The sequence below is a fragment of the Synechococcus sp. 60AY4M2 genome (assembly GCF_002760375.1).
GTDB lineage: Bacteria > Cyanobacteriota > Cyanobacteriia > Thermostichales > Thermostichaceae > Thermostichus.
Genome location: NZ_AUMZ01000001.1, coordinates 2936605 through 2992435, shown reverse-complemented (window position 1 = coordinate 2992435; position 55831 = coordinate 2936605). Strand labels below are relative to the sequence as shown.

Annotated in this window: 52 protein-coding genes, 1 tRNA gene and 1 pseudogene (1 of these 54 cut by a window edge); 32 read left to right on the top strand and 22 right to left on the bottom strand. The window is 58.7% G+C overall.

The genetic code is table 11. The annotated features are described in order from the left end of the window. The 4 genes from SYN60AY4M2_RS13095 to SYN60AY4M2_RS13080 all read right to left on the bottom strand — a co-directional run. Positions 1 to 934 carry the 5' portion of a hypothetical protein gene (locus tag SYN60AY4M2_RS13095; protein ID WP_041438408.1) on the bottom strand. It extends 404 nt beyond the left edge of the window, so 934 of the gene's 1338 nt are visible here — the first part of the coding sequence; the start codon lies at positions 932 to 934; its stop codon lies beyond the left edge, outside the window. Positions 935 to 1116: 182 nt separating this feature from the next. Next, positions 1117 to 1638, bottom strand: a complete 522-nt coding sequence (locus SYN60AY4M2_RS13090) for a hypothetical protein (RefSeq protein ID WP_228375239.1) — start codon at positions 1636 to 1638, stop codon at positions 1117 to 1119. Between the two features lie 12 nt (positions 1639 to 1650). After that, complete coding sequence (locus SYN60AY4M2_RS13085) at positions 1651 to 2271, bottom strand: phycobiliprotein lyase (RefSeq protein ID WP_228375241.1); 621 nt, start codon at positions 2269 to 2271, stop codon at positions 1651 to 1653. A 22-nt stretch (positions 2272 to 2293) separates the two neighbouring features. Next, positions 2294 to 3562, bottom strand: a complete 1269-nt coding sequence (locus SYN60AY4M2_RS13080; RefSeq protein WP_240527858.1) for a S41 family peptidase — start codon at positions 3560 to 3562, stop codon at positions 2294 to 2296. Between the two features lie 250 nt (positions 3563 to 3812). On the opposite strand from SYN60AY4M2_RS13080, the gene petB reads away from it, so the two are divergent. The 3 genes from petB (at position 3813) to leuB (ending at position 6338) form a co-directional block, all read left to right on the top strand. Beyond that, positions 3813 to 4460 (top strand): cytochrome b6, encoded by a 648-nt coding sequence (gene petB / locus SYN60AY4M2_RS13075; RefSeq protein WP_011430625.1) that lies wholly within the window; start codon positions 3813 to 3815, stop codon positions 4458 to 4460. A 77-nt stretch (positions 4461 to 4537) separates the two neighbouring features. Then, positions 4538 to 5050: a cytochrome b6-f complex subunit IV gene (gene petD, locus SYN60AY4M2_RS13070; RefSeq protein ID WP_049749760.1), complete on the top strand. Its 513-nt coding sequence runs from the start codon at positions 4538 to 4540 to the stop codon at positions 5048 to 5050. Positions 5051 to 5192: 142 nt separating this feature from the next. After that, positions 5193 to 6338: a 3-isopropylmalate dehydrogenase gene (leuB, locus tag SYN60AY4M2_RS13065; protein WP_099813116.1), complete on the top strand. Its 1146-nt coding sequence runs from the start codon at positions 5193 to 5195 to the stop codon at positions 6336 to 6338. 115 nt (positions 6339 to 6453) lie between these two features. Here leuB and ntcA read toward each other — a convergent pair whose 3' ends face one another. Next, on the bottom strand, positions 6454 to 7128 hold the full coding sequence (gene ntcA, locus SYN60AY4M2_RS13060; protein ID WP_099813115.1) for a global nitrogen regulator NtcA: 675 nt from the start codon (positions 7126 to 7128) through the stop codon (positions 6454 to 6456). Between the two features lie 266 nt (positions 7129 to 7394). Between ntcA and SYN60AY4M2_RS13055 the strand changes: the two genes are divergently transcribed. Beyond that, positions 7395 to 9194, top strand: a complete 1800-nt coding sequence (locus SYN60AY4M2_RS13055) for a PDZ domain-containing protein (RefSeq protein WP_099813114.1) — start codon at positions 7395 to 7397, stop codon at positions 9192 to 9194. An 81-nt stretch (positions 9195 to 9275) separates the two neighbouring features. Then, positions 9276 to 10394, top strand: a complete 1119-nt coding sequence (locus SYN60AY4M2_RS13050; RefSeq protein ID WP_099813113.1) for a hypothetical protein — start codon at positions 9276 to 9278, stop codon at positions 10392 to 10394. A 7-nt stretch (positions 10395 to 10401) separates the two neighbouring features. Here the strand turns inward: SYN60AY4M2_RS13050 and SYN60AY4M2_RS13045 are convergent, their stop codons facing one another. After that, positions 10402 to 11289 (bottom strand): hypothetical protein, encoded by an 888-nt coding sequence (locus SYN60AY4M2_RS13045; RefSeq protein WP_011430631.1) that lies wholly within the window; start codon positions 11287 to 11289, stop codon positions 10402 to 10404. Between the two features lie 329 nt (positions 11290 to 11618). Between SYN60AY4M2_RS13045 and upp the strand changes: the two genes are divergently transcribed. The 4 genes from upp to SYN60AY4M2_RS13025 all read left to right on the top strand — a co-directional run bounded on the left by upp (position 11619) and on the right by SYN60AY4M2_RS13025 (position 15357). Next, on the top strand, positions 11619 to 12302 hold the full coding sequence (gene upp / locus SYN60AY4M2_RS13040; RefSeq protein ID WP_099813112.1) for a uracil phosphoribosyltransferase: 684 nt from the start codon (positions 11619 to 11621) through the stop codon (positions 12300 to 12302). Between the two features lie 306 nt (positions 12303 to 12608). Continuing rightward, positions 12609 to 13517: an HAD hydrolase family protein gene (locus tag SYN60AY4M2_RS13035; protein WP_099813378.1), complete on the top strand. Its 909-nt coding sequence runs from the start codon at positions 12609 to 12611 to the stop codon at positions 13515 to 13517. Beyond that, entirely contained in the window at positions 13510 to 14211 is a 702-nt protein-coding gene (locus SYN60AY4M2_RS13030) for a tetratricopeptide repeat protein (protein ID WP_228375243.1), read from the top strand. Before SYN60AY4M2_RS13035 ends, SYN60AY4M2_RS13030 begins: the two co-directional genes overlap by 8 nt. Positions 14212 to 14403: 192 nt before the next feature. Continuing rightward, positions 14404 to 15357 (top strand): DnaJ domain-containing protein, encoded by a 954-nt coding sequence (locus SYN60AY4M2_RS13025; protein ID WP_099813111.1) that lies wholly within the window; start codon positions 14404 to 14406, stop codon positions 15355 to 15357. Between the two features lie 9 nt (positions 15358 to 15366). On the opposite strand, the gene SYN60AY4M2_RS13020 is transcribed toward SYN60AY4M2_RS13025, so the two are convergent. Next, the gene (locus SYN60AY4M2_RS13020; protein ID WP_143596968.1) at positions 15367 to 16524 is read right to left on the bottom strand and encodes a hypothetical protein; all 1158 of its coding nucleotides are present in this window, start codon (positions 16522 to 16524) and stop codon (positions 15367 to 15369) included. A 239-nt stretch (positions 16525 to 16763) separates the two neighbouring features. On the opposite strand from SYN60AY4M2_RS13020, the gene SYN60AY4M2_RS13015 reads away from it, so the two are divergent. The 5 genes from SYN60AY4M2_RS13015 (at position 16764) to ruvB (ending at position 23470) form a co-directional block, all read left to right on the top strand. Then, on the top strand, positions 16764 to 17051 hold the full coding sequence (locus SYN60AY4M2_RS13015; RefSeq protein ID WP_011430637.1) for a DUF2103 domain-containing protein: 288 nt from the start codon (positions 16764 to 16766) through the stop codon (positions 17049 to 17051). Positions 17052 to 17093: 42 nt separating this feature from the next. Then, positions 17094 to 18464 (top strand): TIGR03279 family radical SAM protein, encoded by a 1371-nt coding sequence (locus SYN60AY4M2_RS13010; RefSeq protein WP_099813109.1) that lies wholly within the window; start codon positions 17094 to 17096, stop codon positions 18462 to 18464. 4 nt (positions 18465 to 18468) lie between these two features. Further along, a complete protein-coding gene (locus SYN60AY4M2_RS13005; RefSeq protein ID WP_011430639.1) occupies positions 18469 to 21024 on the top strand; it encodes a UPF0182 family protein in 2556 nt (851 codons plus the stop codon). Positions 21025 to 21128: 104 nt separating this feature from the next. Next, complete coding sequence (gene psbA / locus SYN60AY4M2_RS13000; protein WP_011430640.1) at positions 21129 to 22193, top strand: photosystem II q(b) protein; 1065 nt, start codon at positions 21129 to 21131, stop codon at positions 22191 to 22193. A 140-nt stretch (positions 22194 to 22333) separates the two neighbouring features. Next, complete coding sequence (ruvB, locus tag SYN60AY4M2_RS12995) at positions 22334 to 23470, top strand: Holliday junction branch migration DNA helicase RuvB (protein ID WP_011430641.1); 1137 nt, start codon at positions 22334 to 22336, stop codon at positions 23468 to 23470. A gap of 320 nt (positions 23471 to 23790) precedes the next feature. Here ruvB and SYN60AY4M2_RS12990 read toward each other — a convergent pair whose 3' ends face one another. Next, the gene (locus tag SYN60AY4M2_RS12990; protein WP_099813108.1) at positions 23791 to 26487 is read right to left on the bottom strand and encodes a phycobilisome rod-core linker polypeptide; all 2697 of its coding nucleotides are present in this window, start codon (positions 26485 to 26487) and stop codon (positions 23791 to 23793) included. 465 nt (positions 26488 to 26952) lie between these two features. Here SYN60AY4M2_RS12990 and SYN60AY4M2_RS12985 point away from each other — a divergent pair, with 465 nt between their 5' ends. Then, complete coding sequence (locus SYN60AY4M2_RS12985; RefSeq protein ID WP_240527857.1) at positions 26953 to 28881, top strand: glycosyltransferase 61 family protein; 1929 nt, start codon at positions 26953 to 26955, stop codon at positions 28879 to 28881. Here the strand turns inward: SYN60AY4M2_RS12985 and SYN60AY4M2_RS12980 are convergent. From SYN60AY4M2_RS12980 to nifB, 12 genes are all read right to left on the bottom strand, one after another. Beyond that, positions 28882 to 28965: transfer RNA gene (locus SYN60AY4M2_RS12980), tRNA-Leu, on the bottom strand. A 156-nt stretch (positions 28966 to 29121) separates the two neighbouring features. Beyond that, complete coding sequence (locus tag SYN60AY4M2_RS12975; protein ID WP_346426183.1) at positions 29122 to 30276, bottom strand: OFA family MFS transporter; 1155 nt, start codon at positions 30274 to 30276, stop codon at positions 29122 to 29124. 184 nt (positions 30277 to 30460) lie between these two features. Then, entirely contained in the window at positions 30461 to 30661 is a 201-nt protein-coding gene (gene nifT / locus SYN60AY4M2_RS12970) for a putative nitrogen fixation protein NifT (RefSeq protein WP_011430645.1), read from the bottom strand. Further along, a complete protein-coding gene (locus SYN60AY4M2_RS12965; RefSeq protein WP_011430646.1) occupies positions 30658 to 30921 on the bottom strand; it encodes a nitrogen fixation protein NifZ in 264 nt (87 codons plus the stop codon). The genes nifT and SYN60AY4M2_RS12965 overlap by 4 nt, the downstream gene beginning before the upstream one ends. Before the next feature lie 135 nt (positions 30922 to 31056). Further along, complete coding sequence (nifV, locus tag SYN60AY4M2_RS12960; RefSeq protein ID WP_099813106.1) at positions 31057 to 32244, bottom strand: homocitrate synthase; 1188 nt, start codon at positions 32242 to 32244, stop codon at positions 31057 to 31059. Between the two features lie 248 nt (positions 32245 to 32492). Further along, positions 32493 to 34028 (bottom strand): nitrogenase molybdenum-iron protein subunit beta, encoded by a 1536-nt coding sequence (nifK, locus tag SYN60AY4M2_RS12955; RefSeq protein ID WP_011430649.1) that lies wholly within the window; start codon positions 34026 to 34028, stop codon positions 32493 to 32495. A 65-nt stretch (positions 34029 to 34093) separates the two neighbouring features. After that, the gene (nifD, locus tag SYN60AY4M2_RS12950; protein ID WP_099813105.1) at positions 34094 to 35557 is read right to left on the bottom strand and encodes a nitrogenase molybdenum-iron protein alpha chain; all 1464 of its coding nucleotides are present in this window, start codon (positions 35555 to 35557) and stop codon (positions 34094 to 34096) included. Positions 35558 to 35653: 96 nt separating this feature from the next. Further along, positions 35654 to 36532 carry a nitrogenase iron protein gene (gene nifH, locus SYN60AY4M2_RS12945; RefSeq protein ID WP_011430651.1) on the bottom strand — a complete coding sequence of 293 codons (879 nt, stop codon included), beginning with the start codon at positions 36530 to 36532 and terminating at the stop codon, positions 35654 to 35656. A 277-nt stretch (positions 36533 to 36809) separates the two neighbouring features. After that, on the bottom strand, positions 36810 to 37748 hold the full coding sequence (nifU, locus tag SYN60AY4M2_RS12940; protein ID WP_099813104.1) for a Fe-S cluster assembly protein NifU: 939 nt from the start codon (positions 37746 to 37748) through the stop codon (positions 36810 to 36812). Positions 37749 to 37804: 56 nt separating this feature from the next. Then, the gene (nifS, locus tag SYN60AY4M2_RS12935; protein WP_041438416.1) at positions 37805 to 39004 is read right to left on the bottom strand and encodes a cysteine desulfurase NifS; all 1200 of its coding nucleotides are present in this window, start codon (positions 39002 to 39004) and stop codon (positions 37805 to 37807) included. Between the two features lie 39 nt (positions 39005 to 39043). Continuing rightward, complete coding sequence (gene fdxB / locus SYN60AY4M2_RS12930; RefSeq protein ID WP_099813103.1) at positions 39044 to 39337, bottom strand: ferredoxin III, nif-specific; 294 nt, start codon at positions 39335 to 39337, stop codon at positions 39044 to 39046. Between the two features lie 25 nt (positions 39338 to 39362). Beyond that, positions 39363 to 40799, bottom strand: a complete 1437-nt coding sequence (nifB, locus tag SYN60AY4M2_RS12925; protein WP_099813102.1) for a nitrogenase cofactor biosynthesis protein NifB — start codon at positions 40797 to 40799, stop codon at positions 39363 to 39365. Between the two features lie 771 nt (positions 40800 to 41570). On the opposite strand from nifB, the gene SYN60AY4M2_RS12920 reads away from it, so the two are divergent. The 14 genes from SYN60AY4M2_RS12920 (at position 41571) to SYN60AY4M2_RS12855 (ending at position 50558) form a co-directional block, all read left to right on the top strand. After that, positions 41571 to 41864, top strand: coding sequence for an Asr1405/Asl0597 family protein (locus SYN60AY4M2_RS12920; protein WP_099813101.1), 294 nt, complete (start codon positions 41571 to 41573; stop codon positions 41862 to 41864). A gap of 54 nt (positions 41865 to 41918) precedes the next feature. After that, positions 41919 to 42464, top strand: coding sequence for a ferritin-like domain-containing protein (locus SYN60AY4M2_RS12915; RefSeq protein ID WP_011430658.1), 546 nt, complete (start codon positions 41919 to 41921; stop codon positions 42462 to 42464). A 42-nt stretch (positions 42465 to 42506) separates the two neighbouring features. Further along, positions 42507 to 42731 carry a DUF2949 domain-containing protein gene (locus SYN60AY4M2_RS12910; protein ID WP_011430659.1) on the top strand — a complete coding sequence of 75 codons (225 nt, stop codon included), beginning with the start codon at positions 42507 to 42509 and terminating at the stop codon, positions 42729 to 42731. Between the two features lie 3 nt (positions 42732 to 42734). After that, positions 42735 to 43094, top strand: a complete 360-nt coding sequence (locus SYN60AY4M2_RS12905) for a Mo-dependent nitrogenase C-terminal domain-containing protein (protein ID WP_011430660.1) — start codon at positions 42735 to 42737, stop codon at positions 43092 to 43094. After that, the gene (nifE, locus tag SYN60AY4M2_RS12900) at positions 43085 to 44491 is read left to right on the top strand and encodes a nitrogenase iron-molybdenum cofactor biosynthesis protein NifE (protein ID WP_099813100.1); all 1407 of its coding nucleotides are present in this window, start codon (positions 43085 to 43087) and stop codon (positions 44489 to 44491) included. Before SYN60AY4M2_RS12905 ends, nifE begins: the two co-directional genes overlap by 10 nt. Continuing rightward, positions 44479 to 45816 carry a nitrogenase iron-molybdenum cofactor biosynthesis protein NifN gene (nifN, locus tag SYN60AY4M2_RS12895; RefSeq protein ID WP_099813099.1) on the top strand — a complete coding sequence of 446 codons (1338 nt, stop codon included), beginning with the start codon at positions 44479 to 44481 and terminating at the stop codon, positions 45814 to 45816. The genes nifE and nifN overlap by 13 nt, the downstream gene beginning before the upstream one ends. A gap of 81 nt (positions 45817 to 45897) precedes the next feature. Next, a complete protein-coding gene (gene nifX, locus SYN60AY4M2_RS12890) occupies positions 45898 to 46317 on the top strand; it encodes a nitrogen fixation protein NifX (RefSeq protein WP_011430663.1) in 420 nt (139 codons plus the stop codon). 2 nt (positions 46318 to 46319) lie between these two features. Next, on the top strand, positions 46320 to 46775 hold the full coding sequence (locus tag SYN60AY4M2_RS12885; protein WP_099813098.1) for a NifX-associated nitrogen fixation protein: 456 nt from the start codon (positions 46320 to 46322) through the stop codon (positions 46773 to 46775). 90 nt (positions 46776 to 46865) lie between these two features. After that, positions 46866 to 47099 (top strand): CCE_0567 family metalloprotein, encoded by a 234-nt coding sequence (locus SYN60AY4M2_RS12880; protein WP_240527856.1) that lies wholly within the window; start codon positions 46866 to 46868, stop codon positions 47097 to 47099. After that, entirely contained in the window at positions 47096 to 47461 is a 366-nt protein-coding gene (gene nifW, locus SYN60AY4M2_RS12875) for a nitrogenase-stabilizing/protective protein NifW (protein ID WP_011432069.1), read from the top strand. Before SYN60AY4M2_RS12880 ends, nifW begins: the two co-directional genes overlap by 4 nt. Before the next feature lie 42 nt (positions 47462 to 47503). Then, positions 47504 to 47803, top strand: coding sequence for a 2Fe-2S iron-sulfur cluster-binding protein (locus tag SYN60AY4M2_RS12870; protein WP_099813376.1), 300 nt, complete (start codon positions 47504 to 47506; stop codon positions 47801 to 47803). Positions 47804 to 47883: 80 nt separating this feature from the next. After that, positions 47884 to 48210: a ferrous iron transport protein A gene (locus SYN60AY4M2_RS12865; protein ID WP_099813096.1), complete on the top strand. Its 327-nt coding sequence runs from the start codon at positions 47884 to 47886 to the stop codon at positions 48208 to 48210. Positions 48211 to 48304: 94 nt separating this feature from the next. Continuing rightward, the gene (locus SYN60AY4M2_RS12860) at positions 48305 to 48562 is read left to right on the top strand and encodes a hypothetical protein (protein WP_011432066.1); all 258 of its coding nucleotides are present in this window, start codon (positions 48305 to 48307) and stop codon (positions 48560 to 48562) included. 343 nt (positions 48563 to 48905) lie between these two features. Then, entirely contained in the window at positions 48906 to 50558 is a 1653-nt protein-coding gene (locus tag SYN60AY4M2_RS12855; protein ID WP_099813095.1) for a helix-turn-helix domain-containing protein, read from the top strand. 28 nt (positions 50559 to 50586) lie between these two features. Here the strand turns inward: SYN60AY4M2_RS12855 and SYN60AY4M2_RS12850 are convergent, their stop codons facing one another. After that, on the bottom strand, positions 50587 to 50796 hold the full coding sequence (locus tag SYN60AY4M2_RS12850; RefSeq protein WP_099813094.1) for a molybdopterin-binding protein: 210 nt from the start codon (positions 50794 to 50796) through the stop codon (positions 50587 to 50589). A 273-nt stretch (positions 50797 to 51069) separates the two neighbouring features. Between SYN60AY4M2_RS12850 and modA the strand changes: the two genes are divergently transcribed. Both modA and modB read left to right on the top strand, forming a co-directional pair. Further along, complete coding sequence (modA, locus tag SYN60AY4M2_RS12845; RefSeq protein ID WP_240527855.1) at positions 51070 to 51813, top strand: molybdate ABC transporter substrate-binding protein; 744 nt, start codon at positions 51070 to 51072, stop codon at positions 51811 to 51813. Between the two features lie 37 nt (positions 51814 to 51850). Beyond that, complete coding sequence (gene modB, locus SYN60AY4M2_RS12840) at positions 51851 to 53638, top strand: molybdate ABC transporter permease subunit (RefSeq protein ID WP_099813092.1); 1788 nt, start codon at positions 51851 to 51853, stop codon at positions 53636 to 53638. A gap of 16 nt (positions 53639 to 53654) precedes the next feature. Here modB and cobJ read toward each other — a convergent pair whose 3' ends face one another. Then, positions 53655 to 55550 carry a precorrin-3B C(17)-methyltransferase gene (gene cobJ, locus SYN60AY4M2_RS12835; RefSeq protein ID WP_099813091.1) on the bottom strand — a complete coding sequence of 632 codons (1896 nt, stop codon included), beginning with the start codon at positions 55548 to 55550 and terminating at the stop codon, positions 53655 to 53657. 76 nt (positions 55551 to 55626) lie between these two features. Between cobJ and SYN60AY4M2_RS12830 the strand changes: the two are divergent. Beyond that, positions 55627 to 55831 (top strand): annotated as a pseudogene (locus tag SYN60AY4M2_RS12830) (hypothetical protein); the annotation flags it as partial.

Below are 55831 nucleotides of genomic sequence, written 5' to 3'. Positions count from 1 at the left end.
GCGCCCCGTAGAGAATGGCCGCCAAGAGGAAATTGAGCACACCCAAGCCAGCAGCTAGGGTCAGTTGCTCAGGGGTGGCGCGGCTAAACACCCAGGGTTTTTCTTGCAACACCTCCGGGATCTTCTTGGAGCGGCGCTCTGAGGCGGCCACCTGTAGCTCTGGGAAGCGATAGACGATATCGCCGTCCTCGCTTACCTCCGGCTGGCCGTCGAACTTGAGCAGAATGGGCAGCATATAGTCTTCGTATTCTAGGGCCGGGGATCCCGGCTCCACATCCAGGTAGGGCAGCACCTGCTCGGCGGCGATCACCCCCCCGTTGGCGCGGATCACTTGGCCGATCAAGGCATAGCGCTCCTCTTCCAGGTTGGCGTTGGGATCCCCGTCCCCAAACAGGAAGCTGTACACCGCCTCCAAAAAGTTCATCTCCGATTTTTCCCGGCGGGGCTGCGCCCGACCGGAATAGCCCCCATAGTAGGGGTAGGGACTCCAGAAGGGGTTGCCCACCCAAAGGTTGGGGAAGTAGAAGAACCCCACCTCGCGCGAGCGACTGCGACTGCCGCTGCCCTCTTCACGACTGCTGGCCATCTGCAGAGCTATCAACGCCAGGGTGATGAGGATAATCGACACCACCAACAGGATGCCGAAGGAGATGCGCAGCCCGTAGAGAAAGCCGCCCCACAGCTTGCGTCGCAAGGCTGCCAGCCGATCCTGCTGCTCCCTGCGCTTGAGAATGTCGCGAAAGTCGGGCGGGAAAACGTAGGCAATCTCCCCCTGCCGCGAAACCTGGAGATGCCCCCCAGCCTTTTGGGCTAACTTCAGCAACTCCTGTTTGGCCTCCTCTAGGGCCAGGCCTGTGCTGGAGGCAATATCTCCCAGAGTGACCCGCAAGCCCAACTGCTCTACTGCATCGATGACCAATGTCTGTGTAGCCACTCTCAACCTCCGCTGGTTACCTACTGTTGCCCGGGATCCAACTGGGACGCTCGCCCAGCATCTGCAGCCAAGGGTTACAGCCATCCCTATTCCCAGTATCTCTCTTCAACTCGGGGGCGACGAGGGCGGCTGTTGCTGCTTTTGGGTCAGGCAGCCTGTCTCTGCGCCGACCCAGGGCTGGGCTAGGGCAGCCAGGCCATCACCGCTAGCAGGGCGAAAAGGATCCCGATCAACACCCACGTCAGCCGTTGGGTATTCAAGGGGGGAGCAGCCTCGCGGCGGATGGGATCGGCGACTTTTGGCAGGGAAGCTGGGCGGCGGGGGCGCTCATAGACCAGACGGCGTTCCCCTGGCTCGGCCTCTTCCAGATGGCTGAGATCTGGGATTTCGAGCAACCACTCTGCTGGTCGCCGCAGACGCGGAGCCTGCCAGATGCCCAACACGTAGCGGGCCTGTTGAGCCACTTCCGGATCCGGGTTGCCCAGCAAGGTTTGCGCCAAGCGGATCGCCTCCTGGGTCTCTCCAAGGGCCTCCTCGGCCAGGGCCTGCCAGAGCCGCAGCTTGCCCGCTTGCGGGTAGCGGCTTTGGGCCTGTTTCACCTGTTCCAGAACCCGACGGTATTGTCCCCGCTCAAAGCTGGCCTCAATCCGGGCCAGATGCTGGGGCAGGCGCAAGTCTTCGGGAGGGATCAACTCCGGATCCACCGATAAACCCCCCTAGGTAAGCTTTTGTTCTACCCCAAACCCCACCAGCAGCAGCTCCTCCAAGGGCTGACCGTGAGGGGGTCGTTGGTAGGTGAGGATCTGGCGCAGGCGCAGGCGTGGGTTAAGCAAGGTGATGGTATCCACAGCAACGACGCGGGTGTAGGTGGTGGTCATCACCAGTTGCAGGGATCCGGGATCGAAGCGGAAGCTGGCCACTATGGGGCGGTCTTCCTCATAGGCCCGATCCCGCAAGTAGTCGCCCTCCAGCCCACGGGGCCCTTCTCGCCGGGGCACGAAGAGCATGTTTAGCTCTTGCCCAGCCTCCTCCCCTTTTTCGGAAACCGTCTCAAACGCTAGGTGGAAGCCCAAAAACCCGTCCACACCGTGGTTGGGGTAGTTGTTGTCGGCCAGTACCTTCTCCTTGAGCTCAGGGGTGAGGGTGCGAATGGTGAAGTCGGTGCGCGAACGCTCCACCTCCCCTCGATCCAAATAGTGGTAGGTGCGCTCGGTGTGCCAGGCGCCAATGCAGCAGTTGAAGAAGTGGTGAAATTTTTGCAGGGCATTCATGCCAGAGGGATCGAGAGCAGGGCCAAGTGGACGGCTAAACCCGATCCTAAAACGAATCGCAGACAAACAGGCACTCCCCTTCTCCCCCTCAGGTGTTAGCTGCCGCTGGGATCCCCTGGGCCACCGACAAAGTCGCCCCCAACACTTCCAAAGCCCGCTGCAACTGCCCATCCTCAGGGCCGCCCAGGCTTTCTGCCGTCAGGGGAACAGGGCCCGCGGCCACCTCCACATCGGGCTGGATCCCTTGGCGATGAATGTCGTGGCCGTTGGGGGTGAGGTATTTGGCAGTGGTCACGGCCAGCCCCGAGCCGTCCGCCAGCTCCAGCAGGGATTGGATCAGCCCCTTGCCGAAGGTGCGCGTTCCCACCAGTTGTGCCCGTCCGCTGTCCTGCAACGCCCCCGCCAAGACTTCGCTGGCGCTGGCACTGCCCTGGTTCACTAAGACGACCAGGGGGGCTGCCGTGAGGACTTCGCCGGTGGCGGGAATGCCGTCCTGAATGCCGTAGCGATCCGTCACTCGCACGATGTCGCCTTTGGGGATCCAAAAGCGAGCAATCTCAATGGCCGCCTGCAGTAACCCTCCGGGGTTGTTGCGCAGATCGAGGATGTAGCCCCGCACTCCTCGCGCTTCTGCGGCCTGGATGGCCTGACGCACTTGAGCGGCGGCATTGCCGTTAAACTGGCTGAGGCGGATGTAGGCTACCTCCCCCTGGGGCAGCTTGAAAAAACCGGTGCGCACCGGGTTGATCAGGATGGACTGCCGCACCAGCTCCACCTCCCAGATGCGCTCCTGCCGCCTTAGCCGTAGGCTAACGGTTGTGCCGCTGGGGCCGCGCATGCGTTCTGCCACCTCATCCAAGCTCAGCCCTGCCACTGGCACCTGATCCACCGCCAGGATCTCATCTTGAGGTTGGATCCCGGCCCGCTCGGCAGGAGTCCCCTCCATTGGGGCGATGACCCGTACTGCCCCCTGCCCGTCGATGGCAATCTGGAGGCCGACGCCGCTCAACTCGCCAGCAGTGGAAGTCTGCAGGCTGAGGTAGTGCTCCCTGTCCAAAAAGCGGGTGTAGGGATCCCCCAGAGTTGCCAGCATCTCCTCGATGGCCCGGTAGGTCTCTTGCCGATCCTTCAGGGGCCGAGAGAGAAAGCGCTGGCGCACCTGCCACCAGTTCTGTCCGTTGAAACCCGGATCCACGTAGGCCCGATCCACATAGGCCCACGCCTGCGCCAGCAGTTGCTGCTCTTCCCCCCAGCGGCTGGCCTGCACCTGACAGGCGCCAATGCCCAAACTCGCCCAGAGCAGGCACCCTAGCAACAAAACTCGGACAGCCTGGCGTAACCCCCATCCGATCCCCAACCCTCTGCAACTGCTTTCCCCAGATCTCGGCTTCTGCGCAATCATCGGATCCCAAACTGAAGAAGAAGCTAAGAAATACTAAGAAACGTGAACAAGATGAGACATCAGCAGGCGTTTGGGCTGTTGGTGTAGGGATCCCTGTCTCAAAGCTGAGCCCGACTTCATGATCGTGTTAACGAATTGTGTTACAGTGCTATAGGGAGTGGGCCCGCCCCGCCCTGGATATCCAACTCTAAAAATTGCAGGCATCATGAGCAAAGTTTACGACTGGCTAGACGAGCGGCTGGAGATCACGCCTTTCGTCGATGACGCAACCGGAAAATTCATTCCGCCCCACGTTAACATCTTCTACTGCCTCGGCGGCATCACGCTGGTGTGCTTCCTCATTCAGTTTGCCACCGGCTTTGCCATGACTTTTTACTACCGTCCAACGGTGGCCGAGGCTTTTGAATCGGTCAACTACATCATGACCCAGGTCAACTTCGGCTGGCTGCTGCGCTCCATCCACCGCTGGAGTGCTTCCATGATGGTGTTGATGATGATTCTACACACCTTCCGGGTTTACCTGACGGGGGGGTTCAAGAAGCCGCGCGAGCTGACCTGGGTAACCGGCGTGATCTTGGCGGTACTGACGGTTTCCTTTGGGGTTACCGGTTACTCCCTGCCTTGGGATCAGGTGGGCTATTGGGCAGTCAAGATCGTCTCCGGGGTGCCCAGTGCCATTCCGGTGGTGGGGGATGCCCTGGTCCAGCTTATCCGCGGCGGCGAGGCAGTTGGCCAAGCCACCCTCACCCGTTTCTACAGCCTGCACACCTTTGTGTTGCCTTGGCTGACGGCGGTCTTCATGACGATGCACTTTCTGATGATCCGCCGCCAGGGCATCTCCGGGCCTTTGTGATCCCAAACCGGTTCTTGTGAGCCGGGCACCCTGGATGCATCTTTTCAGAACTTTTGCCCTAGACAAGGAGAATGGCTATGCCGGTCTCAAAGCAAGTGATAGCAACCGAGGCGATTACCCGCAAAGTTGACCTAGACAATCCCAAAGTTTTGGCCAAGCTGAAGAAGAACATGGGCCACATGACCTACGGGGAGCCCGCTTGGCCCAACGATTTGCTCTTTATGTTCCCGGTGGTGATCCTGGGCACTATTGGGGTGATTGTCGGCCTGGCGGTCATGGATCCGGCGGGTGTCGGCGAGCCGGCGGATCCCTTTGCCACGCCGCTGGAAATTCTGCCGGAGTGGTATCTCTACCCCGCGTTTCACATTTTGCGCATTGCTCCCAACAAGCTCTTGGGCATTGCCCTGATGTCGGCCATTCCGGTCGGCCTTCTGTTTGTGCCTTTCATCGAAAACGTCAACAAGTTTCAGAATCCGCTGCGCCGCCCCGTGGCGACGACGGTGTTTTTGATCGGCACCTTGGTCACCCTCTATTTGGGCATTGGCGCCACCTTGCCTCTGGATAAGTGGGTCACCCTGGGCCTGTTCTAGAGGGCAGAATATCGGCTTGATAACTCTGAGTGCAGCAGGCCGGTGGCCGGGCTGCACTTTTTTTGGACGTGGGGGACTTTTCGGCAAACCTGGGGGCCAAGGGATGGTAATATCGCTACGCATTCTTTTGCTGTGACCGCCCATGAGCGTTCCTTCCTCTGCTATCCGAACCTATCGGATTACAGCCCTGGCCGGAGATGGGATCGGTCCTGAAATCATGCAGGTGGGGCGGGCGGTTTTGGATGCGGTTGCCGCTCAGGTGGGGTTTTCCCTCCAGTGGCAGGAGGGCTTGATTGGCGGGGCCGCCTACGAAGCCACGGGGGATCCCTTGCCGCCAGAGACCTTGAAAATGGCCCAGGAGAGCGATGCTGTTTACTTGGCGGCAGTTGGCGACTTTAAGTACGACACCCTGCCGCGGGAGAAGCGCCCTGAGCGGGCTTTGTTGGGCTTGCGGGCGGGCCTGGGGCTGTTTGCCAACTTGCGCCCGGTGAAGATCTTTCCGCAACTGGTGCAGGCCTCTTCCCTCAAGCCGGAGGTGGTTGCCGGGATCGACCTGGTGGTGGTGCGGGAGCTCACCGGCGGCATCTACTTCGGCCAACCCAAAGGGATCTTCACAGATGCCAAGGGATCCCGGCGGGGTGTGAACACCATGGCCTACAGCGAGGCGGAGGTGGATCGCATTGCCCGTGTGGCTTTTGAACTGGCCCGCAAACGCCGGCGCAAGCTCTGCTCGGTGGATAAAGCCAATGTCCTGGAAGTGTCACAACTGTGGCGGGAGCGGGTTACCGCCATTGCGGCTGAGTACCCCGACGTGGAGCTGTCCCACCTGTACGTCGATAATGCTGCCATGCAGTTGGTGCGCTGGCCCAAGCAGTTTGACGTCATTCTCACGGAGAACCTCTTCGGGGATATCCTCTCCGACGAGGCGGCGATGCTGACCGGGTCCATCGGCATGTTGCCCTCTGCCTCTTTGGGATCCTCTGGCCCTGGGGTGTACGAACCCGTACACGGGTCAGCCCCAGATATTGCCGGACAAGACAAGGCCAACCCCATTGCCCAGGTGCTCTCCGGGGCAATGCTGCTGCGCTACTCCTTGGATCAGCCCCAGGCTGCCGACCGCATCGAACAGGCCGTCGAGGCGGTTTTGGCCCAGGGCTACCGCACTGCCGACATCTACTCTGAGGGGATGACCCTCGTCGGCTGTCGGGAAATGGGGGAAAAGATCTTGGCTGCTCTGGCCCAGCAGCAAGCCTCCCCCCAAGGATCGCTCTCAGCCCCTGGTGGTTGAGGGGAGGTTCCCTCGTCGCTGCCCTGCCCTGGTGGCACGGCTACTCCTCTCCCAGAGGGAGGGATTGTCCCGACTGGTAAATTCCTGGAAACGGCCCTAGGGGCAGCTTCTCCCCCTAGACAAAGCGATGGCCAAGCTGCATTGGGTCGTGGACGGTGATCTTTTTCTTGTGGATGGAAATGTAGTTCTTCTTGCGCAGCTCCCCCAACAGACGAGTGATGGTGACGCGAGTGGAGCCGATCGCTTCCGCAATGGCCTGGTGGGATAGCTTGAGATCGATGGTGACTCCATTGGGGCCGGGCACCCCGAAGTCGCGGCAGAGGATCAGTAGAAAGCTGACCAGACGGGATCCCATGTCGCGGTGGGCCAGCGTCTCGATCATCATCTCCGTCTGCAAGATGCGGGAAGACAGGCTCTTGAGGAGCAACATGGAGAGCTCAGCGTTCTCCCGCAAGGATTTTTCCACCTGTTCGATGGGCAGAGAGAGCAGCTCGACGCGGGTAAAGGCCACCGCGTGATAGAAGCGGTCGGAGCGCTGCCCCGTGATGAAGGAGAGCACCCCAAAGATGCTGTTTTCCCGCAGGAGAGCGACGGTAATTTCTTCCCCCATTTCGTAGACCCGCGAGAGCTTGACAGCTCCTTTCACCAAAAAGTAAACCCGCTCCGCCGGATCCCCAGGAAAGAAGATGGTCTTACCGCGCTCAAACGTTTCGATAACCGGAGGATGGTGAGGCCCTCCCAACTGTTTGAAGGCTGCAACCAGAGATTTTTCTGCAATGGCCACTGCCATATTCTTCAACCTTTTAAGGTCAGTTTATCCCTTAGAATCAACCCAACAAGATCAGCCAGGAGTGCCGGGGTTGAGCTGCCCGCTATTGACCCAAGCCACCCTTGACTCAAAAATGACCTCGGCGGCAAGATTATCCTAAGCTAAAAGACTCTGCTTGGATATCTTTGTAGCAGGAGCTACATCTTTGAAGTCTTGTCTCCTGTCCAAGATATGCCTCTAGCGCACTGTTTTGGGACGGTGCAGGCGGGAGGTGCGAGGAAAGTTATATGGGGATCGCGCAGGGTGGGGTTGCCGCCCCTTCTCAGCTAAGCCGTCAGCATTTCACGGTGCGGATGCCGGAGCCGGCCAATCACCTTTTGGAGGTGGAACTACAGATCCAAGAGGTGGATCCAGAAGTACCTCTGCAACTGCGGCTGCCGGTGTGGACGCCGGGATCCTACCTGGTGCGGGAATATGCCCGCCATGTGCAAGAGTTTCAGGCAGCAACGGAGCAAGGGATCCCTTTGGCCTGGCGGAAGGTAGATAAGCACACTTGGGAGATCGAGCCGCCCCGCTGTTCGGCTGTCGCGATCCGCTATCGGGTCTACGCCTACGAGCTGACGGTGCGCACCAACCATTTGGATCTCACCCACGCCTACTTCAACGGGGCGGCGCTCTTTCTCTACGTGCCCGGTCGCGAGCGGGAGCCCTACACCTTGACGATAATCCCTCCCAAACCCGACTGGCACGTCGCCACCAGTTTGCGACCTTTGAGGTCTTCTTCTGAGGATGCTGCTTCCGGCCAGTCTTTTGTGGCGGCAGACTACGACGAGCTGGTGGATAGCCCGGTGGAGGTGGGCCTGCACCAGTTGCGGTCGTTTGCGGTGGAAGGGATCCCTCACTACTTCGTGGTCTGGGGAGCGGGCACCCTAAATTTGGAGCAAGCGGTGGCCGATGCCGAGAAAATTGTCCGGGCCACGGCGGCGTTTTTTGGCGAGCTGCCCTACGACCGCTACTGGTTTATTGTGCATTTGTCAGCCGGGGGATTTGGCGGCCTGGAGCACAAGTACAGTGCCACCCTCAATTATTCTGGACTGGAGCTGCATCAGCCCCACTCCTACCGCCGCTTTTTGGCGCTGCTGGCCCATGAGCTTTTCCATGCTTGGAACGTCAAGCGGCTGCGCCCTCTGGCTTTGGAGAAAATTAACTACAACCAAGAAAACTACGTGGACTGTCTGTGGTTTTGCGAGGGGGCAACCAGCTACTACGAAAATGTCATCTTGCTGCGGGCAGGGATCCTCAGCGCCGAAGATTTTTTAAAGATCCTGGCCGAGCAAATTGGCCGGCTGCAGCGCACTCCAGGTCGAGCCGTACAATCGCTGCGAGAATCCAGTTTCGACGCCTGGATCAAGCTCTACCGTCCCCACGAAAATAGCCTCAACAGCCAGGTTTCCTATTACCTAAAGGGCGCTTTGGTCTGCTGGCTGCTAGATCTGCACATTCGCCACCTCTCAGGGGGGCAGGGATCCCTGGACACGGCCCTGCGGGATCTGTGGCAGCGCTTTGGTCGGACAGAGAAAGGCTACAGCAACCAAGACTTGCAAGAGGCGTTTGAGCGGGCAGCCGGCGCCGATCTCAGCCCCTTTTTCGCCGCCTATGTGGACGGCACGGAAGAGCTAGACTACAACGCCTACCTCCACCCCTTTGGCCTCACCCTCAAGGTTCACTTCAGCCGACCCAACCCTCCCCCCTACCTGGGCCTCAACTTCAACGGCGAAGGCAATCGCATCAGCGCCGTCGAGATGGGATCCCCCGCTCAAAAAGCCGGCATCTGGGCTGGCGATGAGTTGGTGGCCTTGGATGGCTTCCGGGTAAGCGCTGCCAACTTGCCAGAACGCTTGGCGGCCTACCAGCCCCACCAAACCATTTGTCTTAGCGTCTTCCAAGGCAATCAGTTAAAGCACTTTTGGATCCCCTTGGATCCACCCCGCCCGGATGTGTACACCCTGGAGGCCTTGCCTGAGCTCACTCCCGCCCAGAAAGCGCTCCAGCAGGGCTGGCTGGGATCCCTTCTGGCTCAAGAGTAAGCAGGAGGTAGCAATGCTTTAAAATCTTCCTAGCTGTTCACAACTCCTGAGTTAGGTTAAAGAAAATAGGATCAAGGGAAGATGACTCTGCTTTTAGGTCTTCTAATTGGATTGGCTATTGGTTTCTGCCTGGGCGTTTATACCTGTAGGCTCACTCAAAGAGCTAATAGTCAGTTACTGGATGAGATTCTAAGAAAGTTACAAGCTGATCTTGAGGGCTTCAAACTTCATATCTCAGAAAGTCTGTCCGAAAGTTACCAAAACTTCCTTCAGCATTTAGCTGAGTACAGAAGTCAGCTAGTTAAGAACATAAGTAACCAGAAGAATATCCTGAGCAGGCTATTAGAAAGTACAGAAAAAATTTCCCAGAATCTAAGCTCAAGTTCTAGCCTTCAAAAGACGAAGGAAACTAACGAGCGAACTGCTGGCGCGCGACTCAAGAGTTTGCCGCCAGGGACGATTAGCCTTGAACAGGTGAAAATAGGGGTATTTCTGTGTTCTAGGAACATAATGATGAAGAACCTGATCCCATCTAGTAACGATGCAGAAGGAGAACTCGATAACAAGCTGAACTGGATATCAAACCTTATGGGTCAGAGGTACTCGCTGATCGAGAAGCTTTACAAAGAAATTAAATCTGGCATTGGAGAAGAAAAGGCCTTAACTCTTTGCTTAAAAGGCAACTCCCCGGAAGTGATAAGTTATAGCTGCCAACTTGCTTCCGCTCTACATAAGGTTAATTTCTTGGAGGAATATAACTACTCAAAATCCTCCAAAAACCTGAGGGTAAAGCTAAGCAAGTCTACAGAGGCAATCAAGTTCCTATCTGGAGATTGGCTGGAGAGATATGTCAAACGGCAACTGATCAAGTTTGCTAGAGAGCAGGGACAGAAGATCGATTTTTCCTACATCGCAAATGAGAAAGTTACTTTGCCCGACGGTAGCGACTTTGAGATCGATCTCTTCTTCCACATTAACAACCGATTCTACTGGATAGAGTCGAAGACCGGCAGCTATAGAGACTGTATAGAGAAGTACTCTTGGCTCGCCTCCGAAATGGGTCTCGGCCCAGATCAAGTCTTTCTGGTCTTGGTAGATGTTGATCAAGAGACGAGAAGTAGGATCCGCTCCTCCTATAATCTTTCAGCTATTAGTGTCGAGGAGGTTGAGTCTCTGCTGTACAGAATTGTGAGGAGGTAGGCCCAGTCTAAGCTACCACCTTGACAGCCTGCTCCATACACCACCAGGGATCCTCGGCAAAAGCCGGCATGGGCGTGCTGCCCGCCTTGCCCAGAATGGCCAGCCTGACTTCTCTATCCAGACGGGATCCGGAGCCATAGGGATCGTCAGAGGGGGGCTCCAGCCTTTGTCCTAGAGGGGGCATTGCCATAATGCCCGGCTGCATGCCGGTACTGGTGACCCAGATTTTGAAGCGATCCACCGCCGTTTCTGTGTCTTCGGGCAGTTGCATCTGGAGCAGATAGCGAGGGCCAGAGCCAACTAATACGCTTTCGCTGGGGCGCAGGCGGGCAGGAGAGTCCGGCTGGTAGGGATAGACTAAACCGACGCTGCACTGCCGTTCGTCAAAGACTGTTACATAGACGTGCACCGGCGTAAGGGCCCTGTTGCGCAGGGCGATGGCGAGGTTGCGGCCTGCTTGAATTTGCACCTGGCCTTGGGGATCCCGCGGCAAAGGGCTAACTTCAGCAGGGCTAGAGCCACTGGCCGGCGTTTCCAGTTGCAGAAACTCTACTTCCAGAACACTGCTCAGAGCATCGCTGGCAGGTTGCAGGTTGAGGAGGTTGTCGAAGGCGGCCACATGTTCCAGCAGCCGCACCAGCTTGCGGGGCAGAGCCTGTGGCTTTTTTACCGGGATCCGAAAGGCTGCCAGCGCCACCTCTTCCTCCCGTCGGTAGAAGTGGTAGATGGCATCTGGCAGCATCTCTACCCGCAAGTCCGCTGCTTCTGGGTCGGTGTAGGCTAGAAGCGGCGAGGCCGGCAGAGCCGCCAGCAACTCGGCAACAGGCATTTGCGCTTGGCTGGGATCCGCACAGGTGAAGGCCACCCGCAACGGCTGAAACCGGACGGCAGACATGGGCGATCCTCAGAAAAAATCTCGTGATCCAGATCTACCGGATCCGCAGACCCAGCTCCAGCTTTGCCCTGTGCTGTAACGGCAAAGCATGGCAACGCATCCTGAACCAATCGGGCGTTCGCTTCAGCAGCGCGGAGCGCCTACGCTTGGGGAGAGATGCCTCACTGCCGGCATGGTGAATTAGGGACTAGCCACTGGCTAGCTAAGTGCGCTCGTAGAACCCAAAACTAGGAATCCCTATCCTTTAAGGCAGGGGGCAGGTCAACCAATTCTGAAGGGGTACCCATTACCTCGAGGGAAGTGCTTGCTTTCTGCCAAAGCAACCCGCTATGCTACCGCCCAGATTGAGGCATCCTTCTGTGGCAAGTCAGCAGCTTCGAGTCTATGTCCCCTCTCACCCGCTCATTAAGCACTGGTTAGCTGTGGCTCGCGACGTGGAAACCCCCACGCCCTTGTTTCGCAGTGCTCTATCGGAGCTGGGCCGCTGGCTGACCTACGAGGCGATGCGGGATTGGATCCCAACTCAGGCGGTGCAGGTGCAAACTCCTCTGGAACCTGCTGCAGCAGAAGTTATCGCCCCCAACACGCCGCTGGCCATCGTGCCTATTTTGCGGGCTGGGCTGGCCCTGCTGGAAGGCTGTCAGTCCCTCTTGCCCCAGGCACGGATTTTTCATGTGGGCCTGGTGCGGGACGAAAAGACGCTGCAGGTGAGTTGTTACCTCAATCGCCTGCCGGAGCGGATCCCGGAGCAGATGCGCATTCTCATCCCTGAGCCGATGTTGGCTACTGGCGGCACCTTGCTCTGGATCTTGGACGAGCTGAAAAGACGGGGAGCGGATCCCAGCTTAGTGAGAATTGTGAGCGTCTTGGCTGCTCCGCCGGGGCTGCAGCGGCTGGGATCCCATTACCCGATGGTGCAAATTTTCTGCGCCATGATCGACGAGCGGCTAAATGACCGGGGGTTTATCCTGCCCGGGCTGGGGGATGCTGGGGATCGCGCTTTCGGCACCTGATCCCTCAAAGGAATCGCGAGTCAAGAGGCTTGCTCTGCCGCTAGTATCGGCTGGGCACGGCAGCAGAGTGTAACATTTGGCATCAATTGCCCCAATGCCGCTCTGGGTGCTTCACTCCTCCAGAAGGTGGCCAAGAAGGGCACGTTGAATTAAACCTCTTCACTTCTGTCAAGGCTGTTGGATGATGGGAATGCTGGCCGCTTGAGCCCCAAGCCCGCCTCAGGGATCCGGCTTGCGCTCCTCGGGCTAGAGGCCGTTTGATCTGGCTAATTGACTGCTGCCAGCGCCTTTTCCTTTCCTGGGCTTATGCGACTTGTCCTCAGCAGTTTGGATGGCAGCCTCTTAGATCCCCAGTCCAACAGCTATGGCGCTGCCCGACAAGCTTTGGCGGCTTTGGAGCGCCGCTCCATTCCCTTAGTGCTCTACAGCCTGCGTACCCGCGCCCAACTGGAACATCTGTGTCGACAACTGCGCCTGGAGCATCCCTTCATCTGCGAGGACGGCTCCGCTATTTACGTTCCCGAACATTACTTTCCCGCAGGCATTTTGGACGAGCGCTGGCAACACCGCCCTCCCTACTACGTGTGTGCCCTGGGATTGCCCTACCCCTGCTTGCGCCACATTTTGCAACAGGTGCGCCAAGATTACCACTTGGATCTCATCGGGTTCGGGGATTGGACAGCCTCGGAGCTAGCTGCCGCCACTGGGATCCCTTTGGAGGAAGCAGAACGGGTGCAAAAGCGGGAATATAGCGAGATTTTCAGCTATTCCGGGGATCCAGCAAGGCTGCGAGAAGCCCTTGCCCAACAAGAGGCCACCCTCACCCAGCACTTGTTACGGCTGCACCAGCTCCACTTCTCCGACCCCTCGCGGTGGTATTTGACCGGCTGGAGGCGGACAACCTTAACCTCAGAGCCCAGTTCCCTACCGGGAGAACAGGCGGTGCGGCTGCTCCTGGATTGCTACCAGCGGCATTTGGGCCCTGTCAGGGCCTTGGGCATCGGCTGCTCCCCCCCAGATTTGGCTTTTTTGCGGTGGGTGGAGCGGAAAGTAGTGCTTCCCAGCCCAATTGCGGATAGCCTCTGGAAGGAGGCCGTTCGCCTCGGCGGGCCAGAGGTTCAGACCCAGTGGCAACTGGCCCGGCTCCCCGGTCCTGAGGGGTGGAACGAAGTGGTGTTGAGGTGGCTGGAGGAAACCGATCATGGGGATGAATAAGCAACAAACCGGTGGACGGACTGCTCCCTTGGGCCTGCGTGTGGTGGGATGCCTGCTGAGTTTGGCGCTAGGACTGCCTGCCTCTGCCCAGCCGCCTATGAATCTGCTCACCGGGGAGCCGACAGTGGCCCAACTCAAGGAAGATGCAGCCCGCTACCTGCAGATGGGCTTTCACACCCTAGCCATCAACGCCTACCGGGCCGCCCTTGAGCTGGAAGACAAAACCAAAGTTCTCCCCAGCGAGCGGGATCCCGACGTGCCTTTTAACCTTGGCCTGATCTACGCCCGCCAGGGCAACCTCCCAGAGGCGCGAGCTGCCTTCCAACGTGCCGTAGAAGTGGATCCCACTAGCTTTAAGGCACGCTACCAATTGGCTCTGGTGGATCTTAAGTTAGGGAACCTGGTAGCGGCCAAGGAGCAGCTTACCCTCTTGGCCCATGCTGCCCGCAGCAATCCCGAAACCTACAGCCACATCCAGTCCCTGCTGGCCCCCCTGGAGTCGGTGCCCTTGCCCAACCAGCAGGCCAGCAACCCGCCTCGCCCTCCAGCCGCTGAGCCAGAAGCAGCCAAGCCTGCGCTCGAGCCCGAAAGGGACAAGACAACCACTCCACGGGCAGCCGCCTCGAAAAAGCAGCCAGAAGAGGAGAAGCCTCTCTCGGCCTTGCAACGGCTACGTCGGCGGGAGTTGGACTAGTCCAAACCGGGCCCAGACAGCTACAGCTTAGGAAGGAGAGCTAACCCCCCCGAGAGCTACTGGGAGTGGAGCTTTCCCCAGCGCGCTTGACACTTAGGGCATAAAAAAAGGCTGGTATTAAACAGCACTTTTCAAGCTTGCAGGAGCAGCAGTAGAATCCTGCTAGCAAGGCAGCAGAGGCGGGATCCCTTCATGAAAGATTTCTATAGCGAGCTGGAGGTAAAGCCCGACGCGACCTCTGAAGAAATCAAAGAGAGCTACAGGCGGCTTGCCAAAGAGTATCATCCCGATCGGCTTCCTCCCGGTACACCGGAAAAGGCCCGACGGTACATCGAAGAAAAATTTAAGTCCCTTCAAGAAGCCTATTCAGTGCTGAGTGATCCCGTAAAGCGGAAAGCCTACGATTCCCAGAGGCTTTCCCAAACGAAAGGAAACGAACGTGATCTAGGTCTAAAAGCCAAACCAAGCTACAGCACACAAGACGGCAGCACTTGGCCGTTTGACCCTGACAAGATACAGAAAGCTGCCGAGGAGATAGAGCTGCGGAGGCGAAGGATTGAAACCAACTATAACCAGAAAATAGAGCAAGTGAAGTCAGAGCTAAAGAGAAACCTTATTTTAATCGGCATTAAGGAAGAGGATGCCAGAGTTGACTATACCTTCCTTACTAGAGACGAAAACATACAGAGCTGCTTTGTCTTTTTGTTTTTGGGCTTGTTGGCTTTCTTAGGAGGCTGGGGATGGATTGGTGCTATACTCGTACTCATTGCTTTGGTATCCGCTTGGTCGGCATTTTTTGAATCTGGGTATAGTAAAGAGCAAGTGGAAAAAGCCAAAAGTCTCCAAGAAAGGGCAAAGTCAGAAATAGAACTGCGCGAGAAAGAAAAAAGCTCAGAGCTCTCTCAACTGACGCTTTACTGCAGGAGCAGGATCGACTACTTTAAGAGTCTCCCCCTTGAGTCTTTATCCCCTGAGTTTATAAGCGGGCTTAGCGGAGAGGATCAACTCTTCCTGTTGACAGCGATAAAGGAAAGAGCCGACGCTGAAAAGCTAAAGGAGGATCTGAAACTAGCAGCTGGGATCGCTGTCGGTATTGGCATATTAGCCGTCTTGTTTGGTTTGGGCGGCGGATTCTACCCCCATTGATCCTGCTTCCTAAGCCGGCAGGAGCAGTAAAACTTTGGGGTCTGGATCCTCAGACGAGTTTTTTGGCGGCAAAACCAGACTTTGCCACTCTTGGTAGCTGAGGCCAAGCCGAGTCATTTCAGTGATTTCGTATCTGTAGCCTTCCAGTCTCCTGTCCAATTCGATCATGGACTGGGCAGCCGCTATAACCTGATTTGCTCGACTGATGATAGCTTCTCTCCGAGGAGGATCCCAAACTATGCGATCCAAGACTGTCCACCAGCTTGGATCAATCAAACGTGGGGCAATGAGGGCAAGGATAGCATTCTTAGATCTTGTCGGCATACTATCAAAATAGGATTCAATGCTTTGTGCGCTGAAAATATCTGGTCGTATATATTTGTCAAACAGCTTATCCACATCCGATTCACCCTTTACATACTTGAGAATCTCCACGACGCTTGATAGGCTAACTCCTTCTTGGTAAGCCTTGTGAAGATATACTGAAGGTTTCGTGGTCAACAAAAGCTCGACATACTTTCTAATACGAGGTCTTAGAATCTCCTCTGCCTCCGCCAGGCGTTTCAGAGCTATCTCATGCTCCTCCATCTCTAGGTAGCATTCAATCTCTGTAACATAGACTAAAGATAGGATTAAGATGTACTCGCAAGCCAAAATGCCGTCGTTCTTGTTCCAATTGGAATCCCACGCAGCTAGATAATAGTGCTCAGCCTCAAGCAGAGGCTGAATGACCTCGGTTACCAATCGCTTCCTGTTGGTCGAAGAAGACATCTTCAAAGCTATTTCTGCAACGTCGATAGCAGACTTAGCTTTGGCAAGAAGCGATCTATCTATGGATTCTCGAAGACTTTCTACGGATGCTTGAAGACTTTGGATTCGAGAATCGATTTGATTGAGTTTAGAGGTAACGACTGCAAAGTCTACGGCAGACAAACCCAAGTTAGTTAGACCAATAGCAGCATTGAATTTGGTTAAGCCTAAGACAGTGTTTAGTTTACCTCTAGTGTCAATTAGTCTTAGGTTGATCTGCCTCAACTGAATGTTGGCAATAATCCCGTTGACTATGTCCACTGCCGGGATGCAATTGCTAATGCTATCTGCGAGTGTCAAGCCTCCAGTTTCTCTCAGCCAGGCCACCACCCGCTTAGAGGCCACTTCTCGCACCACGCCGCCTACGCCTCGTAGGTTCCATTCTGCAGGCCTTTCAGGATGGCTTCGGGGATCTCGAGGATGACTTGCTCGGCAACCATGAGTCAGGAGCTCCCTGCGTTTGCTGCCGTCAAACTAGCACAGAGAAAACCTTCTGAAAATACTTGTACTTGGAGAGTTCGCCAAGGTTTATTCTCAGTTACAGGGGCAAGAGCCTAGCATAGAGATCTAGCCCTCCTCGCTGTTGCGTTGCCGCCATGTCTGAGCCTGCCGGTCGTCTGGTTTGGAACCACTCCACCCACATTTCCGGGCTGATCCCTGTTCTGGAGCGCCTGACTCGACAACCTGGCATTAAAACCGTAACGCCAGGTGCTCTGTCTTGCAGTCGCGGGCGGATCCCGCAGTTGCAGTTGCGGGTTTCCGTGCCCATTCGAGGGGGCTACAAGTTGGTGGCCCGCAAGGGCAGCAGCGTGCAAGAGGTCTTTGTGGTTACCGACCTCAGCCAGTTGGAGCTGGAAGCAGCGATTCGCCGCTGCTTGGAGTAGATTGGGGTTTTCTTGGCAACGCAGTCCTGCTTTGGGCGCGCCATGTCCCGTGCTAGCGTCAAGCCCGCCCGCATTAGCGCTGTGGTGCCCGGATCCCTGGCGGCAAAGGTGGGCATTCGGCCAGGGGAGGCCCTGGTGAGCATCAACGGCGAGAAGCCCCGCGATCTCATTGACTATCGCTTCTTGTGTGCCGATGAATATCTCTGCCTGGAGATCCTGGACAGCCAAGGGATCCGGCGCATCGTCGAGCTGGAAAAAGACATCGATGAAGATCTGGGGCTGGAGTTTGAGACGGCTTTGTTCGATGGCCTCATCCAATGCACCAACGCCTGCCCCTTTTGCTTCATCGACCAACAGCCCCCTGAAATGCGGGCAACGCTGCACCTTAAAGACGACGACTACCGCCTCAGCTTTCTCTACGGCAGCTACCTCACCCTTACCAACTTGACCGCTGCCGAATGGGATCGCATCGCCCGCCTGCGCCTTTCCCCCCTCTATGTCTCGGTTCATGCCACGGAGCCGGAGCTGCGCAGCCGCCTGCTCAAAAACCCGCGCGCCGGTCTGATCCTGGAGCAGTTGGCCTGGTTTCGCCAACACCGCCTGCAAGTGCATGCCCAGGTGGTGGTCTGCCCGGGCTGGAACGATGGAGAGCACCTCACCCGCACGCTCTTGGATCTGGCCGCTTTTCGCCAACCTGTCGAAGGGATCCCAACCGTCCTCTCGGTGGCGGTGGTACCGGTGGGGCTGACCCGCTTCCGCCCCCCCAATGACGAGCTGATCCCGGTGGATGCCGCCAAGGCGGCGGAGGTGATTGCGCAGGTAGAAGCGCTGCAGGCGCAGTTTCGGCAAGAATTGGGGTCCACCTTTGCCTGGCTGGCCGACGAGTGGTACTTGCTGGCAAATCGAGAATTGCCGCCGGCAGAGCACTATGAAGATTACCCCCAACTGGGGAATGGAGTGGGATCCCTGCGCCTGTTCTTGAGCGAGTTTGAGCAGGTGCGGCTGCCGACTGGGATCCCTTCTCCTCTCAAAGTTCTCTGGGTGGTGGGCAACGCAGTGGAGCGAGCCTTCCAGCCGGTGGTGGAGCGGATGAACAGCATCCCCAGGTTGCAGTTGCATCTTCTGCCCATTGCCAGCCAATTCTGGGGACAAACCCTGACGGTAACCGGACTGTTGACGGGGCAAGACATTCTGGGCGCTTTGAAATCGGTTGAAAACTTGGCAAGTTACGACGGCCTGCTTTTGCCCCAGATCGCCCTCAAGGATGGGGAGCGCTTTTTGGACGATCTCACCTGGCAAGAGTTGCAGGCCCAAGTGGGGATCCCGGTGATGCGGGTGGATGGGGGCCCGGCGGGCTTGCTGCAGGCGGTGCAGCGGCTAGGATCAAGGGCGACCTCGAGCGGGACGCTGTGAGGCTATGCAGCGGCTACAGCGAGGGTTGGTTCTCTTGCTTTGGGCGGGGCTGGGGATCCTGGCCATCACAGCTTTGGCCTCTTTCTATGTCGATCTGGCCTGGTTTGCCGAGCTGAATGCCCTGCCGGTGCTCTGGACGCGGGTGCTGGCTCGCTGGGGGCTGGGCCTGGGCGCCTTTGCCTTTGCCCTGGCGGTGGTGGGATCCAACATCCGCGCCTGCTGGCGGGGGGCAAGCACAGCCGGGGCCTGGGCCATTGCCCTGGGGTTGAGCGGCGGCTTGGCCTGGTCTCTTTCTCAGCACTGGTTCGCGCTGCTGCTCTGGTTGCACCAAGTCCCTGTCGGCGAGTCCGATCCAATCTTCGGTCGCGACCTGGGCTTTTTTCTTTTCGGCCTGCCCTTCTGGGAGACGCTGCAGCAGTGGTGCTTCAACCTAGTGCTGCTCACTTTGATCACGGTGGCGCTTATTTACCTAGTGGAGCTGGGGCTATCGGAGCAGCGGCTGACGCTGGCTCTGTCTTTATTTGCCCAACGGCACCTGCTGATCTTGGGGGGAGCTCTGTTTTTGCTTCGTGCCTGGGGCCATTGGCTGGAGCGCTACGAGCTGCTCTATTCCACCCGCGGCGTCGTCTTTGGCGCCGGCTTTGCCGATGTGCACGCCACTTTGCCAGCTACCACGTTGATGAGCGGGGTGGCTTTCCTGACAGCAGTTGGCTTCTGGGCTTTGGCCCGCCAGGGGATCCGATTCAACCTTCCCTTGTTCAAGTCTTGGTGCCCTGCCTGGGCCAGTTCCCTGCTGGCGCCGGCCCTGCTCTGGGGGGCCTACCTGGGGTTTGGGCTGCTGACCACCCGGCTTTACCCGCAACTGCTGCAAACCCTTTTGGTCACGCCCAACGAGCTGGAGCTGGAGCGCCCCTACATCGAGCACAACATCCGTTTTACTCGCGCCGGCTTTGGCCTGGCCGAGGTGGAGGTCAAGCCCTTCCCAGAAGAGGGATCCCTGACCTGGGAGATCCTGCAGCAAAATCAATCCACCCTGCGCAACGTGCGTCTTTGGGATACAGAACCCCTCTTGGCCACCTATCGCCAACTGCAGGAGATCCGCCCTTACTACCAATTTCCCTATGTGGATGTGGATCGCTACCGCATCGGGGGAGAGCTGCGCCAAGTGATGCATGCAGCGCGCGAGCTGGACTTTGCCCAGGTACCACCGGCTGCCCAAACTTGGGTTAACCGGCGCTTTTTCTACACCCACGGCTATGGCCTCACCCTCAGCCCAGTCAACGTGGTTACTGCTGAGGGGCTGCCGGACTTTTTCCTATCGGATATCCCACCGCGGGTTTCCCCCCGCTATCCAGAGGTGGCGCAGGTGCTGCGGGTGGAGCAGCCGGCCCTCTACTACAGCGAGCTGACCACCACCGACGTGTTCGTGGGGGCCGAGGCGCGTGAGCTGGACTATCCCGCTGCCGATCGCTATGTCTACAGCAGCTACCGCGGCACGGGCGGCGTGCCCATCCCCCACCTCTGGCAACGGCTTCTCTACGCCTGGCACTTCCGGGATCTGCGCATCCTTCTCAGCCGCGAGCTCTCCCCCAGCACCCGCTTCCTCTATCGCCGCCAAATCCGGGAACGAGTGCGCCAGGTGATGCCCTTTTTGCTCTACGACCAGGATCCCTACCTGGTAATTCAAGGGGGCAGGCTCTACTGGTTTTTCGATGCCTACACCACCAGCAGCCGCTACCCCTACTCGGAGCATCTGCCCGGCTTCCCCTTCAACTACATCCGCAACTCTGTCAAGGCGGTGCTGGACGCCTACAACGGCAGCATCGACTGGTACATTGCCGACCCTCGGGATCCCCTCATCCAAGCCTACGCCCGCATCTACCCCACCCTGTTCAAGCCGCTAGAGGCCATGCCGGAGCCGCTGCGGCAGCACATCCGCTACCCCCAAGATCTCTTCCGGGTGCAGGTGCAGCAATTTGCCACTTACCACATGACGGATCCCCGTGTTTTCTACAACCGGGAAGACCAGTGGCAGATCCCCAACCAGTTCCGCAAGCGGCGGCGCCTGCCCATGCAGCCCCAGTACCTCATCCTCACCTTGCCAGAGGATCCCCAAAAGGGATCCCCAAACCAGCCCGAGTTTGTCTTGCTTTCTCCCTTCACCCCCCTCAACAAACAAAACATGGTGGCCTGGATGGCGGCCCGCTGCGATGGGGAAAACTACGGCAAGCTGCTGGTGTACGAGTTTTCCAAGCAGCGCCTCATCTACGGCCCAGAGCAAGTAGAGGCGCGGGTCAACCAGGATCCGGCCATTTCCGAGCAAATCGCCCTCTGGAACGAACACGGGTCGCGGGTGAACCTGGGCACCCTGCTGGTCATCCCCATCGAGACCTCGCTTCTCTACATCCAGCCCCTCTACCTGGAGGCAGAACAGGGCCGCCTGCCCCAGCTCACCCGGGTCATCGCTGCCTACGAAGACCGGGTGGTGATGGAGCCCACCCTCAGCCAGGCTCTGGAAGCCCTCTTCTCCCCCACCGGCAGCCGCCGCTCCAACCGCTGAGGCCGGGATCCCTTCTCAGATTTCTAAGGGTAGTTGACAGAACTTAACGGATGATTTAAGGTTAGGTTGTCAATCTTCGCGCTTCCTCAGGGAAGTTTGCCATCATGACCACTGTTATCCAACGTCGCTCAACCAGCAACGTGTGGGAGCAGTTTTGCGAGTGGGTCACCTCCACCGACAACCGCCTCTACATCGGTTGGTTCGGGGTGCTGATGATCCCCACCCTGCTGACTGCCACCACCTGCTTCATCATTGCCTTCATTGGTGCTCCCCCGGTGGACATCGACGGGATTCGCGAGCCAGTTTCGGGTTCGTTGCTGTATGGCAACAACATCATCACCGGCGCGGTGGTGCCTTCTTCGGCTGCGATTGGCCTGCACTTTTACCCGATTTGGGAAGCCGCTTCTTTGGACGAGTGGCTGTACAACGGCGGCCCCTACCAGCTGATTGTGCTGCACTTTTTGATTGGGGTGTTCTGCTACATGGGCCGGGAGTGGGAGCTGAGCTACCGCTTGGGGATGCGTCCCTGGATTGCGGTGGCTTACTCGGCGCCGGTGGCGGCGGCGACGGCCGTGTTTTTGATTTACCCGATTGGGCAAGGCTCGTTTTCGGACGGGATGCCGCTGGGGATTTCGGGGACGTTCAACTTCATGTTGGTGTTCCAAGCGGAGCACAACATTTTGATGCACCCGTTCCACCAGCTGGGCGTGGCCGGCGTGTTTGGGGGTGCGCTGTTTAGTGCTATGCACGGGTCGTTGGTGACCTCGAGCCTGATTCGTGAGACTTCGGAGGAGGAGTCGCAGAACTTGGGTTACAAGTTTGGGCAAGAGGAAGAGACCTACAACATTGTGGCGGCGCACGGGTATTTTGGCCGGTTGATTTTCCAATATGCGTCGTTCAACAACAGCCGGAGCCTGCACTTTTTCCTGGCGGCGTGGCCTGTGATTGGGATTTGGTTTACGGCGCTGGGGATCAGCATCATGGCGTTCAACCTGAACGGGTTCAACTTCAACCAGTCGATTGTGGACAGCAACGGTCGCGTGGTTGGGACGTGGGCGGATGTGCTGAACCGTGCCAACCTGGGGATGGAAGTGATGCACGAGCGGAATGCGCACAACTTCCCGCTGGATTTGGCGGCGGTGGAGGTAGCGCCTGCGGTGCGTGGCTGATGGCCTGACCTGACGCTTCAACAGCATTGGTGGATCCCCCAGCTTGGTCTGGGGGATTTTTTTGTTCTCTTTGCTGGGGTGATCTTTCCCAGAGCTTTTCTAGAGTTAAATTGGGGCCATTGCCTCTGTGACTTAGGGATATGGCAATCATTTCTTCTCGGGATACAGGCCAGAACGCTGAGGGCCCCAAGCGGCGGCAGCAAAAGTCTTCAGCCTGGAGAAAAGAAGGCAGAGAGTTGAGCTTTGCTGGGGAAAGGGGAGCGGATCCCTCTGCCCTGTTGCAGCCGCAAGCCCACCCTGGCGAAGCCCAGGAAGAATCTCTGCGCCCGCGCACCCTAGCGGAATATATTGGCCAGACGGAACTTAAAGAAGTGCTCTCCATTGCCATTGCGGCGGCCCGCGCTCGCCAAGAGCCTCTGGATCACCTGCTGTTCTACGGCCCTCCTGGTCTAGGCAAAACCACGGTGGCAGCAGTGCTGGCGGCAGAAATGGGATCCCAGTTCTACATGACCACCGCGCCGGCTTTGGAGAGCCCCCGCGACATTGCCGGGTATTTGGTGCGCTTGAAGCGGGGGGATGTGTTGTTTATTGACGAGATCCACCGCCTGCCCAAGGTTACAGAAGAATTGCTCTATCCGGCGATGGAGGATTTTCGTCTTGATATCACCATTGGCAAAGGTCGCTCTGCTCGCATCACCTCTCTGCCCTTGGAACGCTTTACCCTCATCGGGGCCACAACCCGCATTGGTGCCCTCACTTCTCCGCTGCGGGATCGCTTTGGCCATGTGCAACGGCTGCGCTTTTACGAGCCTCACGAGCTGGTGCAGATCGTGCTGCGCACGGCTCGCCTCTTAAATGTCTCCACCGATCCAGAAGGGGCTGCAGAGATCGCCCGCCGTTCTCGGGGCACGCCCCGCATTGCCAACCGCCTGTTCAAGCGGGTGCGAGATTACGCCCAGGTGCGAGGGGATGGCCACATTAGCCAAGAAGTGGCAGCAGCCGCTCTGGAGCTGTTCCAGGTGGATCCCATGGGTTTGGATTGGATCGATCGCAAGCTGCTGACGGTGCTGGTGGAGCAGTTCGGTGGAGGGCCAGTGGGCTTGGAGACGATGGCCGCGGTGACGGGTGAGGATCCCCAAACCATTGAAGAAGTGTATGAGCCTTATCTGCTGCAGATCGGCTACCTGCAGCGCACGCCCCGGGGTCGAGTGGTTACCCCTGCTGCGCTACGGCATCTGGGCTATGAAGCCCAGTCTCCTCTGCCTTTGTGGAGCTAATTTGTCTTTTCCCTCTCCCACAAAAGGAGAGAAGGGGTTGAGAGCATGCCTCTAACCCCCAAAACCCTGAACTTTGCTGAATTTACTGAGCTTTAGGCGGTTTGGCAAAAGTCATTGAGAGGGATATAGTAGACCAAGTTTCCCCCTGATCCTTGAGTCCACCGCAACGGTTGCCGGGAAGTGAAGGGGGAAAGCGCTCGGGGGGTATTCCTCAGGGCTTTGCGGGATACCGCCTTCCTGCTCAGAGATAGGCAGGATGCGATCGCTTCTTTCCTGAACCATGTTCAGGAGAGTTCAGCGTGAATGTATCAGCTCCATATCTAGCTGCGGTCATTGCCCACAGGGCTGAAGCTGGGCACCACCAGCTCGCGGTTTTGCTTGGTAAGGCGACCGTACAGCTCCTGCGTGTTGGGGAAGTTGGCCGCCGGCAAGGTGGGGAAGCGGCGATAGGGCACCGTGTCCTCGCCGAAGAGATCCCGATACTCCTGGGTGTTCAGCAGGGCGCGCACAAAGGCTTTCACCCCCTGGGTGGCCAAGATCTGGTTGTACTTGCGGATCTCCTGCTGGTTTAGGGGTGCGCGGCCCAGGAAGTGCTTGGTGCCCAGCTCGATCACCTTGGTATTGGGATAGGGAGCGTAGAACTCGGAGCGGTACAGTTCCGAGCACCCCAGCGCCTCGACGAACTCCTTGACGGTGATCTCGCCGTTGCGCAGCTTGGACTCGGCAGAGCTGAGCTCGGCGCTGATGTTGTAGATGTCCATATCCCGCTCGAAGACCTGCCGGTAGGCGGCGCGGATGAGGTTGTTGACTTCCGCTTTGTTGGCCAGGCTGGTGAGCTTGAAGACAGGGATCTCTTGGCGTACCTTGGGCACCCCCTGCTGGGCCCGCCGCTGGATTTCCAGCTCGCCGGAAGGCATATCCCGAGGCTGACCCAACTTGACAAAGAGAGGGATGTCGTCGTCGGTGCGAATGGGCTTGGTTGCAACAGCCATGTCGGTGGAGCCGGGGCGCATCCGCCGCAGCGCCAGGCCGCCGGGGGTGAGGTAGCGCTCATAGGGCACGATATCTTCCCCGAAGACCTGCTGGTACTCCTCGCTGTCGAGGATGGCGTCCACGACGGCGTAGAACCCTTTCTTGGAGGCGATGTCAAATAGGCGGTTCATCTCCTGGCGCCCGTAGGTGGGTCGGCCCAGCAGCTTGCGGTGGATAAACTCGATGGCTTTGCAGACATACAAGCTGGACCAGTACTTGTTGCGGAAGAGATCCGACTTGGCCAGTTGGCGAATAAACTCTTTGACAGGAATTTCCCCCGACTCCAGCTTGATCTCCCAGCGGGTCAGCCGTTGGCCTTCGTAGGGCATGTAACCGTACACCTGCTGGTAGCAGGCGCGGATCACCGCTTGCGTCGAGACTTCGCTGCCAACAATCCCCGCCCGCACCCCTAGCCGCCGGCTGCGATCGCCGGGAGTTTGGGTGAGCTTGAAGACTTTGGGGCCAAGGCTAGCGGGATCCCCTGCTGCTCTGGGATTGGTGCGGGCGTTGGTGAGGGCAAAGCCGCGCCGGATAAGGATGCGCTTGACATCCTTGTTGAAGGGGGCGGGGCGGGCGCTGAGGGAACGGGTTTCCTTGGGGAAGATGGCCCCAAATTGGATCTCCAGCGGGTCGTTGCCGGAGCCATAGGCATGCTGATCCGGCAGAGGCCGGTTGTAGCGGGCAAAGAGGGTAATGAACTGGGGCACCTTGCGGCGCGGGGCAGCGTAGGTGTAGAGGTCGAACTTGGCTCCCCAGTTGGCGCTGGTTTGGGCTTCTATCCCCAGCTTGCGCAGGTAGGGCACCGTCTCCTCGCCGAAGTAGTCCCCGTACTCGCGGCTGTCCACCAGGGCGTCCACCAGGCCGGCCAGGCCCTTGCTGGAGACGATGGCAAAGTAGGTCTGCACCTCTTCACGGGTCTCTGGTGCCCGTCCCAGGAAGTGGCGGAAGGCCAGCTCCACAACGCGGCTGTTGATGTAGGGCTCGTAGAACTGCTTGCGGTAGAGTTCGGATTTGCCCAGGCGGCGGATAAACTCCTTCATGGAGATCTCGCCGTTTTTGACCTTCGACTCCAGGTCGGCCAGCTTAAGGCCATAGGCACGGCGGATGTCCCGCTCAAACACCTGCCGGTAGGCGGCCTTGATGACTTCTTCCTTCTCGGCGTTGGACAGCCCCGGCTTCATGGCAAAAACGGGAACTTTCTCGGCAGCCAAGTTGTAAACCTGGGGTAGCTGCAGCCCCTGCAGGGGCAGGCCGTCGGCGGTGCTGGCGTTGCGCTGCCGCAGCTTGTCGGAAGGGGCGGGAGCGATGAACTCGCTCAGCAAAACATCGAAGTATTGGTTGATGATGGCAACCGCTTCGGCATCTTTGCGGAAGTAGCCAGCCGCTGCCCGCTTCATCTCTTGAATGGCGACAATGGTGGCCTCGGCGGAGCAGGCGTTTTCGATGATCTCCCGCAGGCCGCGGGTGTTGACGGCGATGATGCTGGGATCCCCGGCCACCAGGGCGTAGGTAACGTAGCGCAAAAACCAGCTCAGATCCCGCAGCGATTTGCGCATGTTGGCAGCTCCGTAGCGGGAGATGTTGATGGGGCGGAAATTGGGGGGAATCTCCACACCGCTGGCGCTAAAGATGTTGCGGATGGCCTCAATGAATCCGCCGGTGGATTCCACGTAGAAGGCAGTACCCAGCTTGAAGGCTTCTTTCTCGTCTTGGGTCGCTTCTGGCCGCTCCAGATAGGCCATGGGCGAGCCCCCTGTGAAGATGCGGTTGGCTGCCCGGCTGACGATGATTTCCGAATTGGCCGCAATGACCTCGGCAATCTCTAGCCGTTTCAGGCCGCTGGAGAAAAAGTCCTCGAGGCGATCCAGCTCGGTGCGTCCCAGATAGCGATCCTGCTGTTCCGCCTGGGAGATGGTCGATACAGGCACGGTTTGGTAGAGACGGGGGTTGGAAACGACTGTGCCAGCGGATACGTTGATACCCATCGATCTTTATAAACTCCGTTTTGATCGAAAAAACTGCCGACAAAGGCCGAGGACAGTGCCATCGAAGGGGGTGAAGAGGCTGACCCACGACTGGAGGAGCATCCCTCTCTGAGCTGAGAAGGATCGATGCCCGATCCCTGAGGGGGAAGCCAAGCCTAGAATACTAGGGGCACGGGCCCAGAGTGGGGAGGTTGTTGCAGTTTGTAACACTGTTTCTCATCCACAAAGACATGGCTCCCAACCCAGCTCTACCCCCCCATCTGTTGTCTTCTGCTTTTCTCCTTGAGGATTGGGAGCAGGGGCATTACGAGCACGTCATTCAGGTCTTGCAGCAGCGGCTCGAGCAGGGATCCCCCTCTCCAGAGCTGTATTGGGAGCTGGGAGCCGCCTATCTCCTGCTGGGTCGGGAACTGGAGGCGCAGCTGGTGTGGCAAGAGGGCTTGGCGATGCTGCAAGCGGGGGGGGGTGGCCGAATCCGAGGCCGTCTACCACCTGCTGAGGAGCTTGCAGGCTTTGGCGGAAAGCCTGTGGGAGAAGGGCCATTGGCCGCAGGCAGCAGCTCTGTATCGGCAGCTTCTGGAGTTGGGGGATGGGCTTTCTGGGCTGGAGCTGTCTTCTGGCCAGGCTTTGGCTGCTCACCGCATTGGCCTGACCCAAGAGCGGAGCCGGCTGTGGGCTGCGGCAGCGGAGTGGTTTGAGCGGGCTTGCCAGCAGGATCCGACGGCGGCAGAGAGTTTTTGGCGCTGGGGCTTGGCCCTGATGAAGCTGGGCCGTTTGCGAGAGGCGATTTCCCCTCTGCAGGAGGCTGCGCGGCTGCGCCCTGAGTGGGGGGATCCCTGGGTACAGATGGGCTTGGCGTGGCTGGATCTGCAGGATCCAGTTCAGGCTGTGGGGTGTTTCCAGGCGGCTGAGGCGCGGGGCACCGGGACAGCGCAGCTCTACAGCTACTGGGCGGAAGCGGAAGTGCGGCTGGCTCACCCTGAGGCCGCTTGGGAGAAGGTTTGCCGAGCGGTGGCAGCGGAACGGAATTGGGTGCAGGCGTGGTGCGAGGGCAGCGGCAGAGAAAGCCCTCTGCGGTCTGGACTGGAGCAGGCATGCAGGGGAGAGGGATCTGCGAGGATCCCCGATTTCCTGTATTCGGCTTGGCGGCAGCGTTGGGCTCCAGAAGGCGTTGCCCTTCAAGCGGACTCTTTTTCCCAGAACACCCCCCCTACAACTGACTTCTGGCCAGTGCCAACCCAAGGCTACCTCACCACCCGGCAGTGGCATCAGGCCACGGGCGAAGGGGACTACCAACTGCTGGATCCAGGGGGGGTTCTCTGTCTAAAAGCGCCCCCTGCCGCTGATCCCGACATTTTGCAAAAGTTGCGCCCGCAGCGCATCCCCTTGGCAGAGACCTTTGTCGCCCAGATCCCCCGAGGATCCGTCCACGTGGGCCACTACCCCCGCCACCTCTACGCCAGCTTTGCCAGCGGGGTGCTCACCCGCCGGGGAGAATTGCTCGCCGATCTATCCCTGAGCTTGCCGCCGCCGGAGTTCCTCGACTGGGACTACAGGCCAGATCACCTGCGACACCACCCCCTGCTGGGCTTGCCCCATCTCCCCCCACCGATCCCACTGGATGGCCCCGTTGCCCTTTTGCCCTTGGGGGCAGTTAATTACTTTCACTGGATGGTGGATATTCTGCCGGCCCTCGATATCCTGCAGCGGTCGGGCGCCCTGGAAAAGGACATCCCCATCTTGATCCACGGGTATCAAAGAAAGCCCTTTCAGGTGCAGAGCTTGGCTGCTTTGGGGATCCCAGCCGAGCGCATCCTCAGCTTTGAGCAGTTGGGGGGATCCCATCTGCAAGCCCAAAACCTGATCGTGCCCTCAGCAGGCGCTCCGGTGGGGTGTTTGACGCCCAGGGGATTGGAGGTGCTGCGGCAACTGGCCCAGCCGAGTTTATCCATTGACCCCTTACAACCGCGGCGAATTTACATCAGCCGTCGGTCTGCCCGCTGGCGGCGGGTGATCAACGAAGCGGAGGTGCTGGCCTGCTTGCGCCCCTGGGGATTTGTACCGGTGCCGATGGAAACCCTTTCTCTTCAAGAGCAAATAGCCCTAATGCAAGGGGCAGAGGCGGTGATCGGGATCCACGGGGCGGGCCTGACCAACCTCGCCTTTTGTCCACCCGGCACCACCGTCATCGAGATCTTGCCCAGCAATGCAGTGCTCCCCTATTTTTGGATCATTGCCCAGGTGGCAGGGTTAAGGTACTTCCCTTTGGTAGCACCTGTTTGTGATCCGGCTTTGGTGGCTCTTCTTTCCAGCCCCGATTTGGATCGAGAAGATGCCTGGGTTCGGATCTCGAACTTGCTGGAGGTGCTGGAACAGACAGGGATCAAGGGATGATGGGATCGGAGGGACTCGAACCCTCACGTTCTTGAGGAACAACGGATTTTAAGTCCGTAGCGTCTACCATTCCGCCACGATCCCAATCTGTCGGCAATAGCCGTACTACTCTACCAAACTGCTTGCCTTGGGGGGGCAAGTCTTTAAGTTGGTTCACCCAGCCCTGCAGTGGAGGGTATGAAGTAGGGGATTGCTGCCCCTGCTGATGGGATCCCTGCTGTGCCCGCTGGCTTGAAGCTCCTACAACTTCTCTTTCAAAAAAACGTTGGCCACCCAGATCCCCACCACCGCCAAGGCGGCCATCCCATAAAAGGTATAGCTATAGCTGCCCAGCCTATCGCGAATTTGCCCCGCGATCATCGTTCCCACCAAGGCCCCAACTCCATAGGCGGTAAACACAATGCCGTAGTTCTGGGCGTAGCGTTCGGGATCAAACAAGCGCAGGGTCAGGGCGGGAGCCATGGCCAGCCACCCCCCCAGGCAAAACCAAAGCAAGGAAAAAGTTACCCAGTAGGCCAGAAGGGATCCCTGAGGAGGCAGGAGCATTAGCCCACAGGCCAGCAGGATCAGCCCGTAGGATCCCGTAGTGACCTGATGGGGATGTAATCGATCGGCCAACCAGCCAAACAGAGGACGGCTGAGCCCGTTGAAAATGGCGAAGAGAGCCACGCTGTTGGCAGCCGCAGGGGGATCCAGGCCGATCAGCTCTTCCCCCACAGGACCAGAAATCCCAATGGCGCTTAAACCAACCAGGGTGCCGATGGCATAGCAGATCCACAGGCCATAGAAGGAGGGGTTCCTCAGCAGAGGGAGAGAGCGCCGAGAAGTCAACGGAGAGCGATCTGGGCCATTCGTGGATTTTCTTGGAAAAGGTGAGGAAGGGATCCAATCGGGGGGAGGAAATCTCAGTTGGGTTGCGATCCCCAGGATCACTGCCGCGAAGAGGATCCCCAAAATCAGCAGCGTAGGTCGAACCCCCAGCGCCTCGATCAAGCGGTTGGCTAGAGGAGCGGTAAGCAGGGGGGATAGGCCAAAGCCGACAATGGTGGACCCCACCGCCAATCCCTTGCAATCGGGAAACCAACGGGCTGCCACGGCCATCGGCACCCCATAGGCAACCCCTACTCCGCTACCGGCAATCACCCCATAGCAGAGGGTGATCCACCCAATAGAAGGGGCAAAGCTAGCCAGCCCATAGCCCAAACCCACCAAGCTGCCCCCCAGAGCCAGTACTCGGCGGGATCCCCAGCGGGGGATGACAAACCCTGTGATGGGCATGAGGGTAGCGTAGAACACGAGGGCAACCGTGTAGGGCAGCAGGCTCTCACTGGCCCCAATCCCCAGCTCTGTTTCCAGGGGCTTGCGGAAAATGCTCCAGGAATAGACGGTTCCCAAGCAAAGAAGAACCAGGAGCCCCAGGAGGATGAAAAGCCATCTCCCCATATGGGCCGGTTGTCCATACAAAGTAACGGGGAATCCAACCCTTTTCATGGGTATCTAGAGCTTGTTGGAGCTGAGTTCAACCCATTCTCTCAGCCCTTTCGGGGATAGGCCAACAGAATTTTTAGCCAACCGTTGGCTAGAGGCGTTTGGCCTCTACTGTCTTGGGCAGAGACAAAGGCTCCGGCAGCTCCGGGATGGACAATTCCCAACCGTTGCTCAAGGTGAAAATGGTTTCCCCGGCCTCTGAACGGGTGGCCACAACCGATTCTTCCAGATCTTTTTTGGGAACGTAGACCATCAAATGCCCGTAGGCACTTTCGTGCAGGATGACTTTCATAGCCCTTTCTCCACAAGTTCCAGCTCTTGGGCACGGCACCCCACCACCAAGCCTTTGGCCAAGCAGTGGACGGCATAGACGTAAAACCGTTGTAGAAAGGTGCCAATGGAAATCACGTAACCTTCGTCGCCGGGAACGGCCAAGATTTTTCCCACCGGCTGGCCGAAGAAGGTGCCATCGTTGCGGATGACCTTACGGATGCGGACTTTGTCGCCCAGCTCAAATTGGGGAGGGCGATCCAGCTCCAGTTCGTCGCTCATGGGGTACCTCCTGTGATTTCTGCCAGCACCTGACAAAGCTCTTGGCGGGTTAGGCTGCGGCCTACTTGGCGCGCCCGTCGAGACACGGCTGCCAAAATGGCCTGAGATTTGGAAGTTTCCTTTCCGGACAAGCGGTTAGACAACATCGGGATGGCTCTCCTCTGGGATGGGTTCTGGAGTGTGTTGCGCCCATTGCGTCAGCGTTGCGCGGCAATAACGGGCCAGTTCCGCCGGTGGGATCGGATGCTTGCAGTGGGTGACGTGCTGCCGCACCTGTTCCAGGAGCTTTTCCAGTTGGCCAGGTGGGATCTGCTCGACAGGGATCCCGTGTTCCTTGAGGATCTGGAGCAGCAAATGCCGGCCGGAGTGTTTGCCCAACACCAGCCGCCGCTGGCCGCCCACGGCTTCTGGTGGGAAAGGCTCATAGGTCTGGGGATCCCGCAGCACTCCCGCCGCATGAATGCCCGACTCGTGGGCAAAGGCGTTGTCACCGACGATGGCCTTCCAGGGAGGTAGGGGAGCACCGCTGGCCCGCGCCACCTGTTGAGACAGCTCCCGCAAACGGCGGGTATCCACCCCAACATCGATCCCCAAGGTGCAGCGCAAAGCCATCACCACCTCTTCCAAGGGGGCATTGCCGGCCCGTTCCCCCAAGCCGTTGACGGTGGTGTTCACCGACTGAGCGCCGGCGCGGATTCCGGCTAAGGCATTGGCAGTGGCCATGCCCAGGTCGTCGTGGGTATGCATCTCCACAGGGATATCGATGGCCCGCACCAGACGGCGAATCTGCTTGTAGGTGCTAAAAGGATCCAAAATGCCCACCGTATCGCAGTAGCGGAAGCGCCGACAGCCCCAGCTTTGGGCCATTTGGGCCAACTCGATCACCTGCTCCAGGGGGGTGCGGCTGGCATCTTCTGCCCCCACCGAGACCCACAGCCCTTGCTCCAAGGCCATCTCCACGCATTGGCGCAACTGTCGCAGCAGCCGAGGGCGATCCCCTTGGAACTTAGCGGCCATTTGCCGATCCGAGACCGGCACGGAGATGTGGATCCGCTTGAGGCCGCAACGAATAGAGGCGAGGATATCGCTGGGCACAGCCCGGTTCCACCCCAGCAGCTGAGCCCGCAGCCCCAGGCTGAGCATGGCGCGAATGGCTTCCGTTTCCACGGCGCCCATGGCCGGGATCCCCACCTCAATTTCGGGTACGCCAATGGCATCCAAGAGGGCGGCAATGGAGATTTTCTCGGGGATTTGGAAGGCTACCCCTGCCGCTTGCTCCCCATCGCGCAGGGTGGTGTCGTTGATGGTGATAGAGGAATTCATGGGATCCATCCTCCAAGACCTACGGCCCGCCTAGGCAATCGGTAACCGTCGATGGTGCTCCGCACCGCTGGCGCGACCCCGGTTGCGTCAGGGCAATCATGTCCAGGGTAGAAAGCTCAACCGAAGTTCTGGCAGAATTCATCAGATTCCTGTAAGGCTTGGCTGTTCCTCTTAGCGGGGTGGAGTCTTTGGAGCAGGGGATCCTTGACAAGATCTATCTAGCCTCTGGGATCCCCCTACTCCGGAAGCTAACGAATTAAGTCGAAGGAAAAATCGGTTTTGCCGGGGATGATGCTGCGCCGATCTGCCTCATCCAGAATGGTGTTGACAATCCAGTTAAGGAGGTTGAGCGCCCCCACATAGCCATAGGTGGGATAGCGATGCAGATGGTGGCGGTCGAAGATGGGGTAGCCGATGCGCACCAAAGGCGTGCCCGTATCCCGCCACAGGTATTTGCCGTAGGAATTGCCGATCAGCAGATCCACCGGCTCGGTGAACATCAGAGAGCGCAGATGCCAGAGATCCTTGCCCCCCCAGACGGTTGCCCCCTGTCCATAGGGACTGGAGGCCAGCAGTGCCCGCGCCTCGGCTTCGAACTCCTCGTTGCTGTTGGTCACCACCACATGGATCGGCTCCGCTCCCAGCTCCAGCAACAGGCTGAGCAAGCCCATCACCAGATCCGGATCCCCATACAGGGCTACCCGCTTGCCGTGGATCCACGCTTGGGAGTCCGTGAAAGCATCCACCGCCCGGCCCCGTTCGATCTCCAGCTCGGCGGGAATGGGCTTGCCCGTTAACTGGGATAGCTGCATCAAAAACTCATCCGTGCCCCGAATACCCACTGGCCGCGCCGTCAGGGTGGGCCGACCCGAGGCCTCTGCTAGAAACTCCAGGGTCTTGGGCGTGGTGTAGCGCTGGAAGGAAAAAGTAGCCTCGGCGTTGAGGCATTGGGCAGCCGCCTCCAAAGGGGTTCCTCCGGGATACATGTGGAAAGTGCCGTCGTTGGGCGAATCCAAATAGTCGGAGTTGTCCGCCAGCAGGGTCAGCGGGATCCCGAATAAGCCGAAGATGCGCTTGATCTCCCGCAAGTTGCCCATGTAGGTATCGAAGCCAGGGATGACGTTGATGTAGCCATTGCTACCCGTGCGGCCCACCGGCTCGGTGAGGGTGCTGAGAATGGCCTTGAGCATGTTGTCATAGCCGGTGATGTGGGATCCCACAAAGCTTGGCGTGTGGGCATAGGGCACCGGGAAGTCGCGGGAAATCACTCCCTCATTTCTGGCCGTGGTGATGAAGGCCCCCAGGTCATCCCCGATCACCTCCGCCATGCAGGTGGTGCACACGGCGATCATCTTGGGCTTGTAGAGGGCGTAGGCATTTTCCAGTCCCTCGATTAGGTTTTTGAGGCCGCCAAACACCGCCGCATCTTCCGTCATCGAGGTGGAGACCGCCGAAAAGGGCTCCTTAAAGTGGCGGGTGAGATGGGTGCGAAAATAGGCCACACACCCCTGGGATCCATGGACGAAGGGCAAAGTTCCCTCGAAGCCGACAGCGGCGAAGATGGCCCCCAAGGGTTGGCAGGCTTTGGCAGGGTTTATCGTCAAAGCTTCCCGCTGAAAGTTTTTCTCCCGGTATTCCCAAGATTTTGTCCATTCGGCCACCCGGGCCACTTCTTCCGGGGAAGGGAGATCTTCAAAGGTTTGCTTGCACTGCAGAAGCGCCTGATATTCCGGATCTTGAAACAGGCGGGCATGATCTTTGATGTCTTGGATATCTTGCGGCATGGTCGGTCTCCTAATGAGGAGCAGGGGAAGGAAGGGCCGTTCGCGTCTGGGATCCCGGCGGCAAGCTAAGACTTCCAGGGGGCTTTGACCAGATCCCAGGTGGGGCTATTCAAAGCCAAATCCATATCGCGAGCGAACACGGCAAAGCCGTCGTAGCCGTGGTAGGGGCCGGAGTAGTCCCAAGAGTGCATCTGGCGGAAGGGCAAAGCCATCTTTTGAAAGACGTACTTCTCCTTGATGCCGGAGGCGATGAGATCTGGCTTCAACCTCTTGGCAAATTCTTCAAACTCGTAGCCGGACACGTCATCGTAGATGAGGGTGCCGTCGTCGATGTACTGGGTGGTGCGCTTGTAGTCGTCGCCGTGGCCGAATTCGTAGCCGGTGGCAATCACCTCCATGCCCAGCTCCCGGAAGGCCGGGATGACGTGGCGGGGCCGCAGTCCGCCCACCATCAGCATCACCCGTTTGCCCTCGAGGCGGGGACGGTACTTGGCAATGATGGCCTCGCTCTGGGGCTTGTACTTGGCGATCACCTGCTCCGCCTTGGCCTGGATGGTCTCGTCAAACCGCTGGGCGATGGCCCGCAGGGATTTGGCAATTTGGGTGGGGCCAAAGAAGTTGAACTCCAGCCAGGGGATCCCGTAGGCTTCCTCCATGTGGCGGCAGATGTAGTTCATGGAGCGGTAGCAGTGGATGAGATTCAGCTTCACCCGAGGGGCAAGCAGCATCTCGTTCCAGGTGCCATCGCCGGAAAACTGGGTCACTACCCGCAGGCCCATCTCCTCCAGCAAAATCCGGGAAGACCAAGCGTCGCCGCCGATGTTGTAGTCCCCAATCAGGGCCACATCATAAGGGCCGGGCTCAAAGTTGAGGGATCCCTCCTTGGCTTTCTTGTCGGCAATGGGCAGAACCCAGTCCCGCACTGTATCGTTGGCGATGTGGTGGCCCAGGGACTGGGAGACCCCCCGAAAGCCTTCGCAGCGCACCGGTACCACCGGCTTGCCAATTTCTTTGGAAACTCTCTTGGCCACCGCCTCGATATCATCCCCAATTAGGCCAACGGGGCATTCGGACTGGATGGTAATGCCTTTGGCCAAGGGGAAGAGTTCGCTGGCTTCCACCAAGAGTTTGGCCAGTTTTTTGTCCCCCCCGAACACCACATCTCGCTCCTGAAAATCGGAGGTGAACTGCATGGTAACGAAGGTATCTACCCCGGTTGTGCCGACGTAGTAATTGCGCCTTCCCGACCAGGAGTAGTAGCCGCAGCCCACGGGGCCATGGCTGAGGTGGATCATGTCTTTGACCGGCCCCCACACCACCCCCTTGGAACCGGCATAGGCACAGCCGCGAGTGGTCATGACGCCGGGGATCGACTTGATGTTGGACTTTACTCCGCAATCCGTTTTGCCCTTGTCGTAGACGTTGAGGTGTTTGGCTCGCTTTTGCTTGGCCTTTTCCGGATAGGTTTCCAGAACTTCTGCAATAACTTTTCGGTTTTCCTCTTTGAGGGCGCTTTTTGGAGTAGTCATGGGAAGAGCCTCATCTACTGGATTTTTTTGAGAAAGAAACTAGGGGGAACCGAGGGCCGAGGGAGGAAGGGATCCACCCCCAGCCCATCTTTAAGTTCACACTGGGGCCAACTCTTTTTCGGTTTTGCCGATGAGGTGGGCGATTTTCTGGTCGTCGTCCAAAACGCCGAACTCTATCAACAACTGCTCCAGCTCATCCATAGAGATGGGGGTGGGGATCCTCAGATCCGTGTTGTTGATGATCTTTTTGGCCAAGGCCCGATACTCGTCAGCTTGGTTGCAGTCGGGGGAGTACTCGATCACCGTCATGCGGCGCAATTCTGCGTGCTGAACCACATTGTCGCGGGGGATGAAATGCAGCATTTTGGTGTTGAGCTTTTCGGCCAGAGCTTCGATCAGCTCGATCTCGCGATCCACTTTGCGGCTGTTGCAGATCAAGCCACCCAAGCGCACGCCGCCAGAGTAGGCGTATTTCAGCACGCCGCGGGCGATGTTGTTGGCCGCATACATGGCCATCATTTCGCCGGAGCAAACAATGTAGATCTCTTGGGCCTTGCCCTCCCGAATGGGCATGGCAAAACCGCCGCAGACCACGTCCCCCAGCACGTCGTAGCAGACAAAGTCCAGATCCTCGTAGGCACCGTTTTCTTCCAAGAAATTGATGGCGGTGATGATGCCTCGTCCGGCACAGCCAACACCAGGCTCGGGGCCACCGGATTCCACGCAGCGCACCCCTCGGTAGCCGGTGAGCACCACTTCTTCCAGCTCCACGTCTTCTACGGATCCCCGCTCAGCAGCCAGGTGAAGGACGGTGGTCTGGGCTTTGCAGTGCAACATGAGGCGGGTGGAATCGGCCTTCGGGTCGCAGCCGACGATCATGATCCGCTGCCCCAATTCGGCCATACCGGCAACGGTATTCTGACAGGTGGTGGATTTGCCGATACCGCCTTTGCCGTAGAATGCAATTTGTCTCATGGTTCAGTTCTCCTAATGAAGACTTGAGGAAAGACTTGGGGGCGACTTAAGGGTTAGAAATCTCCTGCCAATGGGCGCAACTGGTCGCATTAGCGAGACGGGATCCTTACTGCAAAGGATTTCAGCTCGCGGGAAGGCAGCCTTGGATCCCTTGGAATCCAAAAGCAAACCGGTCGAGCGGTGGGGCCCTCCCGAATTGATGCAGGAGATGGGGGAAGCGACGGGGAGTAACAGTGGGGCAGATCATAGGGCTCTCAGGCTTATCGAGAATGGGCAACTAGAGGGCATGCACGGTTAACGTGGGCCACACCTGTTCTTGCAGGCGGGTTTCGATGAGCAACCGCAGCGTGTTTTGCTGGCTGGGGCAGGCGGCGCAGGATCCCTTGAGGCGCACCCACACCTGATCCCCTTCCAGGTCGTACAGCTCCACATCGCCGCCATCGGCCAACAGCAGCGGGCGAACTTCCTCCTCCAGGACGGCCTGAATGCGGGCGATCTTTTGCAAGGTGGTGAGGGGAGGGGGTGTCGCTGTTGCCGAGACAGGAGGGGGAGCAGCAGGAGAGGGCTCTGTCTGGTTTTGGGAGTTCCCTTTTGAATTTCTTGAATCTTCTGAAGGGGTTGCGTCAGTCTCGGCCAGAACGGCGGCGATCAGGTCTTCAATCTGGGCCAGGCAGGAACCACAGCCACCACCCGCTTTGCTGTAGGCTGTTACTTCCTCAGCGGAGGTGAGGTGGTTTTCCCGGATCAGGCGGCGGATCTTCTGCTCGCTGACGCCAAAGCAGGAGCAGACCAAAGCGCTGTCATCATCCGTGTGGTCAGGCAGAGGAAGGCCGCGATAGCTGTAGATGGCTGCCTCCAGAGCCTCTTGCCCCATCACCGAGCAGTGCATCTTGGCGGGGGGCAGGCCGCCTAGGTAGTCAGCGATTTGGCGGTTGTCGATCCGCAGGGCTTCATCCAGAGTGAGGCCGGTGATCAGCTCCGTCAGAGCCGAGGAAGAGGCGATGGCGCTGGTGCAGCCGAAGGTTTGGAAGCTGGCAGCTAAAATCCGCTCGCTAGCCTCGTCCACCTTTAAGTAGAGCCGCAGGGCATCGCCGCAGGTGATGCTGCCCACTTCTCCCACCACCACCCGAACACCGGGCTCGGAGCTGGGATCCATCGCCCCTTGGTTTTTGGGGTGGTAGAAGAGTTCCAAAACTTTTTCGCTGTAGTCCCACATGGCTGGATCCTGAGTTGAGGATGCTAACGGTCGAGGGAAGATGAGTTTGAGGGGGGTCAGCGGCGAGCCAGTTCCCGTTCCTGCTGTTGCAGCCAGTCTTCCGCCTCGTGGCTGAAGGGGGAGATGGCCCGCAAATGCTCAATGATCCCCGGCAAAACCTCCAGCACCCGCTCCACCTCTGCCGGCTGGGTAAAGCGGGAGAGGCTGAAGCGGATCGAGCCGTGCAAAACGGTGTAGGGCAGGCGCATGGCCCGCAGCACATGGGAGGGTTCCAGGGATCCGGAAGTGCAGGCGGAGCCGGAGGAGGCGCAGATGCCGTATTTGTTCAGCCAGAAGAGGATCGCTTCCCCTTCCACGAACTTGAAGCCCAAGTTGGTGGTGTTGGGCAGCCGCTGAGTGGGGTGGCCGTTAACCTGGACATCCGGGATCCGCTGTAGCAAGCCCTGCTCCAAGCGATCCCGCAGCAGCCGCTCATGGGGATCCCCGAGGTGGGCTTGGGCCAGCTCAGCCGCTTTGCCCAGAGCGATGATGCCCGGCACATTTTCCGTCCCGGCGCGGCGGCCTCGCTCCTGATGCCCTCCCAGCAGCAACGGACGGAAGCGCAAGCCCCGCCGCACATAGAGAGCGCCGATCCCCTTGGGGGCATGCAGCTTGTGCCCGGAAAGGGTGAGGAGATCCACCGGCAGGCGCTGCAGATCGAGAGGGATCTTGCCCACCGCCTGTACTGCGTCCACATGGACAACAGCCCCATAGCTGCGAGCCAGGGATCCCACCGCCTCGATGGGGAAAAGCACGCCCGTCTCGTTGTTGGCGGCCATGCAGCTCACCAGGGCAGTATCGCCGGTCAGGGCTGCTTCCAACTCCAGCAAGTCCAGGCAGCCTTGCTCATCCACCGAGAGGTAGGTGACGCGGTAGCCTTGTTTTTCCAGGTGCTTGCAGACGTTGAGCACCGAGGCGTGCTCTACCTGCGTGGTGATGATGTGGCGCTTCTGGGGTTGGGCTGCCAAGGCTGCATAAATGGCCGTGGTGTTGCCTTCGGTGCCGCCACTGGTGAAGACAATCTCCGTCGGGTCGGCTCCCAGAAGGGCTGCCACCTGTTCGCGGGCTTGGTTAAGGGCACGCCCCACCTGGCCGCCAAAACTGTGCATCGAGGAGGGGTTGCCGTAGAAGGTCTGCAAATAGGGCAGCATCGCCTCCAGAACCAGGGGATCCACGGCGGTGGTGGCGTTGTTGTCCAGGTAGATCACGGGGTTCATACAGGCTCCGAATCGATACAAGGTAGGGGTTGGGCAACGTTAAACGGCTTGCGGAGCGTGGGAATGGCACTGCTTTGGGCAAATGCGGGCGCAAGCCTGACAGCCGATGCAGAGGGCGGCATTGAGGATGGTCATCACTTTGCGCTCACTTTCTCCTTCCTCTTCGTTGTCGACAAACTCGCCGTCTTCGTTGAGGGCTCTGAGGGCAAACACACCACGGCCACAGACTTTGAGGCAACGGCTACAGCCGAGGCAGCGGCTGATATCCAGGCTTTCGATAAACTGTGGGATCCAGGGCAGTCCGCCTTTGGTGAGAGCAGTTACAGTAGCCATGGCCGCGTCTCCAAAAGATGAGGTCTCAAGATCGGGAAGATTTGCTGTCCAGGGCCTGGTTGACCAACCAGGTGCGGTAAAACTTGAGGGCCACCGTTTCAATGAGGTCGTAGTCTTCCACCACTTCGATGCCGGCCTCGCGAATACGCTTCATGGGGCAATCGCCGATCTTGGAGACCAGCACGGCTCGGCAATCCCTGATGAGATCCAGAATTTGCTCTAGGTTGTTGTCCTCGCCGGATCCCCCGTGGCAGTACTGCGGAACCTTGCGGTGGCCGACAAACTGCGCCCCACGGGCGTTGACCTCGTAGATCAAAAACTCCCGCGCATGGCCGAAGTGGCGATTGACCAGGCCGCCGCCTTTGCTGGCTACGGCCACCAGGATGGAGGGGCTGTCGGGAGGCAGGTCGGCTGTCCAGTGGGTCGGGGCTGCCTGCTGCTGAGCTTGCAGTTGGGCAATGCTTGCCTGGACCTGGCGGCGTTTTTCGGGGTCGTATTCGGGGGTCATCTGCATAAAGCGCTCCTTGGTGAACTCTTGGCTGCGGTCTTCCCCCAGCAGGCCCACCGCGTCCGCCCGACACTGGCGACAGTGGCGCATCATCCGCATGTTGCCGGAGCACCGATCTTGCAGGGCTTTCAACTCCTGAGGGGTGGGGCCCCGCTGGCCGATAAGGCCGAAGTAGGTGCCGTGTTCAGGCGCCGAGATCAGGGGCATGATGTTGTGCAAGAAAGCCCCTTTCTCCTGGATCACCCGGTTCACTTCCAGCAGGTGGGTGTCGTTGATGCCGGGAATGAGAACGGAGTTGACTTTGCAGAGGATGTCTGCCTCCCGCAACAGATCCAGGCTTTCCATCTGCCGCTCGTGCAGGATGCGGGCTGCCTCCACCCCCCGAATGCGCTTGCGCCGCCAGCGGATCCAGGGGTAGATCTTGGCTCCGATCTCTGGATCCACCATGTTGATGGTCAGGGTGACGTGGTCAATGTTCAGCCGTTTGATCTCGTCGATGTAGTCCGGCAACATCAGGCCGTTGGTGGAAAGGCAGAGCTTGAGATCCGGAGCTTTCTCGGCAATGCGGGCAAAGGTCTCGAAGGTTTGCTTGGGGTTGGCCAAGGGATCCCCAGGCCCAGCAATGCCCACCACCGTCAGTTGCGGGATCTTGCCGGCAATCACCAGCACTTTGTGGGCGGCTTCCGCCGGGGTAAGCAGCTCGCTGACCACACCGGGCCGGCTCTCGTTGGCACAGTCGAACTTGCGGTTGCAGTAGTTGCACTGGATGTTGCAGGCGGGGGCTACCGCCACGTGCATGCGGGCGTAGTGATGGTGAGCTGCTTCGCTGTAGCAGGGATGGGTGGCGATGCGTTGCTGCAGATGAGGGGGGAGAGCCTGGCGGGGGCTGCTGCTGCAAGCGCAGGCCGATGGGAAGGGGGATCCCTGGCGGGGCGGAGTTGAAAGGGGCGGCATAGTGGGGTCAACCAGGGGATAGAACGTTACTGGCGGTTATATCAACCGCCCTCTGCCCGCTCCGTTGCACTCAGCCCGGTAGAACTGATCGAGTTTATTGGCTTTGTACTCAAGACCTGCAAAGCCTGATGGCAGGCCAAATCCAACTTTTTTTAGGGGTCAAGGGTCTGGTTTTTCAAGGCCGGGGATGCCGTATTTTGACCCAAAGGGGCGGGGGATCCGGCTGTGGGGAGGATCCCCGGAATCCCTGATTCGACAAGGGCTTGGGGCAATGCTTAGGAAATACTAAAAATCTGCTCAGATGCACTCAAGCGCCGCAGCCTCGGCTGCGTTTTGCATCAATTGCTACGATTTAATATCGTATCAGCCCAAAAGTGTATTGAAAATAGCCGTTTGAGTTTGAGGAAAGATCCCCCTGGGGCAAAGTCCTCGCCAAGGAAGTGAAGACTATTGCGGCGGCAGGCCGTCGGACTTTCTTGTTGTGACAGGGGGGATGTACTCGCTCAAATACCCATACCCTTCCCCAAAAATACCGGATCCCTGCGGGCAAAAGACTCAACCCCCTGCCCTCAGAAAAACTTTTTTTGCGCTCTGGGCCAAGCTTCCAGGGTTTGAGTACATCGGCAATAACTCAATCAATCCTGATCGCCCGCTGCCAAGCCTGAGCCCCTGCAGCCGCTTGCTATAAGCGGGGGATATAAGCGGGGGAACAGAAACCCAACGGTTCTGCCCTCTGCTGAGACTCCCTCCTGCTTCCCAACCGGTGAGCTTATGTCCCCCCTTGTTTCTCCCCCACCGAAAACGGCTGAAGTGCTGCAGGTGCCCCGTTGCGATCGCTGGCGGATTCTCTACCGTCTGCAGGAGCTGGATTTGACCTGTGGCTGTACCCCGACCGGCCAACTGTGGGTGATGATTCGCACCCCCACCGAAGCCCTCCTCGTCCACAGTGTGCTCCGCCTTTTCACCCTCAACCGCTCTGGCTGGCTGAGTTGGTTGGATCGCTGCTGGTCTCTCCAGACCTGGGATCCCCCTGAGAGATCTGCAGGAGGGGATGACCACCCCTGAACCTCTGCCGTTTGCCTCCTTGCTTCTCCTGTTCACCTCGTTTTGGTAGCGCCAATGAGCACTCCATCCCCCTCGACTCGCTCCTTCCAACAAGTCCGAGACAACCCCGTTCACCTGGGACGGGAGATCACGGTTCCCATCTGCGAGGGCCTCAACCTAGTTTGGGCCAGTCTTCAGGGGCTGTATTTGCAGTATCTGAAGCACCATCTGGTTGTCGAAGGAGCAGAGTTCTACTCAATTCATCAATTTTTCAACGAAAGTCTACAGGAAGTTCAGAACCACGCCCATGAGGTGGGGGAGCGCCTGAACGGCCTGGGTGGGATCCCGGCCTCCAGCTTTGCCAAGCTGGCGGAGCTGTGCTGCTTCAGCCCGGAAGGGGACGATGCATTGGCCGTGCGGCCCATGCTGGAAGCGGATTTGCGGGCCGAGCAAAGCCTGATCGATCTGCTGCGTCGCCAGGCGGCTCTGGCGGAAAGTGTTGGGGATCGCGCCACCCGTCACCTCTACGAGCAGATTTTGCTGCGGACGGAAGAACGGGCCTTTCACCTGGCCCACTTTCTGGCTGCCGACAGCTTGGTTTTGGGCTTGTCCCCATCCTAGCTTGCCCATCTACGCCCACCCCTCGTTTTGGGAGACTCTGCCATGCTTACCCCCGATCGGGCGCCGCTGCTGCAGTTTTTGCAAGTTGAGCTTGGGATCCCGGAATCCGCCCTCACCTTCGCCCTGAAACGGCATGGGTGTGAACAGGGCCCTTTGCCCATGATTCTTTGGCATTACGGGCTGATTTCCTTGGAGCAACTGGAGCAGATTTTTGAATGGTGTGCTCCCCCTCCTCTTGTTACCAATTCTACCCATTCGGAGGTTTAAGCCATGACTTATCCCTACCCTTCTCTTCCCTTTCCCAGAGTCGGCAACCCTTTGGGATGGCTCGGCCTGGTTTTGAACTCAATTTTCAGATCCGCCCTGAAGTGGCCGCGCCGCTGGCTCAACAGCATTGAAATTCGGGGATCCCGGCAGGCGCGTTGGATTTGTCGTTTGATCCCGGCTTCCTGTCCCTTTGAGCGGGATATCCGACTGGGATCCCGCACCGTCCACATTCCGGCCCTCTGTCGCATCAACCCCCTCTACGAGGAGATCATCGCCCTGCGGCTACGGGCGGCGGCTTATCTGGCCGAAGCTGCGGCTCAACCCCAGCCCCCCTCTTCTCAGGAGATCCCATCATGCCCATGATCAGCCGGACTAAAGTGGCGGAGCTGCTCAACGAGACCGCCTGCGAGCACAACCACAAGAAAGACGGCAAAGGCAAAAACAAGGTCTGTGCCGAGCAAGCCAAGCCAGGAGGAGCGCAGGGAGGCTGTGCCTTTGACGGGGCTTCGATTGCCCTGGTGCCGATCGCCGATGCCGCCCATCTAGTACATGGGCCAATCGCCTGCAGCGGCAACTCTTGGGGGACGCGGGGCAGCCTCTCTTCTGGCCCCCAGCTTTATCGGGTGGGCTTCACCACCGATCTGAGCGAGAACGAGATCATCTTCGGGGGGGAGGAAAAGCTGTTCCAGGCCATCCTTGACTTGCAGGCCAAATACCAGCCTGCCGCCATTTTTGTCTATCTCACTTGTGTAACTGCCCTCATTGGCGACGATGTGGAGGCCGTGTGTCAGCGGGCCAGCCGACAGCTTGGGATCCCGGTCATTCCGGTGAATGCGCCCGGCTTTGTGGGCAGCAAAAACCTAGGCAACCGTCTGGCCGGAGAAGCCCTGCTGGACTATGTTATCGGCACCGCCTCCCCGGAGTACACCACTCCCCGCGACATTAACCTCATCGGCGAGTACAACATTGCCGGCGAGCTGTGGGATGTCTTGCCTCTGTTTGACGAGCTGGGGATCCGCATCTTGGCCAAGATCACCGGCGATGGCCGCTACCACGAGATCTGTACCGCCCACCGGGCCAAGCTGAACGTTCTCATCTGCGCTAAAGCCTTGCTCAATGTGGGCCGCAAGATGCAGGAGCGCTATGGGATCCCCTACATTGAGGCTTCCTTTTACGGGCTGCAGGAGATGAACCACTGCCTACGGGCCATTGCCCAAGGGCTGAAGGATCCGCAACTGCAGGAGCGTACCGAGGCCCTCATCGAGCGAGAAACTCGCGCCACCGAGGCGGCTTTGGCCCCCTACCGGCAGCGGCTGGCGGGCAAACGAGTTGTCCTTTATACCGGCGGCGTGAAAAGTTGGTCGATCATCTCCGCCGCTCGAGATCTGGGGATGCAGGTAACGGCCACCAGCACCCGCAAAAGCACCGAAGAAGACAAAGCCCGCATCCGCGAGCTGCTTGGCCAGGATGGCATTCTCTTGGACAAGGGCAGCCCGCAAGAGCTGCTCAAGGTGGTGGAGCGCACGAAAGCGGACTTGCTCATCGCCGGCGGACGCAACCAGTACACCGCCCTCAAGGCCCGCATCCCCTTTCTGGACATCAACCAGGAGCGGCACCATGCCTATGCCGGCTATCGCGGCCTGGTGAACTTGGCGCGGGAGATCGATGCCGCCCTCCACAGTCCCATTTGGGAGCAGTTGCGACGGCCTGCCCCCTGGGAGACCTCAGCAGCAAAGGAGGTGGGAGGATGGCCCAGTTGATTCAAGAACGCAAGCCCCTCAGCGTCAACCCCCTCAAACTCAGCGCTCCGCTGGGGGCGGCCCTGGCCTTTCTGGGGATCAAGGGCTGTCTGCCCCTCTTCCACGGTTCCCAAGGCTGTACGGCCTTTGCCAAAGCGCTGCTGGTACGTCATTTCCGCGAGGCCATTCCCATGTCCACCACTGCCATGTCCGAAGTGGACACCATCTTGGGAGGCGAGGAGAATGTCGAAGCTGCCATCCTCACCTTGGTGGAGAAGGCCCAGCCGGAGCTGATTGGTCTTCTGACCACCGGCCTCACGGAAACCCGCGGGGACGATATGCCGCGCATCCTGCGGGAGCTGCGCCGACGCCAGCCGCAATTGCAGGATCTGCCCATCGTCTTGGCCTCCACGCCTGACTTTAAGGGATCCCTGCAAGACGGCTATGCCATCGCCGTCAACAGCTTGGTCAGCACCCTGCCGGAATCGCCGTCGGGATCCGTCCGCCCTGCCCAGGTAACGGTGCTGTGCGGGCCTGCCCTCACCCCTGCCGACGCCCAGGAGATCAAAGAAATGGCAGAGGCTTTTGGCCTAGAGCCGATCCTGGTGCCGGATCCCGCGGGTTCCCTGGACGGACACTTGGGCACCGGCTTTAGGGCGACCCCAGACGGCGGCACCACCCTTGAGCAATTGCGCCAGCTCGGGCGTTCCGGCCTCACCATAGCTGTCGGCGAGAGCATGCGCCCTGCCGCTCAGATCCTGGCCCAGCGCTTTGGCACCCCCTATCGGGTTTTCCCCCACCTGACCGGTCTCAAGGCTGTGGATCCCTTTTTGGCAACCTTGGCCGACTACAGCCAACAGCCGGTGCCCCTGCGCTACCGCCGCCAGCGCAGCCAAGTCCAGGATGCCCTCCTGGATTGCCACTTTTTCTTCGGCAACCAGCGGATTGCCTTGGCCCTAGAAGCCGATCTGCTCTGGGGGTGGGTGGACTGGCTGCTGGATATGGGCTGTCAGATCCAGGCGGCCATCAGTCCCACACCGGATCCCCACTTGAGCACCCTTCCCATTGAGGCAGTGCGGGTGGGGGATCTGGGGGATCTGGAGGAGCTAGCACCCGGGGCCGACCTGCTGGTGGGCAACTCCCACGTGGCGCGCCTGGGCAAGCGGCTGGGGATCCCGGTGCATCGGATGGGGATCCCCATCTTCGACCGGCTGGGGGCCAACCACCTCTGTCAGGTGGGCTATCGCGGCACCCTATCCCAACTGTTTGCTGTCGGCAACCTGCTGATGGAGCAGGAGGAAGCCCGTCACCCCAGCCCACCCCAGGTTTCTGGGCATGGATTCTAAGGGATCCAGAGCTTCGAAGGGCAGCCCAAGTGCCCCTAGCTCCCCCAAACCCTCAAGTTCACGTTTCTAAGGAGAACGCCTATGCAAGTGGCCTTTACAACCCGCGACGGCAAGCACGTCAATGCCCACTTTGGCTGGGCCAACCAGATCGACCTCTACGAAGTCACCCCCGAAGGCTACCGATTTTGTAAGACCCTCACCTTTGGGGGCAACTTGGAGGCAGATGGCAACGAGGACAAGCTGGTGCCCAAGCTGCAGGCTTTGGCCGATGTCACCCTCATCTACGTGGCTGCCATTGGCAGCAGTGCCGCCGCCCGCCTGATCAACCGCCGCATCACCCCCATCAAAGTGCAGTCGGAAGAAGAATCCATCGAGAGCTTGTTGCAGCGCCTGGTATCCACCCTGCACAACCCTCCCCCCTGGCTGCGCAAAGTGCTCTTGGCCGAGCGCGCCCGCAAAGCCGAAGCCCCAAATCCCTCTACTTCCCCTGCGGAGGTTTAGCCATGACGGTTACCCCTCTTTCCCCCTCGACCAGCCCCATCTTGCAAGAGATCGTTCGCCAGATGCGGGCGGCGGATCCCTACGGCACCTACCGCGCCTGGAGTGATGAGTTGCTGCTCAAGCCCTTTGTCGTCACCAAAGCCCAGAAGCGCCAAATATCCCTGGAAGGGGAGGTGGATCCGGCAGTGCGGAGCCGCATCCTCATCTACTACCGCGCCATTGCCGCCCTGATCGAAAAGGAGACGGGCCTCCTGGCTCAGGTGGTGCTGGATCTCAACAGTGAAGGTTTTGGTTGGGTGCTGGTCTTCTCAGGGCGGCTGTTGTTGGTGGTCAACACCCTGCGAGACGCCCATCGCTTCGGTTTCGAGTCTCTCGAACAGCTCACTGAAAAAGCTACTGCCCTTATCGACAAAGGGATCCAACTGGCCCGAACCTACCCCGAGGTGGGCCGGCTGTAGCCGCCTGCCTCCCCTTTTGTCTGTGCAGCAATTTCTTTAGCCATCAGGAGTGCCTTGCCCATGTTGAATGAGAGGGATGTTGAAAATGTTGTGAACGACCTGGCTTTCGAGCCCTTCGAACACCTCTCTGCCGACCAGCTCCGCAGCGAGATCAAGCGCCTAAACAGCAAAGCAGGCCAACTGAAAATGGATCTGCACGATCTGGCCGAGGGGCTACCCGACGGGTTCGAGCGACTCCCCGACTTGGCAGCCCGCACCTATGCCCTGTTTGCCCGGCTGCACACCCTCAGACAACGCTTGAAAACCCTGGAGACCTGCCGATGAGTTGGAACCACAACCGCCGTTGGAAAGACTTCCAAGCCCTAGTCAATGCCGAAGATTATTTCGCTTTTTTCGAGCTCCCCTACGATCCGCGGGTGGTCAACGTGAATCGCCTGCATATCTTACGCAAATTCGCTCAGTATCTGGCTCCTCTGGAGCACTTCCAGGGCAGCGAAGAAGAATGGCTGGAGCAAGCCCGGCAAGCGCTGGAAAAAGCGTATCAAACCTTTCTCACTTCTACCCCGCAGCAGGAGAAGCTCTTCCGAGTCTTTCAAGACTATGGTTGTCCGGATCCCGTTGGCGGCTGTGCCGGCTGCAGCTCTTCGGGAGAGCGGGGCGAATGCAGCCCTGGGATCCCTGCCTAAGCTCCCTTGTTTACCCCTCGTCAACTCTCTGGAGATCTCATCATGGCTACCTACACAGTTCACTTGGTTAACCCAAAACGACGGCTCGACACCTATATCTCAGTAGATGAAGATTCGACCATCCTAGAAGCGGCTGAGGATCAAGATGTGGATTTGCCCTCTTCCTGCCGCTCCGGTAGTTGTTCCTCTTGCGTGGCCAAAGTGGTAGAAGGAGAAGTCGATCAATCGGAGCAAACCTTTCTGGATGAGGAGCAAATAGCCAAAGGATTTGTGCTGCTCTGCGTGGCTAAACCTCGCTCCAATTGTACGATTCGCACTCACCAGGAAGCTTACTTGGTTTGATAGACGGCTGCTCTCCAGTTGCTCGCCGATAGGCTTAAGCAGCCTTTTTTCTATTTTTTTCTAGAATTAGGGATCCCTATATGTTGGCACCGCCCACCGTCCCTAAGATCTCAATAACCATATCTCCTCTCCAACTCATGAAGGTTGGAGAAGAAGGTCGCATCTACCAACTGCGCGGATCCGAAGCTGCTTGCGCCCAATTGCAGCAAATGGGTCTCCCTCCAGGTACCTATCTCCAGGTTATCCAACGTCACCCTGAGTGGATCCTACTCCTACCCAGTGGCCAACTTTCCCTTCCTGCTCATTTAGCTAAACCCATCTGGGTTTACATGGATCCCCGTTGCGCCTTGATGTCTACCCAAGAACCGAATAAGAAAACAATCTTAAATTTGCCAAGAGCCTTCTAAAATGTAGTCTATTTACCCAATTTTTAACTTGCAATGAGAGACACTCAAGGTAAGCACATCTCTTCATAACCTATCTTGATTTGGGAGCAAAGCCATGAACACCTGTTTGTTGCACCTGGGCTCCATCCTTAAAGCTGCTGAAGAGCTTAGCCTTGTGGAAAAGCCATTTCCCAAGTTGCAACACATCCAACTCTGCACAGGACTAAGCCCAGAGGAAATCGTGCGGGCGCTGGAGCTAGAACCCAATCCCTTGGGTTGGCATCTGGAGCCAAGCCACAACCTTGCCGATGAATCGACGTATTGGGTGGGCGGACGACCTTGTGTCGGCTTGGTTATTGAGCGTTTCGCCTGACACTTGTTGCAGTTCGGATCCCTAAAAGGCTCTCAAGGGGGGAGGAGTAGCCTGCAAAGCCATCTCAAAAGTTCACTGCAAACATTAGAAGTTAAGAGAAAACAAAGCTTTCCAGAAGGTTCACCCTAGACCAAATCTCCCTGGCCTGCCGGGGATCTTTTGAGGTATCGTTCAATCCAGTTCACGAATTGAGCTTAGGAAACAGACCTTAAACTAAGGTCTCTCGCCGGGCTGCCACGGCTTTGCGAGGAAGGTCTCCATGGCCGGGTTTAGGGTTTTGCAGATGCGATAGCAGGCGTGAACAAAGGAGAGCTACAGGGAAACGCTATGGAGTTCGAGGGCTATGGCTTATCAAATCTCAGGGGATTGTATCGGTTGCAACGCTTGTGTAGATAGCTGTCCTACGAAAGCTATTGTTGTTCAGGATGGGGAATACTGGATTAATCCTCTGTTGTGCAATGACTGCGAAGGTTTCTTCCCAGAACCTCAGTGCGTTAGCCTGTGTCCCAGTTCTGCCCCGCAGCCTTATGAAGCCATGAAGGGGCGCAACCGCACGGTCACGGCCCGCATTCGCAGCAGTCCACCTCTATTTTTGAACGGCCATAGCCAGGCTTTTGCTTCGTCAATTGTGGTCTGGGAAGCTTGCAATTTCCTATCTCAATTTCAATCTCTCAATCTGCAAAAGCAGGGAGATAACCAGGTTTGCTATCAGAAATCTGTTGGCCACAACCAGGGATCTCTGACCCTAACTCTATGTTTGGACGGGATCCCAAAAAGTGCTCCGATCGATGTGCGAACTGCCTGTTTGCATCTTATTTTTGCTGCCTATGCCGCCGGGTTGGATAGCCCCTGGAAGGAATCCTTTGTTTTCACCGACTCACAATTGGAGTCCTATTTGGGCTGGGATAAACGTAAAGATCTGAGCAAGATGACCCGTCTCCACCTGTTCATGACCTGGATAGAGCAGCTCTGTCGGATTCAAGTCTCCATCGATTGGCCGGATCAGGGGCGGGTGAAGGGGTTTTCGGTACCGGCTGGCCCTCTGTGGAGGCTGCTCAAGATGCATCGCCACTTTCAAAAAGATGAGCAGGGCTGCAACCATCTGGTGGGCCTGACTTGGGCGATCCAGCCCGGCGAATGGACACGGTACTTTCTCAATCGACAAGGGTGCCGCCAGGGGCAAGCCTTTTATCAGTACAGCAGCCTGCCCCTATCCCTGCTGCAGGCCGTGATGAGCCATTGGCAACACCATGAAGGAGCCATGCGCCTGCTGCTGTGGCTGTTGTTCAAAGTGAGGATGGGGCGGCAACAGCGTCTGACGGTGCCCACCCTGATGCGAGTGGCCTACGGGGAAGAGCGACTGCAGGAAGCTTATCTCAATCTCCAAGAACGCAAACGGCTGGTGCGCACCTTTGAAAGCGATCTGGAGGTTCTCAACCACTACGGCCTCAAGCCGGAGTTCGATCCCCTCACCTATCCTTCTTCCATTCAACCCCTGTGGGCTCGCCTGGAAGCTGTGCCCGAGGATGCGGACGAGGCATTGAACTTTTGGATTGAAGATGCCAACAACGGTGGCTTGCTGACGGCTGCCGGGCCGCGGGGCAAGTGGGGACTCTTGATGCAGGCTCGCATTCAACGATTTCATCTGCCCTCCGACTGGCATCGTCAAGCAGTTCAAGAAGCCAGATCCCCAACCCGAGAATCGGGATCTCGGCGGCAGCGTAGGGCAAAGTCTGCGCCTGTTGCAACAGACTCGGATCTCCCTGGCCCTCCCGAAAACCCAAAAGACTTCCCCTCAAGCAAAGCTTTGCGTGGAGCGGATATCTCGGCGGCACGCCGGCAAAAGGGAATCAGCCAGCGGGAATTGGCCCAGAGGCTGGGGCGCAGCCAGAGCTGGGTGCGGGATGTAGAGAATGGGCGGCTTCGGATCAGCCTAAACGATCGCCAGCGCCTTATCAAAGCCCTGTATTTGGATCCCAGGCAACAGCAAGTCTAGGCCAGTCACTCAATTTGCTAATCCACCACTAATCCACGGCGATGACCACATCCGAGGCTTTGATGGCAGCATACGCTTCTTTCCCAACTGCTATGCCCAACCGTTCGGCAGAGTGCTTAGAAATAATGGCTGTTATTTCTATGCCTGGTGCAACTTCCAGAACAATTTCGGCATTGACCATGCCTACCTGGACACTTTTTACAGTTCCTTTAAACAAGTTGCGAGTGCTGATTTGCATGACTTCTCCTTTGTTGAACAAGCAGAGCAACAGGGGTGTTGACCGAACTGAACAAGAGAGGAGCTTGCCGGATGGTCATTCAACACCGGTTTCAATACTATCAGATGCTTATCGTTGCCTCTGGGGAGGAAGGGCTGCCAATAGTCTAGATTATGTATCCTGAAGATACAAACTGCAACCTCTAATGGTCAAAGTACCGAGCGATTGGTGGATTTTCCTGTTCTGAAAGTCGTCACGGGTCAAAGAAAAATGGCTATGAAACGAAGAACTGCAATGTTATTCCTGGGGATCCTGGCCGCTCTGGCTTTGAGGTGGGGGTCGGCTCCCGGCTTGGCACAATCTCAGCCCATTTTGGTGGGGGCTGCGGTGAGCTTGCAACCGGCTTTAACGGAAATCGACCGGTTGTTCACCGCCCGCTATCCCGACATCAAGGTTGAGTACAACTTCGCCAATTCCGGCTCTCTCCAGCAACAGGTGGAGCAGGGGGCTCCTTTGGACGTGGTATTTTTCGCAGCCGCCTCTTTTATGGACGCCCTTGCCCAGCAAAACCTGCTGGTGGCAGGATCCCGGCGAGATCTTCTCAGCAACCGCATGGCTTTAATTGTGCCTGCCAATGCCAGAACCAAGGTTCAGGATTTTGCCGACTTGGTGGCGGAAGAGATCCGGGTTCTGTCCATTGGGGATCTGCAGGCCATGCCCGCCGGACGCTATGCCCAGGAAATTCTCACCCAAGCAGGGGTGTTTGAGACGCTGCGGCCCAAGATGGTGTTTGCCAGCACGGTGCGGGAAATCTTGACGGCGGTAGAACAGGGCAATGCTGACGCCGGGATCCTGTTTACCTCGGATGCTCAGCTTTCAAATCGGGTGCGAGTAGTGGCTACGGCGGATCCCATTACGCCAATTATCTACCCGGTGGCCTTGGTGCGCGATACTCCCGCCGGACGGTCTTACTTGGAGTTTTTGACCTCAGGGGAAGCGGCAGAGGTGTTTGTGAAGTACGGCTTTATCCGCCTGTGAGGGATCCCTCTGCAATGGCGCGGATGAGTTACTCCAAATGAGCGACTACGACCTATCCCCGCTTTGGATCTCCCTACGGGTTGCCGGCTTGGCCACGGGCATCACCTTTGGGGTGGGGACGCTGGCGGCTTACGGGATGTTGCACTACCGAGGTCGCTGGCGCTCTCTCATCGAGGCCCTCTTGTTGGCGCCGCTGGTGTTGCCGCCCACCATGGTGGGGTTCCTATTGTTGCTGCTATTTGGTCGGCGAACCCTTCTGGGACAACTTTTGGCCTCGCTGAACCTATCGGTCATCTTCACCTGGTATGCCGGGGTGATCACGGCAGTGGTGGTGGCCCTGCCCCTGATGTACCGCACGGCCTTGGGAGCTTTCCAGCAGATCGACCCGACGCTGGTGGCGGCAGCCCGCACCCTGGGAGCAAGTAGGGCCAAGATTTTTACGCAGGTGCTGATCCCTTTGGCCTTACCAGGGATCCTAGCGGGGATTACCCTCAGTTTTGCCCGCGCTCTGGGGGAGTTCGGCGCCACCTTGATGCTGGCAGGCAACATCCCAGGCCGCACGCAAACCCTGTCCATGGCCATCTTCTTTGCCGTTCAGGCGGGGGACATGCGGGGGGCGGCCATCAGCTCGGCCCTGGTCTTGGGGTTGTCCTTGGGGGTGATGACGGCAGTTAACCTTTGGTTTCAGCGACGGCCCTGGCAGCGACCTCCCTCTCGTCCTCTACAGGTTCTCACCAGAAGGGATCTGGATTTCTCAACTCCGGCCCCCCGCCTCTGGGTAGACATTGACAAGAAGCTGCCCCAATTTGAGCTGCAGGCGCAACTGAGCTGCGACGGGCGACCCCTGGGCTTGCTGGGGGCCTCTGGATCCGGCAAAAGCCTACTTTTGCGCTGCATTGCCGGGATCGAAACCCCGGATGGTGGGCGCATTTTGCTCAACGAGCGGGCCCTGTTCGACGCCGAACAGGGGATCCGGCTGCCCCCCGCTCAGCGACGGGTAGGGGTGATCTTCCAAAACTACGCTCTGTTTCCCCATCTCACCGTCGCCCAGAACATCGCTTTTGGGATCCCTGCGGGCTTGAGCGAAGCGGAAAAACAGGAGCGGATCCAGGCCCAGCTGCGGTTGGTCAAGCTGAAAGGCTGGGAAAACCGCTATCCCACGGAGCTCTCCGGAGGACAGCAGCAGCGGGTGGCCCTGGCGCGAGCCTTGGCTTCTGAGCCGGAGATCTTGCTGCTGGATGAGCCTTTTTCTGCTTTGGATGCCCACCTGCGCAGCCAACTGGAGCAGGAGATGGGGGAGATCCTAGCCGACTACAAGGGAGTCACGCTTTTGGTAACCCACAACATTGAGGAAGCCTTCCGCCTCTGCGGGGATCTGGCTGTAATGGAGCAGGGGCGAATCATTGCCCAGGGGGACAAGCGTCAGCTATTTGAGGCTCCCCCCTGCCTTAGTGTGGCGCAACTGACGGGTTGCAAAAACATCTCGCGGGCCAAGCTCCTGGGCCCTCAACGGGTGCTGGCCTTGGATTGGGGCTGTGAGCTGCAGGTACAGGGATCCCCAGCGGGAGAATACATCGCCATCCGCGCCCACCACCTCACCTTCAGGCCCGACGGGAAGCTGCCCAACACGTTTCCGGCTTGGCTGGTGAAGTGGAGCGAGACCCCCCACCGACTGACTCTCTTCTTTAGGCTGGGCGGTCCTCCTGCCCACCGCCAGGACTACCACCTGCAAGCTGAGGTGTGGCGGGAGCGCTGGCGCGAGGTGGAGACTTGGGGATCCCCCTGGTGGCTGCAGTTGGATCCCCGGCATCTGATGGTGTTTTGAGTCTGGAGCCCAGGAGTCAGGTGGGCTCGCCCAAGCGGTAGCCCCGCGGGGTAATCAGCCGCTCCCCATGGCGAAAGGTCTGGGAGTTGCCGATAAGAACCAGGGTGAGCATGTCCACCTGCTCTGGATCCAGCTCCCCTAGGGTGGTGAGGTGGAGGGTTTCGCCGGGGCGGTAGAGGTTGCGGGCCAAAGCCACGGGGGTATGGGCGGGTCGGGCCTGCAAAAAGATCTGCAGAGCCTTGAGGAAGGGATCCACCCGCTGCCGGGAGCGGGGGTTGTAAAGGGCCACCACAAAATCGGCAGCTGCAGCCGCCTGCAGGCGTTTTTCGATCACCGGCCAAGGGGTAAGCAAATCCGAGAGGGAAATGGCGCAGAAGTCGTGCATCAGCGGAGCCCCCAGCCGGGCAGCAGCCGCCTGGAAGGCAGAGATCCCCGGCAGCACCTCCAGAGAAGGGCGGATCCCATCCCAGCCAGAGCGGACCAAGCACTCCAGCACCAAGCCCGCCATGCCGTAAATGCCGGCATCCCCCGAAGAAATCACCGCCACCTTCAGCCCCTGCTGCGCCCAAGCAATCGCCCGTTCGGCTCGCTGCAGCTCTTGGGTAATGGGAGAGGCCTCCCGGATTTGGCCGGGGTGCAAAAGGGGATCCACCAGATCCAGATAAAGCTGGTAGCCAACAACCACATCGGCCTGAGTTAAAGCCATACGAGCAGCCAAAGTCAATTGACCCAGATCCCCAGGACCAGTGCCGATGAGCCAGAGGTGGCCGCTGCGAGGGGAATACTCCTGCGCCGCGCGGGCAATGGCCAGGGTGCAGGCCCCTTCGGTTTCTGACGTGAAGACCTGCTTGGGGCAGAGAAGAGTTGCCTTCCCCTCCGCAACGCAAGAGGGCCTCTCAAAAGCTCGGTCACCTCTTCCCCAGATCTGAGCCGCCAAAAGAGCAGCCGCCTCGGCTACGGAGGGGGTGCCCACCGCCTGCCGCACCGCCTCCGAAGGGTGGGGAACCGGGATCCCAGCCAAAGCCTCTGCCGGGAAAAACTCAATGGGCCAGCCGTGGGCCTGAGCCAGCTCCAAAAGACCCGGCTCGTCTTGCTTGAGCTCTAGGGTGGCCAGGCCGGCAATGGCCTCGAACGCCAGCCCCTGGGCCTGCAGCAGGCGGCGCAGGGATCCCTCTAGCCAAGCGCGGGTGGTGCCCCGCTCGCAGCCCACCCCCACCCACAGCACCCGCGGATGCCAGTGCACTGTCGGGATCCCCGTGGCAGGGGAGAGGTATTCCCCAATCCAGATCTGGGCAACGGGATGGGGAGGAGAGGAGGCCACTGGGGGATGATCTGCCGGCCAAGCTTGTCGCCAAAGCCGCGTGCCGCAGGTCTGGTGAACGGCCACCGGCTCTCCCCGCGTCAAGGCGGCTGCCACCCCGTTCCAATCTCCAGCGCCCCGCCGCCAGCCGTAGGGATCCCCCAGCAAATCCAAAGGCGGGATCCCCAGCCCCTCGGAAGCAGAGGTGAGAACCGGCTGGGCTCCCAAGGTAGCGGCCACCTGCCGCGCCAGGGCATCGGCCCCCCCCACATGTCCCCCGCACAGGCTAATAGCCCAGCGACCGGCTTCGTCCACCACCACCACCGCTGGATCCCGCTGCTTGTCCTGCAAGAGGGGGGCAATGAGCCGCACCACCGACCCTGCGGCCAAGATGAAGAGACAGCCCTGCACCTGGGGCCAGGTTTGGGCAACGGCTTCTGCTAGGGAGCCTGGCGCTGTGGGATCCTTGGGATCCCCGTAGGCTTGCCAGGGGGAGGGCAGCCCCTGCGGGTCAGCTTTGCTCCAGCAGATGACCTCCTTGCCTAGGAGGGGGATCAGGGAGTCGGCCAACCGGCGGGCGCGCGGGCTGGGGGCAAACAGAGCAAGCTTCATCGAGCGTGGGCCAAGGCCAGGATTCTCCCCGGATCCTATACTGGACATAGAGCCACCCGCGAAGGGACAAGTGCCGATGGTCATCCCACCTGGACTGATGCTGCCCCTAATCCCCCTGGAGGTTTTGCTCTCCACGAAGGGGCTGATGTTTTTGCTGCTATCGGCCTATGGGGGGGCCATGTGGACATTCTTAAGCGGCGCTCCCCGCGTCCACACCATCATCGTGCCGGACTTGGAGCAGGCCAGAGGGTTTTACGAGAAGGTGTTGAAACTGCCGGAAG

Excerpts from the sequence above, each read along its gene's own strand:
- SYN60AY4M2_RS12860 (WP_011432066.1), top strand. The coding sequence starts at position 48,305 with ATGAACACCTGTTTGTTGCACCTGGGCTCCATCCTTAAAGCTGCTGAA.
- SYN60AY4M2_RS13010 (WP_099813109.1), top strand. The coding sequence starts at position 17,094 with ATGTCCCGTGCTAGCGTCAAGCCCGCCCGCATTAGCGCTGTGGTGCCC.
- ntcA (WP_099813115.1), bottom strand. The coding sequence starts at position 7,128 with ATGGCAGTGGCCATTGCAGAAAAATCTCTGGTTGCAGCCTTCAAACAG.
- SYN60AY4M2_RS12885 (WP_099813098.1), top strand. The coding sequence starts at position 46,320 with ATGACGGTTACCCCTCTTTCCCCCTCGACCAGCCCCATCTTGCAAGAG.
- SYN60AY4M2_RS12990 (WP_099813108.1), bottom strand. The coding sequence starts at position 26,487 with ATGGGTATCAACGTATCCGCTGGCACAGTCGTTTCCAACCCCCGTCTC.
- nifH (WP_011430651.1), bottom strand. The coding sequence starts at position 36,532 with ATGAGACAAATTGCATTCTACGGCAAAGGCGGTATCGGCAAATCCACC.
- SYN60AY4M2_RS12910 (WP_011430659.1), top strand. The coding sequence starts at position 42,507 with ATGCTTACCCCCGATCGGGCGCCGCTGCTGCAGTTTTTGCAAGTTGAG.
- SYN60AY4M2_RS12870 (WP_099813376.1), top strand. The coding sequence starts at position 47,504 with ATGGCTACCTACACAGTTCACTTGGTTAACCCAAAACGACGGCTCGAC.
- SYN60AY4M2_RS12865 (WP_099813096.1), top strand. The coding sequence starts at position 47,884 with ATGTTGGCACCGCCCACCGTCCCTAAGATCTCAATAACCATATCTCCT.
- SYN60AY4M2_RS12850 (WP_099813094.1), bottom strand. The coding sequence starts at position 50,796 with ATGCAAATCAGCACTCGCAACTTGTTTAAAGGAACTGTAAAAAGTGTC.
- petB (WP_011430625.1), top strand. The coding sequence starts at position 3,813 with ATGAGCAAAGTTTACGACTGGCTAGACGAGCGGCTGGAGATCACGCCT.
- nifK (WP_011430649.1), bottom strand. The coding sequence starts at position 34,028 with ATGCCGCAAGATATCCAAGACATCAAAGATCATGCCCGCCTGTTTCAA.
- fdxB (WP_099813103.1), bottom strand. The coding sequence starts at position 39,337 with ATGGCTACTGTAACTGCTCTCACCAAAGGCGGACTGCCCTGGATCCCA.
- ruvB (WP_011430641.1), top strand. The coding sequence starts at position 22,334 with ATGGCAATCATTTCTTCTCGGGATACAGGCCAGAACGCTGAGGGCCCC.
- SYN60AY4M2_RS13015 (WP_011430637.1), top strand. The coding sequence starts at position 16,764 with ATGTCTGAGCCTGCCGGTCGTCTGGTTTGGAACCACTCCACCCACATT.
- nifE (WP_099813100.1), top strand. The coding sequence starts at position 43,085 with ATGCCCATGATCAGCCGGACTAAAGTGGCGGAGCTGCTCAACGAGACC.
- SYN60AY4M2_RS12905 (WP_011430660.1), top strand. The coding sequence starts at position 42,735 with ATGACTTATCCCTACCCTTCTCTTCCCTTTCCCAGAGTCGGCAACCCT.
- SYN60AY4M2_RS13035 (WP_099813378.1), top strand. The coding sequence starts at position 12,609 with ATGCGACTTGTCCTCAGCAGTTTGGATGGCAGCCTCTTAGATCCCCAG.
- nifT (WP_011430645.1), bottom strand. The coding sequence starts at position 30,661 with ATGAAAGTCATCCTGCACGAAAGTGCCTACGGGCATTTGATGGTCTAC.
- SYN60AY4M2_RS13050 (WP_099813113.1), top strand. The coding sequence starts at position 9,276 with ATGACTCTGCTTTTAGGTCTTCTAATTGGATTGGCTATTGGTTTCTGC.
- SYN60AY4M2_RS12965 (WP_011430646.1), bottom strand. The coding sequence starts at position 30,921 with ATGAGCGACGAACTGGAGCTGGATCGCCCTCCCCAATTTGAGCTGGGC.
- nifV (WP_099813106.1), bottom strand. The coding sequence starts at position 32,244 with ATGAATTCCTCTATCACCATCAACGACACCACCCTGCGCGATGGGGAG.
- psbA (WP_011430640.1), top strand. The coding sequence starts at position 21,129 with ATGACCACTGTTATCCAACGTCGCTCAACCAGCAACGTGTGGGAGCAG.
- nifD (WP_099813105.1), bottom strand. The coding sequence starts at position 35,557 with ATGACTACTCCAAAAAGCGCCCTCAAAGAGGAAAACCGAAAAGTTATT.
- SYN60AY4M2_RS12915 (WP_011430658.1), top strand. The coding sequence starts at position 41,919 with ATGAGCACTCCATCCCCCTCGACTCGCTCCTTCCAACAAGTCCGAGAC.
- upp (WP_099813112.1), top strand. The coding sequence starts at position 11,619 with ATGCTACCGCCCAGATTGAGGCATCCTTCTGTGGCAAGTCAGCAGCTT.
- leuB (WP_099813116.1), top strand. The coding sequence starts at position 5,193 with ATGAGCGTTCCTTCCTCTGCTATCCGAACCTATCGGATTACAGCCCTG.
- petD (WP_049749760.1), top strand. The coding sequence starts at position 4,538 with ATGCCGGTCTCAAAGCAAGTGATAGCAACCGAGGCGATTACCCGCAAA.
- SYN60AY4M2_RS12920 (WP_099813101.1), top strand. The coding sequence starts at position 41,571 with ATGTCCCCCCTTGTTTCTCCCCCACCGAAAACGGCTGAAGTGCTGCAG.
- SYN60AY4M2_RS13005 (WP_011430639.1), top strand. The coding sequence starts at position 18,469 with ATGCAGCGGCTACAGCGAGGGTTGGTTCTCTTGCTTTGGGCGGGGCTG.
- SYN60AY4M2_RS13055 (WP_099813114.1), top strand. The coding sequence starts at position 7,395 with ATGGGGATCGCGCAGGGTGGGGTTGCCGCCCCTTCTCAGCTAAGCCGT.
- SYN60AY4M2_RS12855 (WP_099813095.1), top strand. The coding sequence starts at position 48,906 with ATGGCTTATCAAATCTCAGGGGATTGTATCGGTTGCAACGCTTGTGTA.
- nifU (WP_099813104.1), bottom strand. The coding sequence starts at position 37,748 with ATGTGGGACTACAGCGAAAAAGTTTTGGAACTCTTCTACCACCCCAAA.
- SYN60AY4M2_RS13025 (WP_099813111.1), top strand. The coding sequence starts at position 14,404 with ATGAAAGATTTCTATAGCGAGCTGGAGGTAAAGCCCGACGCGACCTCT.
- modA (WP_240527855.1), top strand. The coding sequence starts at position 51,070 with ATGTTATTCCTGGGGATCCTGGCCGCTCTGGCTTTGAGGTGGGGGTCG.
- nifX (WP_011430663.1), top strand. The coding sequence starts at position 45,898 with ATGCAAGTGGCCTTTACAACCCGCGACGGCAAGCACGTCAATGCCCAC.
- nifN (WP_099813099.1), top strand. The coding sequence starts at position 44,479 with ATGGCCCAGTTGATTCAAGAACGCAAGCCCCTCAGCGTCAACCCCCTC.
- nifB (WP_099813102.1), bottom strand. The coding sequence starts at position 40,799 with ATGCCGCCCCTTTCAACTCCGCCCCGCCAGGGATCCCCCTTCCCATCG.
- modB (WP_099813092.1), top strand. The coding sequence starts at position 51,851 with ATGAGCGACTACGACCTATCCCCGCTTTGGATCTCCCTACGGGTTGCC.
- SYN60AY4M2_RS13030 (WP_228375243.1), top strand. The coding sequence starts at position 13,510 with ATGAATAAGCAACAAACCGGTGGACGGACTGCTCCCTTGGGCCTGCGT.
- nifW (WP_011432069.1), top strand. The coding sequence starts at position 47,096 with ATGAGTTGGAACCACAACCGCCGTTGGAAAGACTTCCAAGCCCTAGTC.
- cobJ (WP_099813091.1), bottom strand. The coding sequence starts at position 55,550 with ATGAAGCTTGCTCTGTTTGCCCCCAGCCCGCGCGCCCGCCGGTTGGCC.
- nifS (WP_041438416.1), bottom strand. The coding sequence starts at position 39,004 with ATGAACCCCGTGATCTACCTGGACAACAACGCCACCACCGCCGTGGAT.
- SYN60AY4M2_RS13045 (WP_011430631.1), bottom strand. The coding sequence starts at position 11,289 with ATGTCTGCCGTCCGGTTTCAGCCGTTGCGGGTGGCCTTCACCTGTGCG.